The organism is Rhodococcus maanshanensis NBRC 100610, from assembly GCF_001894865.1.
Classification (GTDB): Bacteria; Actinomycetota; Actinomycetes; order Mycobacteriales; family Mycobacteriaceae; genus Rhodococcus_G; species Rhodococcus_G maanshanensis.
Genome location: NZ_BCXA01000025.1, coordinates 1 through 57,671 on the forward strand (window position 1 = coordinate 1; position 57,671 = coordinate 57,671).

Consider the following 57,671-nt stretch of genomic DNA (forward strand, 5'->3'; position numbering starts at 1 on the left):
TCGAGCGGGCGGAGGGTGAACGTCGCGGTGAAGGGGTCGATCTGACTGCCCTGCACCTCGCCGACCACCGCTCCCGGCGCGATGCGGTAGCTGATCACCTGTCCCGCGCGGGCGGAGCCGCGCCCGCGCGCGATCCGGCCGGAGTCGGCGATCCGCTCCATCGAGGACACCAACGCGCGGCCCCACCAGGACTGGGCAAAGGGGCCGCCGCGCGACGCGCGCGACGTGCCGAACTGGCTGAAATCGGTTCGACGCCGGTTCATTCCCCCACCGCCTCCTCGCCGAGCATCATCAGTTCGCGGAGCTCGTCGGTGGACATCTCGGTGATCCAGTTCTCGCCGGTGCCGACGGCGAGGTCCGCCAGTTCCGACTTGCTCGCCAGCATCGCGTCGATCCGCTCCTCGAGGGTGCCGACGCACACCAGCTTCCTGACCTGCACGTCGCGGCGCTGACCGATCCGGAAGGCCCGGTCGGTCGCCTGGTTCTCGACTGCGGGGTTCCACCAGCGGTCCAGGTGCACAACGTGATTGGCCGCGGTGAGGTTGAGCCCGGTACCGCCTGCCTTGAGCGAGAGCAGCATGACGGGCGCGGCGTCCCCGCCCTGGAACCCCTCCACCATCGCGTCGCGCTTGGCCCGCGACACCCCACCGTGCAGGAACGGCACCTCGGCGCCGAACCGCTCGGCCAGGTACGGGGCCACGAGCGAGCCGAACTCGCGGAACTGGGTGAACAGCAGCGCACGCTCGCCGTCGGCGAGCACCGACTCCAGGATGTCCTCGACGAGGCCGAGCTTGCCGGACCGGTGGCTGCCGCGGCGCAGCATCGGCGAGCCGTCGCCGAGGAAGTGGGCCGGGTGATTGCACACCTGCTTGAGCCGGGTCAGCGCCGCGAGCACCGCGCCCTTGCGGGCGGCGCCCTCGGTGTCCCTGATCCGCTCCATCATGTCGTCGAGCACGGCCCGGTAGAGGGAGGCCTGCTCTGCGGTGAGATTGGCGCGCACGGTCATCTCGAACTTCTCCGGCAGATCCGAGATCACCTCGGGATCGGTCTTGACCCGACGCAGCACGAACGGTGAGGTGACGGTACGCAGCCGCGCCAAAGCGCCCTCGTCGTGCTCGCGTTCGATGGGGACGGCGAACCGGGCCCGGAACTGCTGGGCGCTGCCGAGCATTCTCGGGTTCACGAAGTCCAGGATCGAGCGCAGCTCGTCGAGGCGGTTCTCGACGGGGGTGCCGGTGAGCGCGAGCCGGTGCGCCGCCGGGACGGCCCGGGCCGCCCGCGCCTGCGCGGTGCCCGAGTTCTTGACGTGTTGGGCCTCGTCGAGCACCACCCGGCGCCAGCTCTGCTCGCCGAGGGCGGCCGTGTCCCTGGCCAGCAGCGCATAGGTGGTGATCACCAGGTCGTGTTCGGCCACCATCGCGGTCAGCTGCTCGCCGCGCAGCCGGTCGGTGCCGTGGTGGACGAGTACCCGCAGGCCCGGCGTGAACCGGGCGGCCTCGCGCTGCCAGTTCCCGACCACGGACATGGGACAGACGAGCAGGGTCGGCCCCTGCGGCTCCGTCCCCGCGGCGCGTTCGTGGGCGAGCAGCGCGAGCAGCTGCACCGTCTTGCCGAGGCCCATGTCGTCCGCGAGCACCGCACCGAGCCCGAGGTCGCTCATGAACACGAGCCAGTCCAGCCCCCGCCGCTGATAGGGCCGCAGCCGGGCCTCGAGCCCGGGCGGCTGCGGCACGCTGGTCGGCCGCGCTCCCGAATCGAGCAGTCCCGCAACCCAACCGGTGGTGGTGATCTCCTCAACCGGCACCGGCGGCGGTTCCGGGGCGGTGAGCTCGCCGAGGAGGTCGGCGAGCGTGTTCCCACCGGCGCCTGCCTGCCGGATGACGTACTTGGCGGCCCGCGCGAGGGCGGTCTTGTCGGCCTGCACCCACTGCCCGCGCAGCCGGACCAGGTCGGTCTTGGCCCGGGTCAGCTGCGCCATCTCGGCGGGGGTGAGCACCATGTCCCCGAGCGCGAGCTCCCAGTTGTAGGCGACGAGCTGGTTCATCCCGACCGCGCTGTCCTCGGTGTCGGCCGCCACCGCCGGGCTGGTGACCCGCAGCCGCAGCGACGGGGCCACCACGCTCCATGCGCGCGGCAGCATCAAGGTGACGCCCGCGTCGGCCAGCACCTGGGCCCCGTGCGCGACCAGGTCTGTCACCACCTCCAGCGGCAACAGCAGGTCAAGGCTGTCCGGGTCCGACGGCACCGCGCGGAGCATCGGGTAGGCGGCCATCGCCTCGGCGAGCTTGCGCACGCCGACCGTGAGGGCCTTGGGATCACCCAGGTGCACCGGCACCGGGCTGGGCGCCTCGCCCTCGGGCCGCAGGCAGACCTGCAGCCGCCAGAGCACGGGGGCGTCGTCCTCGACCGCGAGCTCGTCGTCGTCCTCCGGTTCGAGCAGCCGCAGGACCAGGTCCGGCTCGTCGACGGTGAGGCTCTGCCGCCACTGCTGCAGATCGGTGGCAATCCGTTGGGTGCCTTCCGCGAGCGGGGTGCCCGCGGCGAGGGCCGCGAGCAGCGGGTGCTCGCCGCCGTCCCGGTCGCCGAGCAGGTCGCGCACGATCGGATCGGTGATCTCGAAGACGAAGTCCTCGAGGACCTTTCGCGCACCCGCCGATCCGCGGAGCACGGCGGGCGTCGCCGCCGCCAACTCCGAGATCCAGGCCCGCTGCCGATCGCCGCCGACGAGCCGCCACCGGGCCCACCACTGGCCGTCCGCGCGTTCGAGCTCGGGCACCACCCGGCCCGCCCTGACCCAGGTCCGCACTCCCGTGGCGACGTGCGCGAGGAAGCGGAGGTCGCCGGGGAGACCGGGAACCGGGCCGGTGGGGAGGTCGAGCAACAGCGCGGCCGCGGCGGGCGGCGCCAGCGCGAGGGCGGGCACCGTCACCTCACCGAAGGTGCCGTCGCCGTTCGGCAGCGACACGGTGACCCGGTGCCGGAACCTGCGGCCCAGGGCGCGCCGCAGCGAGGCGGGCAGGTCCTCGATGTCGTGGTCCGCAGGCTCGGGTGCGCCGCCGTCGCGCCACAGCATCAGCCCCGATCCGGGGGACCACACCGCGTGCACCATCCGCCCATCCAATCAGGCAGCCACGACAGGTTGCGATGGCGCTGGATTAATCCGTCTGACCAGCGGGATAATGGGCCATTGACGGAACCCGTCGGGAGCGAGACATGACCATCTTGGTTCAGGTGCTCGAACAGGGCTACTCGCACAGCACGCCGTGGCAGCAACGGAGATACCAATTCGTCGACGCCGCGCACATCGTCGGCCTGCGGCTGGACGGGCAGTCCGGCGTGTGGCTGGACATGACCAGGCCCGGCGAGTCGCACCAGTTGGCGCTCACGCCCTCGCCCGACCTGTCCATCTACTTCCTGATGCGGGTCTTCGACGACATCGCGAACTGTGAGCGCCAGGGCGGCTCGTGGTTGATCGGCCACGACGGCAGCAACCTCGATTCCATCACCGCCACCAGGTTCCCGATGCCCTGACGGTGCCTGCCCGATTTCACCCCTATGCAACCAACCGAGCACTTGCTAGGTTGCTGTGATCCGCAATCACAGTGATCCATCCAACAATTGGGGGGTACATGTTCCGGGCATCACGCACCGCGGCCTTGATCGCGACGCTGGCCGCACTGGTCCTGCCGTTCGCAGCGGGAACGGCCCAGGCCGAGCCGCTACCCGAGAACTACAACTTCTTCGCGGGCATCCCGGACGAGCTGGCCAACCCCGGCGGCTCGCTGCCCGGCGCGAACGACTTCGGATGCAAGCCGACCGCGGAGCACCCGCGACCGGTGGTGCTGGTGCACGGCACGGGCGGCGGACAGCAGACCAACTGGGGCGCCTACGTCCCGATGCTCAAGAATGCGGGCTTCTGCGTGTTCGCCCTGACCTACGGGGCGATCCCCGGCGCACCATGGCCGGTCTCGGCGATCGGCGGGATGGGTCCGCTCGAGAACAGCGCCGGTGAGTTCAAGACCTTCGTCGAGCGAGTGCTGTCCGCCACCGGCGCAAAGACCGTCGACGTCGTCGGCCACTCGCAGGGCACGCTGATCCCGACGTACTACCTCAAGCACCTCGGCGGCGAGGGCAAGATCACCAACTACGTCTCCGTCGCGCCGCCGTGGCTGGGCCTGACCACCCTCGGCGTCGACGCGCTGCCCGCCTTCGCCGAGAAGTTGGGCGTGGCCGAGACCTCGATCCCCGTGTGCCAGGGCTGCGGGGAGATGACCGCCGATTCGGCACTGATCAAGAAGATCAACGCAGGCGGCACCCCCTACGTCAAGGGCGTGAACTACACCAACATCTCCACCCGGTACGACGAGGCCATCGCCCTGTCACAGGGCCAGGTGCCCGGGCCTCCCGGATACACGGTGAACAACATCGTCGTGCAGGACACCTGCGCGCAGGACTACTCCGAGCACGCCGCCGTCGCCGGCTCCAAGCGCGCCGCGTACATGGTGTTCAACGCGCTCGACCCGGCGCACCGGCGCGAGGTGCCGTGCATGTTCGTCCCGCCGTTCACGGGCTGATCGTCCGGGTCGGTGACCGCGGACACGCTGTCCCGGTCACCGATCCGCACCGGCGTCGGCGCCGCGCCGATGTACGGTCGGACCACTGTCCGACGACGATCGGAGCGCCATGTCTCTTGCCACGCTCGGCAGGTCGATCGCGATCGGCGGCTTGGTGCTGGCCGGGGCGTTCGGTGCCTGCGCCCCCGCGACGGCGGATCCGACCCAGGACAGGTGGGTGAACATCCCGGACACGGCGACCGTCGCCGACGGACTCGCGTGCGGCGGCCGAATCGGAGGCGTCACCGTCGCCACGGACGGGCTCCCCGGGCTGGTCTACGTTCGACTGAACGCGACGTTCGTCGGCATCTCGACGACGCCAGGAGAGCTGTGCTCGGTATCGGCAACGCTGCACTGGCGCAACCTGGGTACCGGCGCTGCAGGATCGTGGTCCGCCGAGGTCAGTGGCGGGCTGATCGACTTCCCGGCGGAGCCGTGGACGCACCTCGAGACGGGGTCCGGCCGCGTCGAGGTCACGCTGACCACCGATCGTCCGCACGTCCCCAGCGTCACCGAGATCAACGTGTATTGAGTTGGCCGGCCGACCCGGTGGACTACCGGCCGTCACCGGCGATAGCGTCGAGCAGGTGAGCCGATCCATCCGAGAAGCCCTGACCAAGGACACCCGCCTCTGCATGTCCCTCGCGGCGCGGCCGTCGAACATCGGGACCCGGTTCCACAACTACCTCTACGAGGAACTGGGCCTGGACTTTGTCTACAAGGCGTTCACCACCACCGACCTGCCCGCCGCCATCGCGGGCATCCGGGCCCTCGGCATCCGCGGCTGCGGCGTCTCGATGCCGTTCAAGGAGGCCTGCATCGAGCACGTCGACGTGATGCACGATTCGGCCGCCGCCATCGCCTCGGTGAACACCATCGTGAACTCCGGCGGTGTGCTGCACGCCTACAACACAGACTACGAAGCGGTCGCGATGCTGCTCGCCGAGCACCGGGTCCCCCCGACGCTGACCGCCGCCGTCGCCGGTAGCGGCGGGATGGCCAAGGCCGTGGTGGCAGCATTGCGCGACAACGGGTTCGGCGAGGTGACGGTCATCGCGCGCAACGAGGCCACCGGGCGGGCGCTCGCCGACCAGTACGGCTTCGACTGGCGCGCGGACATGGGCGAGCTGCGGCCGGGGTTGCTGGTGAACGCCACCCCGATCGGGATGTCCGGCGGGCCAGGGGCAGAGCTCTCGCCCTTCCCCCGCGAGGCCGTCGGCGCGGCCGACGCCGTGTTCGACGTAGTGGCCTTGCCGCCGCAGACCCCGCTGATCCGCGCGGCGACCGAGCAGGGCACGACCGTCATCACCGGCGCCGAGGTGATCGCGCTGCAGGCCGCCGCCCAGTTCGAGCTCTACACCGGCGTGCGCCCGACCCCCGAGCAGATCCGCAGGGCCTCCGAGTATTCGCGGTCCTGACCGGGTGGGCCGGGCCTACGGGGTCGGGCCGGTCGCCGCGGGACGGTCCGGGTCGCCGGACCACTGCGACCACGAGCCCGGGTACAGGGCCGCCTCGATCCCGGCGATGGCGAGCGCGGCGATCTGGTGCGCGGCCGTCACCCCCGAACCGCAGTAGACCGCGACCGGCGCCGAACCGTCGGCGCCCAGCCCGGCGAACCGTCGACGCAGCGTCTCTGCGTCCGCGAATCGTCCTGCACCGTCGAGGTTCTCGGTCGTCGGGGCGCTGCGGGCACCCGGGATGTGACCCGCGCGGGGGTCCACCGGCTCCACCTCGCCGCGGTAACGCTCGGCGGCGCGGGCGTCGAGCAGCACCCCGTCCGCCGCGAGCTCGGCGGCCTCGCCCGCCGTCACCGTCGGCAGGTGTCCCGCGGTGAGCACCACGTTCCCGGTCCGCACCGGTTGGCCCGCACCGGATTCCAGTTCGAGCCCCGCCGAGGTCCAGGCGGACAGACCGCCGTCGAGCATCCGGACGTCGGACACCCCGGCCCAACGCAACAACCACCAGGCGCGCGCGGCGGCGGTGTTCCCGGTGGCGTCGTAGACAACGACGGCGTCACCGGTGTCGATCCCCCACCGTCTCGCCGCGGACTGCAGGTCGGCGACCTCCGGGAGCGGGTGCCTGCCGAGTTCCGGTGCGGGCGGCGCGGCCAGCTCGGTTTCCAGGTCAACGAACGCGGCGCCGGGAATGTGGCCGTCGTGGAAGTGCTCCCGGCCGTTCGGATCGCCGAGCGCCCAGCGGACGTCGAGCAGTACCGGCGGTCGGGGTCCGTCCAGCCGGGCCGCGAGTTCCTCGGCGGAGACGAGCACCCCGAGCTCGCGCCGCAGCAGCTCGGCCATCGGCTCGCCGAACGCGACGAAGGTGACAGTCCGCACCGAGGTGCCGGAGCCGCGCACCGCGGAGACCGCCTGCCGCACGGCGTCGGCGTGCGGCCAGCCGTAGACACCCGCCGAGATCAGCGGGAACGCCACCGTCCGCGCGCCCAGTTCGTCGGCGATCTCGAGGCTGCGGGTGTAGGCCGAGCGCAGCACGGCCGAACGGTCCTCGTCGGCCGAGTACACCGGACCAACCGTGTGAATCACCCAGCGCGCGGGCAGATCTCCCGCGGTGGTCGCGACGGCGTCGCCCGCGGGCAGGCCGTCCGGCAGCGTGCTCGCGCGCAGCCGTCGACACTCCTCGAGGATGCTCGGGCCACCCGCCCGGTGGATGGCTCCGTCCACTCCCCCGCCGCCGAGCAGTCCGGAGTTCGCCGCGTTCACGATCGCGTCCGCCCGGACGGTGGTGATGTCCCCGCGAATCACCTCGATAGCCACCATGGCCACACCGTACCTCCGCCGAGTGTGCAGTTGCGGTGGCAAACCCCCAGGAAGCGCGACAGCAAGTGCACACTCGGCGAGGTCAGCGCACGGTGATGGTGCGGCTGTGCCAGCCGGTGGCGCCGTCGGGGATCGGCTGGGTGCGCTCCTCCACCTGCACGTTGCCGTCGAGGTCGGTCGCGCGCACCTGCACGTTGTGCACGCCCGCGGGTGCGTCCCACTGCCAGCTCCACTGGCGCCAGGTGTCGATGGAGTACTCCGGCGCGAGGGTCGCGGGCTGCCACGGGCCCTCGTCCACCCGTACCTCCACCCGCTCGATGCCGCGGTGCTGCGCCCAGGCGGTGCCCGCGACCGTCACCGGTCCCTCGGATACCGGGGCGAACGCCGCGGGCACGTCGATCCGGGAGGCCGTCTTGATCGGCGCCCGATCGCCCCATCCACGCTTGGTCCAATACGCCTGTGCCCGATCGAATCTGGTGAGCTCCCAGTCGACGACCCACTTGGTGGCCGAGACGAAGCCGTACAGACCCGGCACCACCTGGCGGACCGGGAACCCGTGCTCGAGCGGCAGCGGCTCGCCGTTCATCGCGATGGCGAGCAACGCGTCGCGGCCGTCCCGCAGCACCTGGACGGGCGTACCGACGGTGAAGCCGTCGACGCTCGTCGACAACAGCATGTCCGCGTCGGCCCGCACCCCGACCTCGTCGAGGAGATCGGCGATCGGGAATCCGACCCAGGTGGCATTGCCCGCCAGTTCGCCGCCCACCTCGTTCGAGACGCAGGTCAACGTGATCCGACGCTCGATGGGTGTCCGCCGCAGCAACTGGTCCCAGTCCAGTGTGACCTCGCGATCGACCATGCCGTGGATGCGCAGGCGCCACTCCTCGGTCGTCAACCGGGGCACCTGCAGCGCGGTGTCGATGCGGTAGAAGTCCGGGTTCGGGGTGATGAACGAGGTCGCGCCGGGGATCCCCAGGTCGGCCCCGGGCGGGATGGGTGCCGCCCGGTCCAGCGCCACGGGGACCTTCACCCGGCGCCTGCTCTCGAGCACCCCGCTCAGCCGCTGGTTCATCTGCCGCCCTGCGACGCCCGCGGCGGCGGCCACCGCGACGGCGACCGACGCGAGCACCAGGAACCGGCGCCGTCCCATCCCCCCGTCGCTGCCGCGCGAGGGTTCGTCGAGCTGGGCAGTGAGCAGCCTGAGCACCGCGATGCCCAGGATCACCCCGACCACCGTCGGCACGACATCGGCCCCGCTCGCGCCCGGCCGGTTGTAGGCGGCGTACACCCCGACCAGTCCGAGCCCGGCCAGGATCGCGCTGCCGTACGGGCGCGACGGCCGTTCGACGATGCCCGCGATCGCGGCGATCACCGCGATGAGGACCGACATTCCGATGAAGAGCGCCGGCTTGTCGTTGGTGCCGAACGTCGTGATGGCGAACTCCCTGGCCCAGGCCGGGCTGCGGTCGACCGTGGTCGATCCGACCGCGAAGAAGGGCGAGGACTCCGGCCCGGTCAGCGCCGACAACAGTTCGCCGACGCCCAACACCACGCCGGCGGCGATCACCCCCGACACCGCCCGCGCGATCAGCCGCAGCGTTCGGGCGGCGCGGCCCCCGTCCGTGGACGTCGAACTCGTTGCCGGCATGCCCGCCTCCGCTCCCTTGCATGGTAGTTCGCAAGGTCTTCGGAGCCGACGGGTCGCGCGGATGGGCGCAGGCGGGCGCCCCTGGTCAGCGGGTTGGCTCGGTCGACTGGGTTGTCGCCTCCGGGGTCGTCGTCTCCGGACTCGGCTCGGCCGCGCTCAGCCGGTAGACGTGCTCCGGGGAGATGATCTCGGTGATCGCCGCCGCCAGCTGGGTGCTCGGCTCGCTGCCCTCGTAGGCGATGTCGGTGTTGATCATGATGACGAGGGTCGTCTTCTGCTCCGGCAGGTAGACCGTCACGGTCTGATACCCGGGCAGGCTGCCGTTGTGCCCGATCCAGCCGGCGATGTCGAACACGCCGAGGCCGTAGCCGACGTCGGCGGGGTAGCCCGGCGCGTTCACCGTCTCGAGTCGTTGCGCCTGCGTCTCCGGCTTGAGCAGCGTTCCGGTCGCGAGCACCGGTCCCCAGATGTGCATGTCCTCGAGGGTCGAGATCATCGCCCCCGCGGCCCAGCCCCAGGACGGATCCCAGTCGGTGGCCGTGGATTCCTTACCGTCGGCGGTCTGCACGGTGTACCCCTGCGCGTGCGGCTCCGGGAACGCGTTGGTGGTGGGGAAGATCGTCTTCTCCATGTGCAACGGTTGGAGGATCCGCTCGCTGATGTAGTCCGGCAGCGACAGTCCGCTCTCCTTCTCCACCACGAGTCCCAGCAGCACATAGTTGGTGTTGCAGTACTGGAATCCCTGGCCGGGCGGGAACGTCGCCGGTTGGGCGAACGCATAGTCCAGCAGCTGCTGCGGGGTGAAGGGCGCCTTGGGATCCGCGAAGAACGCCTGCTGGAACTCCGGGCTCTCCGAGTAGTTGGCCAACCCGCTCTGCATGCGGGCCAGTTCCCGGATGGTGATCTGATCGCCTGCGGGGACGCCGTCGATGTACTTCGAGATGGGGTCGTCGAGACCCACCTTGCCCTCGTCTACCAGCTGCAGGATGGCGGTGGCCGTGAACGTCTTGGTCAGACTGCCGATCCGGGTGTGGAAGTCGGTCTTCATCGGCGCGTCGGTTGACTTGTCGGCGACGCCGAAGGCCTTGACGTATGTGCCGTCCGGCCCCCAGATTCCGACTATCGCGCCGGGCACGGACGTCTTCTTCATCGTCGCGTCGATGGCGTCGTCCAGGCGTTGGGCGACGCCCGAATCCATCTCCGCGCTCGGTTCGGCGCCCGCAGGGGTGGTGGTGGCCGATTGGTCCGAGGTCGATTCGTCTGAGCATCCCGCTGCTATCAGCAGGGTGACAGCGGCCGCCGCCAACAACCCCCGCCGCCGGTGTGTCCTGGTCACGACCTGTGCTGTCATCGCCGGGTCCCGTCGTCAGACGTGCAGTTGCCTGCAGAACCTACTCCGCACCGACCGGTCCCGCCCCCGTTTGGCGCAAGGACCGCCGTCTCAGAACTGCTGCCAGGTCGGCTTGTGCCGCAGCGCGTACCGGTAGTAGTCGGCCAGCGCGAGCCGGCCCGCCGCCGCCTCGTCGACGACCACGGTCGCGTGCCGGTGCAGTTGCAGCACCGACGCCGGGCAGAACGCGGTCAGCGGGCCCTCCACCGCCGCGGCGATGGCGTCCGCCTTGCCCGCCCCGACCGCGACCAGCACCAGGTGCCGGGCCTCGCCGATGGTGCCGAGTCCCTGGGTCAGCACGTGGTGGGGGACGTCGTCGACGCTGCCGAAGAAGCTAGCGTTGTCGAGGCGGGTCTGCTCGGTGAGCGTCTTGATGCGCGTCCGTGAGGTCAACGACGACCCCGGCTCGTTGAAGCCGATGTGTCCGTCGCTGCCGATCCCGAGCAGCTGCACGTCGATGCCGCCTGCCGCGGCGATCGCGGCGTCGTAGCGGGCGGCCTCCGCGGCCAGGTCATGCGCCCGTCCGTCGAGGCCGTGCAGCCGGTCGGGGTCGAGGTCCACCCGATCGACGAATTCGGACCTGATCACGGAGAAGTAGGACTGTTCATGGCTCTTCGGGAGCCCGACGTACTCGTCGAGCAGGAACACCCGGGCGGACGAGAAGTCCAACCCGTCGTCGTGGTGCCGCCGGATCAGCTCGCGGTAGCTGCCGAGCGGCGACGACCCGGTCGCGAGACCGAGCGTCGTCGGGCCGGCGCGCACGGAGCGCTCGACGATGTCGGCAACGGTCGAGGCGACTTCGTCTGGCGTGGACCGGATCACGATCTCCATGTCGCTTCCACCCTACCGACGACAAACGTTCGATTGGCGGACGGTCAATGCTCATGGCCGGGAGATGGAGGATGGATCCCATGGCACATGTACAACGTTTCGACCACATCGGCATCACCGTTGCGGACCTCGACTCGGCAACGGCGTTCTTCGTCGGACTGGGTCTCGAGGTGGAGGGCACCGGATCCGTGGAGGGTGAGTTCGTGGAGACCGTCTGCGGCATCCCCGGCGCACACTGTGAGATCGCAATGCTGCGGCCGCCCGGCGGAGGGTCCCGGCTGGAGCTCGCGACCTTCGTCACGCCCGACCACGTGCCCGGATCACCAACTGCGATGGCCAACGAGCTCGGGCTGCGCAATGTGTCCTTCGAGGTCGGCGACCTCCAGGCGGCCGTCGACGCGGTGGCTGCGGACGGGTACGGGCTCATCGGCGGCATCGGTGAGTACGAGAACAGCGTGCGGATGGCCTACGTGCGTGGGCCCGAAGGGATCATCGTGTCCCTGTTCGAGCAGATCGGCTGACGCAAGACGGTCGGCACCTGGCCGGCCACCTCGCCGAGTGTGCAGTCGACGGGGCAAACGCCCAGGTAGCGCGACGGCAGGTGCACACTCGACGGGGGCCGCGCACCCGACTGCGGCAAGATGGCGGTCGTGTCACGAACCTTCGAGCCCGAACCGACGGGAGCCGAACAGGCGGAGCCCGCGGTCGCGCGCGATCCGGGACTCTCGCACCCGATCAGCGCGGGCGTGGTCACCGCGCTCGTCGGCTTCACCAGTTCCTTCGCCGTGGTGCTCACCGGCCTGCGCGCGGTCGGAGCGAGTCCAACCGAGGCCGCGTCCGGCCTGATGGCGTTGTGCGTCACCCAGGCGATCGGCATGCTCTGGCTCTCCCGCCGCTACCGGATGCCGATCACCCTGGCCTGGTCCACCCCCGGCGCCGCGCTGCTGGCGGGAACCGGCCTGGTGGTCGGCGGCTGGCCCGCGGCGGTTGGTGCCTTCATCGTCGTCGGCCTCGCGGTCACCCTCACCGGCCTCTGGCCCCGGCTCGGCCGGCTGATCGCCGCGATTCCCACCGCGCTCGCCCAGGCCATGCTCGCGGGGGTGCTGCTCCCGCTCTGCCTCGCCCCGGTCACCGCTTTCCGCGACTCCCCCGCCGCCGTCGCCCCTGTCGTCCTCGTCTGGCTGGTCCTGCTGCGGTTCTCCCGGCGCTGGGCCGTGCCCGCGGCCTTCGCCGCGGCCGCGGTGGTGATCGCCATCAGCATCACCGTCGGCGACGGCTCACTCGACACGTCCGCCCTTGCGCCGACGCTCGACCTCACGGCTCCGCACTGGACGTGGCAGGCGCTGGTCGGCATCGCGGTACCGCTGTACATCGTGACGATGGCCTCGCAGAACATCCCGGGCACCGCGGTGATGTCGTCCTTCGGGTACCGGGTGCCGTGGAAGTCGGCGATGACCGTCACCGGCATCGGCACCGTGATCGGCGCACCCGCGGGCGGCCACGCGATCAACCTCGCCGCCATCAGTGCCGCCCTGGCCGCCGCACCCTCCGCGCACCCGGACCCGAAACGGCGCTGGGTGGCCGCCTTCACCGCTGGCTGTTCCTACCTGGTGCTCGCGCTGTGCTCGGCTGCGCTGGCGGCGCTGGTCGTCGCCGCGCCGCAGGGCGTGGTCGAGGCCGTCGCGGGTCTGGCACTGCTGGCGACGCTCGGCGGCTCGCTGGCGGCGGCGGTCGCCGACGAAGCCGACCGCGAGGCGGCCGTGCTCACCTTCCTGATCGCCGCGTCGGGGGTCGCCATCCTCGGCATCGGGTCGGCCTTCTGGGCCCTGGTGGCCGGGCTGCTCTTCCGGCTGGTGGTGCGCGGCGTCAGGCCCCGGCCGCGAACTCCTTGAGGATCTGACCCATCGTCGCCGGATCCTGCAGCATCGGCAGGTGGCCCGTCGCCATCTCGCGCCGCCACGGTGTTCCGAGCTCGTCGGCGTACCGGCTCTGCAGGGCAGCAGGGAACTCCTTGTCCGCCGTCGTCACGACGTAGCCGGTGCGCGCGGGCAGGGTCCGAGCCGAGACGCGATCCCGGTAGAGGCGCTGCGATTCCGGCGCGAAGTCCGCGACGATGCGCGCGACCTCGTCCTCGCCGAGACCGGCGCACAGGCCCGAGCGGATCGCCTTCTCGGGCGGCCGGGTACCCGCGATGCGCATGATCAGCCCGACGATGTGCCGCTGCGGGGCGGGCAGCGCGCCGAGGAACGAGCGGCCCGCCGCCGGGACCGAGGCCGCGACACCGAGCAGCCCGGCCACCCGCGCGGGCGCGACGGCCGCGATCTCGCTCGCCACGACGCCACCGATGGAATGTGCCACCACGGTGAACTCACCGTCTGGCGCCTGCGCCAGCGCCGCCTCCGCGTAGTCCCTCAGCGTCGCATCCTGGTGCTTCGGGTACGACGCGACGACCGAGTCGACGGGCAGCGAGGCTCGCACCTCGTCCCAGATCCAGGCCGGAAGTCCTGCGCCGCTGAGGAAAACGATCGGTGTCGACGTCGGTTCGGTGTTCATGCGCGCTCCTTGGATGTGAGGGTGAACGCAACACTAGACAGAGAGCCCGACAAGCAGGTGTCGGCTTCTATAACCTTGTCGCCATGGCCTTCTCGAAGTCCACCGACCCCCACCTGACGCTGCGGCGCATCGAACGCCAGCACGCGGTGATCGAGTGCCTGCGCGCCAGGTCACCGGAGTTCACGACGGCGCGCGCACTGGCCGACACGGTCCGCGTCACCCCGCGAACCGTCGAGCGCGACATCGCCCGAATGCGCGAGGCCGGCATCCCGATCGAGGTCCGCAACGGGCCCGGCGGCGGGTACGCCATCGACGCCAGGCGCCACGTCGACCCGATCACACTCACGCCCGGGGAGGCCGCGGCCCTCATCGTCTCGCTCGTCGCGCTCGGGCCCACCGCCACCGACGCCGCCGGTTCGGCGATGGCCAAGCTGGTCGATTCGCTGATCCACACGCCGCCGCCGCCGAGGCACCTGTCCCGACACGCCTGATCTAAGGTCGCCACCATGACCTCCGCCCAAACCGAACCCACCGCCGCCGACTACCCCGTGCTGTGGCCGGTGCCGACCCGCTGGGCGGACAACGACCACTACGGCCACGTCAACAACGTCACCTACTACTCGTACTTCGACACCGCGGTGAACGGCTGGCTGATGTCGACCGTCGGCGTCGACATCCGCGACCTGCCCGCGATCGGCGTGGTCGCCGAGACCTCGTGCAGGTACCACAGCGAACTGAGCTTCCCCGACCAGCTGCAGGTCGGCCTGTCGGTGGCCCGGCTCGGCACCCGCAGCATCGTCTACGCGCTGGCGATCTTCCGGGTCGGCGAGCGGGGCGCGCTCGACCTCGCCGCCACGGGACGCTTCGTGCACGTCTACGTGGACGCCCAGACCAGGCGTCCGGTGGCGATACCCGAGGAGATCCGCAGCGCGGTGAGCCAGTTGACCCGTCCCTCCTGAGCCGGGAGGACCCGGCGCGGGCGGGTGATCAGTCGGTCGGTGCCACCGCTCGTTGCAGCTGTTCGGCGAACTGGACGAAGGAACCGACCATGTCCACCTCGTCGTCGACCAGCCATTGATTCTCCAACCCCTCCATCGCGGCGACCAGCACCAGAGTGGTCAGCCGCGGATCGACGTCGCTGCGCACCGAACCGTCCTCGACACCGCGGCGGAGCGACGATTCGATCATCGACTGGAGGAACTTCTGTCGGCCGACCACCCACTCGCGGGCGGGGTGCTCCGATCCTGTGGCCTCGGCGGCTGTCAGGTGCGCGAGCTGGACCAGGTCGCGATTCTGGACGTTGTGGCGGGCGATCCGGACGAGGAAGGCGATCAGCTCCGCGAAGTCCATCTCGGACAGGGTCTCGGGATCGGTGCCCGTCGCGTGCAGATCCTGCACATCCCGCTCGGCGAGCACCGCCATCAACAGCGCCGCCTTATTGGGGAAATGGTGCAACAGTCCGGGCTGGGAGATCCCGACCTCGGCCGCGATCCGCGCAAGGGAACTGCCCCGATAGCCATGAATCGCGAAGTGCTCCAAGGCGATCTCGAGGATCCGCGCACGCGACAACCTGCCCGAGCGTTCCGCGGAGTCAGTGGTGGCCATGGCCGTGAAGCGTAGTCGCCCCGACCGCGCCGACAGATGCCAGCAACGCCGAACGCCCCGCTCTCGGGAAGCGGGGCATTCGATCAGGTCCGAGTATTCACGTGGTGGTCTTGGGCTTCGACGAGCCCGACGTCAGTCCGCCCGCGAGTCCGCCGAGGATCGAGATCAGCTGGCTGAGGATGTTGTCCATGTTGTTCTCCTTTGCGTGATTCACCGTGATCCGGCTCACAAAGAAGTGTGCACACCCATCCGGGATCCGTCTAGCCCATTCGGGATTTCTTTTACAAGATTCTTTTGGTCACGATTTGAATACGATCGGCTACCGGAGGCCCGCCCTGCGCGCGATGTCCATCGCCTGGGCCACGATGTCGTCGATCAATTTCGTCGACGGCGCTCCGACCGCGGCCGTGTTCCGTGGATCCTCCATCGTCCGCCGCAGCACGCCCTCGGCGATGATCGAGATCTTCCACAGGGCGAGCGCGTGCCAGAACCCGAGCGCGGCCGGATCCCTGCCGGTCTCGTGCATGTAGGCCTTGGTCAGCTCCTCCCTGGTCGGGAATCCCTCCAGGGTCGACGCCGCGAAGGGACCCGGCACCTCGTCCTCCGCCTGCGCCCAATACGCCAGCAGCGCACCGACATCCGCGAGCGGATCACCGAGCGTGCACAGTTCCCAGTCCACGACGGCCACCACCCGCCCGTCGTCACGCGCGGTGATCACATTGCTCAGGTGGAAGTCGCCGTGCACCAGGTTCAGCTCGGTCTGCGCGGGAATCGACCTGGTGAGCAGCGCCGCCAACTCGTCGACCGCCGGGATGTCACGGGTCTTCGACTTTTCCCACTGTCCCGACCAGCGCCTGAGCTGACGCTCCGCGTACGGCGAGTGGCTCGCGAGGTCGTCGAGTCCGGCCAGCTCGAGATCGACGGCATGGATGCTGGCCAACGCCTTCGGCATCGACAGCCCGGTGGCCCGCCGACGTTCCGGTGTCAGATTCTTCGCCACCCCGATGCTGTCGATCACCACCCCGTCGACGAAGCTCATCAGCATCAGTGGTGCGTCGGTGATCGCCGGATCCTCCGTCAGACCCAGCACCTTCGGGACCGGCACCCCCGTCCCCTGCAGCGCGGACAGGATCCGGTACTCCCTGGCGATGTCGTGCGCGGACGCCAGCAGGTGCCCGAGCGGCGGCCTGCGCAGGACCCACTGGCCTCCGCCCGCGTCGGACACCAGGTAGGTCAGATTCGACTGCCCGTTGCCGATCCTGGTGAACTCGAGCGGCGCAACGGCACCGACCCCCATGTCGGCGATCCAGTTCGACACCGCCTCTTCGTCGAGTCCTACGGCGTTGCTCATCGGGTTCCCTTTCCTGTCACGGACTGCGTTGCGGTGTATGTCATTTCGCGGCTGCGACGGCCTCTTCCGCGGCAAGCCGGTACGGCCGCAGCTCCTGGCGTGCGATGGTCCGCTTGTGCACCTCGTCGGGGCCGTCGGCGAGCCGCAAGGCGCGCAGGTGCGCGTACATCATCGCCAGCGGGAAGTCGTCGGACACCCCGCCGCCGCCGTGCACCTGGATGGCGCGGTCGACGATCTTGAGCGCCATCTGCGGGGCGGCCACCTTGATGGCGGCGATCTCGGTGCGCGCCTCCTGGTTGCCGACAGTGTCCATCAGCCAGGCGGTCTTGAGGGTCAACAGCCGTGCCATCTCGATCTCGATCCGCGCCTCGGCGATCCAGTCCTGGATGTTGGCACGCGCGCTCAGCGGACGACCGAAGGTGACGCGGGTCGACGCCCGCCGACACATCAGCTCCAGCGCCCGCTCCGCCATCCCGATCGCGCGCATGCAGTGGTGGATCCGCCCCGGCCCCAGTCGCGCCTGGCTGATCATGAAACCCGCACCGGGACCGGCCAACACATCGGCATCGGGAACCCGGACGTTCTCGAACAGCACCTCGGCGTGACCCTCGCGGTCCTGGTAGCCGAACACCGGCAGCCCGCGCACCACCGTGATCCCGGGGGCGTCGATCGGTACCACCATCATCGACTGCTGGCTGTAGACGGGCCCGGTGGGATCGGTCTTGCCCATCACGATCAGCACCCGGCAATTGGCGTGCAACGCATTCGAGGTCCACCATTTGCGCCCGTTGAGCACCCAGCCGTCGCCGTCGCGGACCATGGTCATCTGGATGTTGGTCGCGTCCGAACTGGCGACATCGGGCTCGGTCATCGCGAACGCGGAGCGGATGGTGCCGTCCAGCAGCGGCCGCAGCCAGCGTTGCTTGTGCTCGTCGGTGCCGAAGAGCGTGAGCACCTCCATGTTCCCGGTGTCCGGGGCGGAGCAGTTGCACGCCTCGGACGCCAGGTGGCTCCGTCCCATGATCTCGGCCAGTGGCGCGTACTCCGAATTGGTCAGCCCCGGTCCGAATTCGGGATGCGGGTGAAAGAGGTTCCACAGCCCCCGCGACCGCGCCTCGACCTTGAGCTCCTCGATGACCGGTGGCTGGAAATGCGGGTCCGCCGACTCGCGCATCTGCTGTTCGTACACCGCCTCGGCCGGGTAGACCCGCTCATCCATGAAGGCCAGCAGCGTGCCGCGGTACTCCTGGCAGCGTTCGGTGGGTGCGAAATCCATCTGCTTTCCTCTCCCTGGACCAGCGAGCCCGTGACGGCCGCGTCCGCGGCGGAATTACCCAGCAGCGATGCTAGTTCGCGGATGCCGCTACCACCTGCGGACGCGAATATCGCTGCCGAGCCGCAACAAATCGGGTTCGAATCGATCTCGGTGGGCCACGAGGGACGACCGGGGCGACAAACACCCCCGAAGTGCGCGAGAATCAGTCATGGCTCGTCCGCTTCCCGCGATGGCCACCGAGGCGCTGCCGCACCCACCGCACCGGCTCCCGGTGCTCGGTGACGTGCTCTCCGCCGACGCCGCCCGCCCCGCTCAGCGGCTGGCCGAACTCGCCGGATTCCTCGGCCCGATCTACGAAACCAAGATCTTCAACCGGCACCTCACGGTCGTCTCGGGTCCCGCGGCGTACACGGAGCTCGGTGACGAGAAGCGGTTCGGCAAGCACGTCGGTTTCGCCTTCGCCGCCTCACGCGAGTTCCTCGGCGACGCGCTGCCCACCGCATACAGCGACGAACCCAACTGGGCGCGGGCGCACAACATCCTGATGCCGGCCTTCACGCTGTCCGCGATGCGCGGCTACCACGACATCATGCTCGACACGGTCGGCGAGCTCATCACGCATTGGGACGCGCTGGCCGACGGGGACACCACCGTCGACGTGCACACCGACACGAGCAAGCTGACGCTGGAGGCGATCGGCCGCATCGGATTCGGCTATCACTTCGATTCGTTCACGCGTAGCGAGCCCGACCCCTTCGCGGTCGCGGTGGCGCGCATGTTCGCCTACATCGGGCGCGCGGGGTTCCGCATCCCGGTGCACTGGCTGGAGAACGCGGTCCACGGCAAGGACATCAGGCAGAACGCGCGCGACGTCGACTATGTCCGGCACGTGGTCGACGACATCATCCGCGAGCGTCGCGGCCACCCGGAGGGCCGGCCCGACGACCTGCTGGCGCTGATGCTCAGCACCGCCGACCCGGAGTCCGGCGAGCGCCTCGACGACGAGAACGTCCGCAACCAGGTGATCAGCTTCCTCAGTGCGGGTCACGAGACCACATCGGGCACATTGTCGTTCGCGCTGCACCTGCTCGCGACCCACCCCGAGATCGCGGACCGTGCCCGGGCCGAGATCTCCTCGCTGTGGCCGGTCGACGCGGCACCCGAGCCGGTGTTCGGCGACGTGCACAAGCTCAGGTACGTGCGCCGGATCGTCGACGAGACGCTGCGCCTGTGGCCGATCGCCCCCGGCTACTTCCGCGAACCGAAGCAGGACACCACCCTCGGCGGCCACGTCGTCCGGAAGGGCCAGGCCCTGCTGGCGCTCACCCTGCGTGTGCAGCGGGACCCGGTGTGGGGCCCGAACCCGCTCGCCTTCGATCCGGACCGGTTCCTCCCGGACCGCGCCCGCACCCGCCCGGTCGGCATCTACAAACCCTTCGGCACCGGCATGCGCTCGTGCATCGGGCGACAGCTGGCCCTCCACGAATCCACGCTGGCGCTGGCGCTGATCCTGCATCGTTACGAGCTCGATCCCGTGCCGGGCTACCAGCTTGAGGTGGCGGAGGAGTTCACGCTCAAGCCCGTCGGCCTGCGACTGGGTCTGCGACGACGCTGACGAACCGCGCCGATGGGCGCGTTCCGCCGCCCCTCGACGCGCGGGCACGCCAAGATGGAGCAATGGCAGTCCTTGCGGTCGATCGTCCGTCGTTGCCCCATCCGCCGCGCCGGATCCCCCTGCTCGGGGACGTGCTCGACGTCGATGTCACCAAGCCGACGCAGAACGCGATGGCCTGCGCGCAGCGCCTCGGCCCGGTCTACGAGCGCAAGATCTTCAACTACGTGTTCACCTTCGTCTCCGGCGCGGACCTGGCCACCGAGCTCAACGACGAGAGCCGGTTCCAGAAGCACGTCGGCATCGCCCTGCGGAACCTGCGGCCGATCGGCAGCGACGGGTTGTTCACCGCCTACAACTCCGAACCGAACTGGTCGAAGGCCCACAACATCCTGATGCCCGCCTTCACCCAGTCCGCGATGCGCAGCTACCACCAGACCATGCTCGACACCGTGCGCGAACTGATCGGGCACTGGGACGAGCGCTGCGACTCCACGCCGGTCGAGGTCACCCCTGACATGACCAAGGTGACCCTCGAGACGATCGGCCGGACCGGCTTCGGATACGAGTTCGGCTCCTTCGACCGCGCGGAGCAGGACCCGTTCGTCGGTGCGATGATCCGCTCGCTCACCTTTGCGCAGAAGGCCTCGTTCACCCTCCCGATCCCGCTCCTGGACCGGGCGATCAAGCGCAAGGCGATCCGCAGGAACAAGGCCGACCTGGCCTACATGGCCCACGTGGTCGACGAGGTGATCCGCTCGCGCCGCGCGAACCCCGAGGAGCACCGTGACGACCTGCTCGGTCTGATGCTCTCCACCGAGGATCCCGAGTCCGGCGAGCGCCTCGACGACGAGAACGTCCGCAACCAGGTGATCACCTTCCTCATCGCCGGCCACGAGACCTCCTCGGGTGCCCTGTCGTTCGCGCTGTACTACCTGGCCAACAACCCGGAGGTCGCCGAGCGCGCCCGCGCTGAGATCTACGCGATGTGGCCGCAGGGCACCGACCCCGATCCGGTGTTCGAACAGATCCCCAAGCTGCGGTACGTGCGGCGCGTCCTCGACGAGACGCTGCGCCTGTGGCCGACCGCGCCCGGCTACATGCGTGAGGCGCGCGAGGACACCGTGCTGGGCGGCCGCTACCCGATGAAGGCGGGCGAGGCCGCGTTCGTGCTGTTGCCGCAGCTGCACCGCGACCCCGTCTGGGGCGACGACCCGGACGCCTTCGACCCGGAGCGGTTCCTGCCCGCGAACGTCCGCAAGCGCCCCGGGCACGTCTACAAGCCGTTCGGCACCGGGATCCGTTCCTGCATCGGCAGGCAGTTCGCGATCCACGAGATCGTGATGGCCCTTGCCCTGCTGCTGCACCGCTATGACCTCGAGCCCGAACCCGACTACGAGCTGGACGTCACCGAGCTGCTCACCCTCAAGCCGGAGGGGTTCCGGCTGCGTCTGCACCGCCGCTGAGCGCTGGTCACCGATCGCGACGAACCGATGGTCACTGCAGGTCAGGGCGTTGATTCGCCGCTCGCTGACCAGCTCACTTGCGCCTCGCCGGCAAAGGTGGATGCTGTGAGGTAAGGACACATCGAGCGCCGCCGAGGTCTCACGAGGACCGCCCCGGCACATGCAACGAGGAGGGTCCGGTGTCCGAGAAAATCGACTATCCGGTCCAACTCATCCAACCCGACGGGGCCCGTGTACACGGAGCCGGCCACGCGGGCGAGGTCGCCGACATCGGCCCAGAGGAGTTGCGCACCCTGTACAAGGACATGGTGGTGCTGCGCCGCGTCGACGCGGAGGCCACCGCCCTCCAACGTCAGGGACAGCTGGGGATCTGGGCGCCGAGCCTGGGTCAGGAGGCGTCCCAGATCGGCTCAGCGCGGGCACTCGAACCCGACGACTACGTCTTCACCAGCTACCGCGAGCACGGACTGGCGTACTGCCGCGGCGTGCCGCCGGAGCAATGGCCGCCGATGTGGCGGGGTGTGGCGCTGTCGAACTGGGATCCCGCCGAGTACAACCTGACCAATCCCGCCATCGTCGTCGGCTCGCAGGGCCTGCACGCCACCGGCTATGCGATCGCCGCCCACATGGACGGCGCCGAGATCGCGGTCATGGCGTACTTCGGCGACGGCGCCACCAGCCAGGGCGACCTGTCCGAGGCGCTCGGGTTCGCCGCGAGCGCGGGCGCAGGCGTGGTCTTCTTCTGCCAGAACAATCACTGGGCGATCAGCGAACCGGTGCAACTGCAGAGCCCGTTCCCGCTCGTGGCCCGGCCCCGCGGGTTCGGGATCCCGGGGATCGCGGTCGACGGCAACGACGTCCTCGCCGTGCTCGCGGTGACCCGAACGGCCGTCCGGCGCGCGCGTGAGGGCGGCGGGCCGACCTTCATCGAGGCCATCACCTACCGGATGGGCCCGCACACCACCTCCGACGACCCGACCCGCTACCGGACCGGCGCGGAAGTCGAGCACTGGCGCGCCCGCGATCCCATCGACCGGCTCCGCCGATTGCTCCTGCGCGAGGGCGCGATCGACGAGGAGTTCACCCGCGGGGTCGACGCCAAGGCCCTCGCGGCGGCCGAGGCGTTGCGGGCGGGCGCCCTCGCTCTCCCCGATCCGGACCCGATGACGGTGTTCGATCACGTGTATTCCGGCCCGCATCCGCTGATCGACGAGGAACGCAGCCGTTTCTCGGCGTACCTGAGCACTCTCGAGGAGGCGCAGTCATGACCACGATGGCGCTGGGCGCCGCGCTGAACGCCGGGCTGCGGAAGGCCCTCGAGCGCGACCCGAAGGTGCTGCTGATGGGCGAGGACATCGGCAAGCTCGGCGGCGTCTTCCGGGTCACCGACACGCTGCAGAAGGACTTCGGCGCCGCCCGCGTGATCGACACCCCGCTCGCCGAATCCGGCATCATCGGGACCGCGTTCGGGATGGCGCTGCGCGGCTACCGGCCGGTGTGCGAGATCCAGTTCGACGGGTTCGTCTACCCGGCCTTCGACCAGATCGTGTCCCAGGTCGCCAGGATCCACTTCCGTACCAGCGGCCGGGTGCGGGCACCACTGACGATCCGGGTGCCGTTCGGCGGCGGAATCGGTGCGGTGGAGCATCATTCGGAGTCCCCGGAGGCGTACTTCGCCCACACCCCCGGCCTCCGCGTGGTCACCCCGTCCACCCCTGACGACGCCTTCCACATGATCATGCAGGCCGTCGCGTCGGACGATCCGGTGGTCTTCTTCGAACCCAAGCGCCGGTACTGGGACAAGGGCGAGGTGGATCTCGACGCCCCCGCCGCCATCGACCTGCACCGGGCCCGGGTCGCCGCGCCAGGCACGGACGTCACCCTCGTCGCGTACGGGGCGATGGTGGCCACCGCGCTGTCGGCGGCCGAAGTCGCCCGGCAGGAGGGACATTCGATCGAGGTGATCGATCTGCGCTCGCTCTCCCCGATCGACTTCGACACCATCGAGGCCTCCGTCCGCAAGACCGGTCGGCTGGTCGTCGCGCACGAGGCCCCGGTGTTCCTCGGGCTCGGGTCGGAGATCGCCGCCCGGATCACCGAGCGGTGCTTCTACCAACTCGAGGCGCCGGTCATCCGGGTCGGCGGGTTCGCCACTCCCTACCCACCCGCCAGATTGGAGCGGTACTACCTGCCCGACCCGGACCGCATACTCGACGCGGTCGACCAGACGTTCGCCGCCTGAAGGGACATCCCCGTGCACCCAGCGAACGAGTTCCGGCTGCCCGACCTCGGCGAGGGCCTGACGGACGCGGAACTGGTCCGCTGGTCGGTCGCGGTGGGCGACATCGTCGCACTCGACCAGGTGATCGCGGAGGTGGAGACGGCAAAGGCGTTGGTGGAGTTGCCCTCCCCCTTCGCCGGGACGGTGCTGGCCCTGCTCGCCGAACCCGGCACCATCGTCGAGGTCGGGGCACCGCTGATCCGGATCGGCGAGCCAGGCGCAGCGGCGACGCCCGCCGCCGAACCGCCGGATCATCCGGCCACGCTGGTGGGGTACGGACCGACCGCCCCGCCCCCGAGCAGGCGGCGAAGAGCCACCCCCAAAGCCCCGCCCACGACCGCGGACCGCGACGATGCCCGACCCGACGCGACGCCCTCCGCACGCAGGCTGGCCCACGAGCTCGGCGTCGACCTGAGCACCGTGAACGGCACCGGGTTCGGTGGGGCGATCACCCCGGAGGACATACGCGCGCAGGATGTTTCACGAAAAGCGCCTTTGCCCGAGGAAGCAACGCCGCCCCGCGAGACCCGCACCCCGATCCGGGGCGTGCGGCGGCAGACCGCGGACGCGATGACGCGCAGCGCCTTCACCGCCCCGCACGTCACCGAGTTCGTCACGGTCGACGTGAGCGCGTCGACGGACCTGATCGCTCACCTGCGCGCGAGCCCCGCCTTCGCCGACCTCGAGCCGACCCCGCTGGCCCTGGTGGCCAAGGTCCTGCTGGTGTCGCTGCGCGATCACCCCACCCTCAACTCGAGCTGGGACGAGGCGCACCAGGAGATCGTCACCAGGCACTACGTCAATCTCGGGATCGCGACCGCCACCTCGCGCGGGCTCCTGGTGCCGACGGTCAAGGACGCGCACCTGATGAGCCTGCTCGAGCTCACCCGGGCGATCCACGAGCTCACCGAGACCGCTCGGGCAGGCCGTTGTACCCCCGCCGACCTGTCCGGCGGCACCATCACCATCACCAACGTCGGGGTGTTCGGCGTGGACACCGGAACGCCGATCCTGAGCCCGGGCGAGGCGGCGATCCTGTGCCTCGGCGCGATCGCGCCACGGCCGTGGGTCGTCGACGGCGAGCTCGCCGTCCGCTCGGTCACCACCCTGGGGCTGTCCTTCGATCACCGCCTGGTCGACGGCGAACAGGGATCGCGCTTCCTCGTCGACATCGCCGCGACACTCGGGGATCCGCTCTCGCTGCTCTGAAACGGCCGACCGACCGGCCGGGTGGTCAGCTTGCTGTGGCGCCGGGTAGAAAGAGTGGGTGCGCCCGAACAGCCCGACCCTCGCCGATCCCGCCGCGCTCCGCCGGGCCCGCGCCGCGATCTTCGGGATCTTCGCCGTCAACGGATTCCTGCTGGCCGCATGGGTGGTGCACATCCCGGCCATCTCGGAGCGCACCGGTATCAGCCACGCCACCCTCGGCTGGCTGCTCCTGTTGCTGGCAGGCGGCGCCCTGGTCGGCATGCAGGTGGCGGGCCCGCTCGCGGATCGCTACGGCAGCCGCCTGATGGTGATCCTCGCCGGGGTGTTCATCTCGTTCGGGGTGATCGGGCCCGGGCTGGCGACCGACGCGGTCTGGCTCGGCGTCGCACTGACGGTGTTCGGGTTCGGCAACGGCGCGCTGGACGTGTCGATGAACTCGCAGGCCGTGCACGCCGAGCGGCTGTACCGGCGGCCGATCATGTCGGCCTTCCACGCGTTCTTCTCCGTCGGCAGCGTCGTCGGGTCCCTGCTCGGCGCCGCGGCCCTCGCCGCGGGCTGGCCACCGCTGACCTCGCTGACCGTCGCCGCCGCGATCGGGTTCGTGACGGTCGTCGGGTGCTGTCCGTTCCTGCTGCCGCACGTCGCCCCCGACCACCCCGCCCAAGACCACGCCACCCGCCCGCGCCCCGCCGCGGGGACCTCTCGCAAGGTGTTGGCTCTCGGCGCGCTCGCGTTTGCACTGTTCCTGTCCGAGGGTGCCGCGAACGACTGGAGCACGCTGCAGGTCAAAGAGCACCTCGGCACCTCCGACGCCACGGCCGCGCTGGCCTTCGGCGCGTTCGCGCTGATGATGACGGTCGGCCGGTTCGGCGCCGACCGGGTCAGCGCCGCGCTCGGACCGGTCGCGGTGGTGCGCTACGGCACGCTGATCGCGGCCGCGGGCATCGGGATGGTGGTCGTGTCCGGCTGGGTGTGGCTGACGCTGGCCGGGTGGGCACTGTTCGGACTCGGGCTGTCCGGCTGCATCCCGCAGATCTTCACCGCGGCGGGCAACCTGAGCGTCGGGTCGGCTGGGGTGAACATGTCGCGCGTGGTGGGTATGGGCTACGTCGGGCTGCTCGCGGGTCCCGCGCTGCTCGGCTGGCTGACCGAGCTGATGCCGCTGACCGCGACGATGCTGGTGCCACTGGCGTTCGTGCTGCTGGCATCGCGGTACGCGGGACAGGTTCGGCGATCGCCGCGGGCGCCCGTCGAACTCGACGCTCGGAACTGACCCTGAAAACAACTGTGCGCGTGTTGTACCCCGACAGGGGTACAACACGCGCACAGGCGGCGAAGCCGCTTACAGCGCCTTGAGCTCCTCGGTGACCGCGGCGACCATCTTCTTGGCGTCGCCGAACAGCATCGAGGTGGTGTCCGCGAAGAACAGCGGGTTGTCGATGCCCGCGTAGCCCGAGGACATCGACCGCTTGAGGACGATGACCGAGCGGGCCTCGTCGACGTTGAGGATCGGCATGCCGTGGATCGGGCTGCTGGGATCGTTGCGCGCCGCGGGGTTGGTCACGTCGTTGGCGCCGATGACGATGGCGACGTCGGTGCGCGAGAACTCACCGTTGATGTCGTCCATCTCCTTCATGGCGTCGTACTCGACATCCGCCTCCGCCAGCAGCACGTTCATGTGACCGGGCATGCGACCGGCGACCGGGTGGATCGCGTACTTGACCTCGACGCCCCTGGCCTCGAGCAGCGCGGCCATCTCCTTGACGGCGTGCTGTGCCTGCGCCACGGCGAGTCCGTAGCCGGGGACGACGATGACCTGGTTGGCGTACGCCATCTGGATCGCCGCATCCGAGGCGGAGGTCGCCTTGACGGTGCCGCCGGTCGCACTCGCGCCGCCCGCCTCTGCGGCGTCGCCACCGAACGAGCCGAAGATGATCGCCGGGATCGACCGGTTCATCGCCTTCGCCATCAGGTTCGTCAAGATGGTGCCCGACGCGCCGACGATCATGCCGGCCACGATCATCGCCTGGTTGTTCAAGGCCAGACCCGCGGCCGCGGCGGACAGGCCGGTGAGCGCGTTGAGCAGCGAGATCACCACGGGCATGTCGGCGCCGCCGATCGGCAACACCACGAACAGGCCCATGACACCGGCCGCGACGAGCAACCCGACGATCAGCAGCGAGGACTGCGGGTCACCGTCGGCATTGATGCCGATGAAAACGGCCAGCCCGATCGAGACCAGCGCGAGGATCATGTTCGCGACCTGGAACGCCTTGGCGTTCGAGACGAACACCTTCTCCACGTTCTTGTTCAGCAGTTCCTGCAGCTTCGCGAACGCCACCAGTGAGCCCCAGAACGAGACCGACCCGATGATCGCGGCGAACAGCGATCCGACGATGAACGGTGCCGAGGGCACCGCCTCGACGGCGGTGAAGCCGTCGGAGTTGAGGAACTCGGCCCACGCGATGAGCGCGACGGTGCCACCGCCGACGCCGTTGAACAGCGCGACCAGCTGCGGCATCGCCGTCATCTTGGTGCGCAGCGCCGGCGGGACGCCGAGGACGACGCCGACCAGCAGACCGCCGGCGATGAGGGCCCAGTTGTCGGTGTCGCGGATGTCGATGAGGACTGCGACGACCGCGATCAGCATGCCGACCGCGGCGATGTAGTTGCCGCGCACCGCGGTCTTCGGGCCGGTGAGGCCGGAAAGACCGTAGATGAACATCGAGAACGCGACGATGTAGAGGATCGTGACGAGGTAGCCCATCAGGCGTCAGCCCCCTTCTTCTCGGCCGCCTTCGGGGCGTCCTTCTTGGGCTTGAACATCGCGAGCATGCGGTCGGTGACGACGAAGCCGCCGACGACGTTCAGGGTGCCGAACACCAGCGCGACGAACAGGATGATCTTGATGCTCCACGGGGCATCGCCTGGCAGGTGACCGAGCACGACCAGCGCGCCGAGCACGACGATGCCGTGGATGGCGTTGGTGCCCGACATCAGCGGCGTGTGCAGGGTGTTGGGCACCTTGGAGATGACCGCGAAGCCCACGAACCCGGCCAGGACCAGGATCGCGATGTTCGCAAGAAGTTCGTTGTACATCAGGGGGTTTCCTCCTTGCGGGTGACGCACGCGGCGGCGAGCACCTCGTCGTCGAAGTCCGGCGCGAGCGCGCCGCTCTCGTCGAGCATCAGCTCGATGAGGGCGTACAGGTTCTTCGAGTACAGCTCGCTCGAGTGCTCGGGCATGGTGGCAGGGAGGTTCAGCGGGGAGCAGATGGTCACGCCGTGCTTGACGACGGTCTGACCGGGCTCTGTGATCTCGCAGTTGCCACCGGTCTCGCCCGCCAGGTCGACGATGACGCTGCCGGGCTTCATGCCCTCCACGGCGGCGGCGGTGACCAGGCACGGGGCCGGGCGGCCGGGCACCAGCGCGGTGGTGATGACCACGTCGAAGCCCTTGATCGCGTCCTCGAGCGCCTGCTGCTGCTGGGCCCGCTCGTCCTCGGTCAGCTCGCGGGCGTATCCGCCCTCGCCCGCCGCGTCGATGCCCAGGTCCAGCCACTGTGCACCGACGGAACGGACCTGGTCCGCCACCTCGGGTCGCACGTCGTAACCGGTGACGCGGGCGCCGAGACGCTTGGCCGTGGCCAGCGCCTGCAGGCCTGCCACGCCGACGCCGAGCACCAGCACGGTGGCCGGCTTGACGGTGCCCGCGGCCGTGGTGAGCATCGGGAAGTACCGGGTGGACTCCGATGCGGCCAGCACGACGGACTTGTAGCCCGCGACGTTGGCCTGCGAGGACAGCGCGTCCATCACCTGGGCGCGGGAGATGCGCGGGATCGCCTCGACGGCGTACGCCTCGACCCCGGCGTCCGCGAGCGCGGCGATGCCGGTCTCGTTGGTGCGCGGGGCGAGGAAGCCGATCAGCTTCTGGCCTGCGCGCAGCCGGGCGGTCTCCTGGGCGTTCGGGGCCGCGACCTTGACGATGACGTCCGCGGACCACGCGTCGCCGATGGTCGCACCCGCCTCCTCGTACAACTCGTCGGGCATCAGGGCGCCAAGCCCCGCACCGGACTCGACGATGACGTCGAGGCCCTTGCCGCGGAGCGTTGCGACGACCTTGGGTACCAACGCGACCCGACGTTCGCCGTCGTTCGTTTCCCGAACGACGCCGACCGTTGGGCGCGGCTGCTGTGAGCTCTGCGATGTATCCAACTGCCTATTTACTTCCTGCGGTAGGTGGTTTTGGAACCGCGGCGGACGGCGGCACCCGTGCGACTTGCGGATGATGACCCAGCTGGCACGAAGTTCACAACACTAGCCAGAGTCAGGCCACGATAGGGGAATCTCATCCCAGGGGATGGAAACTGAATCGAATCCGAACAGGACCAATCGCCCAACTCGGACATCAATATGTGGCACCGGTCACACGCGTAGTCTGGGATTTCCGACCGCATCGGAGGTGCCGATGAGCAGGCAGACCAAGCCGACCGTCACGATCGAGCGCGTCTACGACCACCCCGAACCCGAGCCGGGTGCCCGGATCTTCGTCGACCGACTCTGGCCGCGTGGCATCCGCAAGGACGCATTCCACTACGACGATTGGGCCAGGGATCTCGCGCCGTCGACCGAACTGAGGCGGTGGTACAGCCACGAGGCCGCGCACTTCAGGGAATTCCGGGCGCGCTACCGCGCGGAACTCGAGTCCGACGCCGGCCAGGAGGCGATCGCCCGCGTCGAGAAACTCGCGCACGGTCGCCCGCTGGTCCTGCTCACCGCGACAAGGGACCTCGAGCACAGTCACGCCGAGGTGCTCGCGGAGTTCCTGCGGGGGTCGGACTCGTGAGCTCCGCCGACGACCTCGGCGGCGACCCGGCGTGCTGGCTCGACCGGGTGTGCCCCGAGTGCGGGGCGTTCCGGCCCGACGGGACCGAGGACGGCTGCCAGCGGTGCGCGGGCGACGCCGAGCCGCATATCCCGGCGACCCGCCTGCCCAGCACCTAGAGTGGCGCCGGTGAGCGATGCGAAGCAGCCGACGCTGATCGACCGTGAGCCGTTGACCGCCGCCCTGTTCGAGGAATGGGACATCCTCGACGGCCTGCTGGCCGGGCTCACCGACCAGCAGTGGTCGAGCCCGACACCGCTCCCGGGCTGGACGGTGCACGATGTCGTCGCGCACCTGATCGGGATCGAGTCGATGCTGAGCGACGTCGAGCCGCCGCTGGCCGCGGACGAGGTGCCCGACTCTCCCCACGTCCACAATCCGATCGGCGCCTTCAACGAGCGCTGGGTGGCAGGCCTGCGCTCGCACAGCCACGCCCAGCTGCTGTCCGGGTTCCGCGACATCATCCGCACGCGCCGCGCGGCGCTGTCCGCGATGACTCAGGACGACTTCGACGCCCCGTCGATGACGCCGGTCGGCCCCGACAGCTACGGCAGGTTCATGCGTACCCGGCTGTTCGACTGCTGGTTCCACGAACACGACATCCGGGACGCCGTCGGCCTGCCCGGCGAGGAGGGCGGGCCGCGGGCCGAGTACTCGCTCGCGGAATTGATCGGGGGCCTCGGCTTCGCGGTCGGCAAGAAGGGCGGCGCGCCACAGGGCTCGACCGTGACCTTCGCGCTGACCGGCCCGCTCGCCCGCGACATCCACATCGCCGTCCACGGCCGCGCCGCCGTCGTCCCCGCCCTTGACGCGCCCGCGACCACGACGCTGCGGCTCGATTCGCGGCTGTTCACCCGACTGTGCGGAGGACGGGTGTCCGCCGCGGATCACGCCGGGGAGATAGAGATCCTCGGCGACGAGGCCCTCGGCCGCCAGATCGCGGCCAACCTCGCCTTCACCATCTGATGCGACTGTTCCTGTCCTCGTACAGGTTCGGGGCGGACCCCGATCGACTGCTGAACCTGCTCGACGGGCCAGGCCCCGTCGCCGTGATCGCGAACGCCGCGGACGCGTGGGAGGTGGGACGCGACTCGGCGGTGGTCAGCGACGTGGCGCCGCTGCGCCGGATGGGTTTCGACGCGCGAGAGCTGGACCTGCGCGAGTTCATCGGAGACCCGGAATCCCTGCGCGCGGAGCTGACGAAGCAGTCGATGGTGTGGGTGCGCGGCGGCAACACCTTCGTCCTGCGCGCCCAGTTCGCGCGGAGCGGCGCCGACCTGGTGCTGCCGGAGCTGCTGCGTTCCGACGCGCTGGTCTACGCCGGGTACAGCGCAGGCGCCTGCCTGATGTCACCGTCGCTGCGGGGTCTCGAACTGATCGACGATCCGGCGGAGGTCGGGCCGGCCTGCGGCACGCCTGTCATCTGGGAGGGGCTCGGCCTGATCGACCACGCGATCGTGCCGCACTTCCGCTCGCCGGGATACGGCAGCGAGGAGACGGCCCTGATCGAGGAGGTCGCGGAGGGCTACCGACTGGCAGGCACCCCGTACCGGACCCTGACCGACGACGACGCGATCGTCATCGACGGCCGGATATGAGTGATGGCCGGGCCCTGCTGGCCCGGCCACCGCTGTGCCGTTGGTCAGCCGAATCCGACGATCCGGTCGGCGGGGATGTGGACCGGCAGGAGGGAGGGACGGCGCATCGTCTTGAGCCGGCGGCGAGAGACCTCATCCGCGCCGTCGAGCAGCGCGTCGACCAGAAGCTCCGGGTCCCGCCGCCAGGCCGAACCGATCACCTCCACCGCATTGTCGGTGAACAGTCCGGAATCGGTCAGGGCGTCGCGCCACTGCGCGAACTCTCCCCCGCGCACCAGATCGATCGCCCAGGCGTCGATCTCGCCGCCGTCGAACTCGTACGACAGCACAGCGCTGACGAGGTCTTTTGTGTGGGATCCCAGGTCTCTCATCGTGTCGGTCCCTTCGTCAAATACTGACGGCATATTCGCTGTAACACTGTGTGGTGCTGTGGCGATAACTCACGCTATCGCCGATTCTGTGCCCAGAACGTTCGGCTCGCCAACGATCTGATAACAGAGTGACTGGCGGGACGAAAGTGACTCATGTGGGCAAGCAATGCCGCTTTCAGGCGACCGTCGCACGGGCGACCGAGCCCACTCCGTCGAGCAACGCGTCGACGAGCAACTCCGGGTCGCGTGACCAGGCGGCCCCGATCGTCTCGACCACCGAGGGGGTGAACATTCCGGAGGACCCGACCGTGTCGAGGAACTCCCCGAACTCGCCCGACCTGATGGCGCCGATCACCACCTCGTCGGCCATGTCTTGATCCTCGAACTCATAGGCGAAAATCGCGCGGATGATCCCGTCGACTCCACTGGGCAGCCCGCTCATCGCCCACCTCTTCCCGATCCATATCGGACGCCTACCGAAATTGGTCTGCGTCTACGTGTAACGCATTCGCGCTACCGAGCGATAGGGGGAAACTTAGCCCAGCGGGCGGGGAGATTGGGTTGCTGTTGCGAGAACCTTCGGTTACGAAACGACAACTCCGACCGTATGCGGGTACCGGCGCCGTTATAAGCGGTGTGCCTCCAGCGAGCCGCAAGCAGTCGCCAGCGGTGATTTTCGAGCGACCTGCAAGCAGTCGCCAGCGGTGATTTTCGAGCGACCTGCAAGCAGTCGCCAGCGGTGTGACTCTCGAGCTCAGATCCCGAGCGAAGCCGACAGCTGCGGCAGCGACTTGCGCAGGTCTTCCTGCCAGTACCCCCACGAATGGGTCCCGTTCGGCCGGAAATCGACAGTGGCCGGGATGTTCAGCTCGCGCAACCGGTCGGCCAGCTGACGGGTGCACTGATTGGTGGCGGCCTCGATCGCGCCGCCGATGACGATCTGATCGGCGAGCGGGGGCGACTTCGGGTTGCGCGGCGCGTTCGGATCCTCGTGCACACCGGGCAGTCCGTTACCCGTGGAGATGTAGATGGACAGGCCCCGGAGCTTCTCGGCATTGAGGTAGGGGTCGTGCTCGCGCCAGGCAGGCCCGTCGTACGGGCCCCACATGTTCGTGGTGTTCGCGCCGCCCATCACCTCGACGACCGTGCGGATGTACGCCTGGCCGACCGGGTCGCTCGTACGCGCGCAGCCGCTGTAGGCGGCGACACCCTTGTAGAGCCCGGGCGACTGGATCGCGAGGTCGAGGACCGAACCCGCCGACATCGACAGGCCGCCGATCGAGTTCACCTTGTTCGTACCCAGCGCTTTGTCGATCACCGGCGGCAGTTCCTTGGTGAGGAAGGTCTGCCACATGTGTGCGACCCCCAGCTTGGGGTCGACCTTCTGCCAATCGGTGTAGTAGCTGAAGATGCCCGCGGCGGGGATCACGACGTTGACGTTCTTGTCGGCGAAGAGCTCGAGGATGTCGGTCTGGTTCTCCCAGTTCGCCCCGTCCTCGCCTCCCCCCGCGCCGTTGAGCAGGTACAGGGTGGGCCGCGGCTCGCTGGTGTCCGCGGGCCTGATCACCTGCAGCGGGATCGCGCGCCCCATTGACGGCGAGTAGACGTTGACGTCCCACTGGCGGTCGGTGTGCTTGTCGATGCCCTCGACGCGCGCAGCGGTGGGAGTCTGCTCGGCGGGGGTCGCAGCGGCGGGCGCAACGCCCAGCAGAGCCGCGGTCAACAGCGTTGCCGCCAGCGTTCGTGCACGCACTTCGCTCCCACTTTCGCTCGAGAATCGTGCGCCACCCTAGTTCGCTTTCCCGAATCGGACGTACGTCCATTCAACAGAGTGGCACACGTCACATTTTCTGGATTCGATGCGCACCCAACTCGAGAAACAGCCAAGCCCGCCGGCTTTCGGTGCCATAGACTCCGCCCGTGCTACCCCAACTGGTATCCGTCATCATTCCCGCATATAACGGTCTTCCGCTGATCGACGAACAGCTCGACGCGTTGGCCGCGCAGGACTACACCGGCGCCTTCGAGGTCGTGGTGAGCGACAACGGGTCCACCGACGGCCTGCGGGAGCACCTGGCCCGCCATCCGCTCGCCGATCGCCTGCAGCTGCGGTGGGTCGACAGTTCCGACAAACAGGGCACTCCGCACGCCCGCAATGTCGGTATCGCCGCCGCGCATGGCGACTTCCTCGCCTTCACCGATCAGGACGACCGGGTCCATCCGGGCTGGCTGACCGCGCTCACTCTCGCCGCACAGGACTTCGACGCGGTCGGCGGAGCGGTGGAAACGGCGTCGATCAACACGGCCGAGGTGGCCTCGTGGCGCCCGATGCCCGCAACGGACGAACGCTTCAAGGAGATCGGCTACCTGCCCTACGCGATCGGGTGCAATTTCGGAATCTGGCGTCCGATAATTGAGAAGGCCGGCGGCTTCGATGAGTCCTTCACTCGGGGCGGGGAGGACATGGCTCTGTCATGGACACTTCAGCTCAAAGGCTTCACCCTCGGCCACGCCCCCGGTGCCCTGGTGGCCTACCGTTTTCGGACCACCTACCGCGACACCTGGCGCCAGCTGCGCGGATACGGCGAAAACTCGGTCAAGCTCTATCTCGCCTTCCGTGAGCATGGGTTCCCGCGACACTCCGGGAAGAATCTCGCGCTCTCCACTGCCGGAGTCATACTCCTCAATCCGGTTGTGCCCCGATTCATCGCGCGGATCCCGCGCGGAATGTGGTTCGCCCAGACCGGCTTCCTGGTCGGCAAGATCCGTGCCAGCATCAAATACCGGGTGTTCTATATCTGAGTTCGCCTCGTCGCCGTGCTCGCTGTGGCTATCATCCCCACGTGACCGCACCTGCACGCGTACCCAGCTTCGTTTCCGTGATCATCCCGGCGTACAACGCCAAGCACACGATCGACGCACAGCTGTCGGCGCTCGCCGCCCAGGACTACCCGGGCGGGTTCGAGGTGATCGTAAGCGACAACGGGTCCACCGATGGGTTGCAGGATCACATTCGGAACCATCCGCTGGCACAGGACCTGACCCTGTCGGTCGTCGACAGCTCCACCTCCCCGGGCGCCGCGCATGCCCGCAACGTCGGCATCTACCAGGCCAAGGGCGACTTCCTCGCATTCTGCGACGCCGACGATCAGGCCCACCGACAGTGGCTTTCCGCCCTGGTCGAGGCGGCCCCCGCGAGCGATGCGGTCGCAGGCACTGTGGAGACCTACACCCTCAACTCCGCTGAGGTACAGCGGTGGCTGCCGATGCCCGACCCGAGCGAGAGGCCCATGTTGTTCGGTTGGAAGCCCTCACTCTTCTCGGGTTCCTTCGGAATGTGGCGGACGACCTCGGAAGCCGTGGACGGGTTCGACGAACGCTACGCGCGCGGCGGCGAGGACAACGACCTCGCGCTGCGCATCCACCTCGCGGGATTGAGCCTCGCCCACGCGCCCGAAGCGCTTGTCTCGGTCCGTCTACGCAGCACGTTCAGGGACGTGTGGCGCCAGATGGTCAAGTACGGCGAAGCGGATGCCAAGGTCTACGCTGCCTACGTCGATCAAGGCGTACCCCGTCGGCCCCGACTCGCCGTCTTCGTCGAGGTCCTGCGACTTACGCTGACCAATCCGCTTCTGCCGCAGCGGATCTCGGGTACCTCGCGCGGACACTGGGTACAGTCCTGCGCACATCTGGTCGGCAGGACGATCGGTAGCGTCAAGTACCGGACGTACTTCCTCTAGGCGAGCACCCATGCTTTCAGAGAGAATCGACTCACCCGGCCGTAGGATCCGCGGATGACTCGTGATCTGCCGCGCCTGGTGTCCGTCATCGTCCCCACCTTCAACTGCGCTCACCTGATCGAGGTGCAGTTGACCGCGCTCGCCGAGCAGGACTACCCGGGTGAGTTCGAGGTCATCGTCAGCGACAACGGGTCAACGGACAACCTTCCCGCGCTCCTCACGAACCACCCCCTGGCGGCGCTGCTGAACCTGCGATGCGTCGACTCCGCGGGGGTCGTGGGCGCCTCGCATGCCCGGAACGTCGGGATCGGACACGCGCGCGGCGACTTCCTCGCGTTCTGCGACGCCGACGATCGGGCGCACCCGAACTGGCTCACGGAAATGGTCAAGGTGGCGTCGACCTCCGACGCGGTTGGCGGGCCCATCGAGACCGCTTCCCTCAACGCCCCGCACATCGCGAAGTGGCTACCTGTCCCGCCGCCCGACCAGCAAGGCTCCGCCGCGGGGATGTTCCGCATTGTAGGTAGCTGCAATTTCGGGTTGTGGCGCAGCGTCTTCGACGCAGTCGGCCCCTGGGACGAGTCTTACGTCACCGGCAGCGAGGACGCCGACTACTGCCTGCGGCTGCAATTGGCCGGGTTCGGTCTTTCGCACGCGCCGAAGGCCCTGATGGCCTACCGGGTCCGTACTTCGCACTCTGAGTTCCGAAAGCAGCAGTCGGCGTGGGCCCAGTCACAGGTCCGGATTTACGCGCAGTACCGCGACCGCGGCGCCCAGCGTCCGCCGCTGACGATGTCACCCATGCAGCTAATCATGCTCGCACTCCACAACCCTGCCCTCCCCCGGTCGCTGAGGCAGCTCTCCTACGGCGAGTGGCTGTTCTACGCGGCCGGCATCGCCGGGCGGGTCCGCGGCAGCATCAGGCACCGGGTGTATTTCGTCTGACGGTGGGTGGTCACACGGTCGCAGTGGCGCCCGCCAACCTCCGTGCACCCTGCTGCCTGGCGCGCCGCAGCTCGCGCCGCGGGGACCCGAGCAGGATTTTCGCGCGAGACGCCCGATCAGGGCCCCGGACCACCGAGGCCAGGAACAGGTCCGTCCACACCAGGCACCCCCATCCGAATCCGCTCGCGCGCAACGACCGCGGCAGCGAACGGTCGGCCACTACCTTGGACAGGATCCGGTAGCGGTCCAACCAGTCCTTGTTCTGTGCGGCGTTGACAAAGGACTCCGATGCCCCGTGGTGGTATCGAATCGACAATTCGTCCGGGGTCCACGCCACCGTCGAGCGTTGCATGATGCGCATCCACAGGTCCATGTCGACGAGCTGATAGATCCCCTCGTCCAGGCCGCCGACATCGAGGGCCGTGCTGCGCCGGACCATCACGCAGGTCGGCTCGCCCACCCAGTTCCCCCGCGCACCGCTGCGGACATACTGCGCCACCAGCGCGGCGCCGTCGTTGGTGGACCCCAGGTCCCGAAAGTTCTGCTCGAGGCGTCCATGCCGCTCGCGCCAGGTCACGTCCTCGGTCTCGATGATCCTCGGCGCGAAGGCGAGCCCGATTGCGGCGTCGTCGAACAGCGGCGAGAGGGTCGAAAGGCAGCCCGGCAGCAGGCGGTCGTCGCCGTGCACGAACTGGATCGCCCTGCCCCTGGCCAGGCTCAGACACCGATTGTGGTTGCCGACGAGACCGAGCCTGACCTCGTTGCGAAGGACTCGTGCGTTCTCGCCGGCCAGAGAGCGGGCAATCTCGTAACTGCCATCGGTGGAGTCGTCGTCGACGATCAGGAGCTCGAAGTCCCGGAAGTCCTGACCGGCGATGCTCTCCAGGCAGCGCGCGATGGTGTCGGCGTTGTTGTACATCGGGATACAGACGCTGACCGCCGGGGCCGAGCATTCGGTTTCGACTGACACTTCTCTCCCTCACCTGGCTCAGGTATCGATCGACGCTCGCGGACGCCGCGCCGGCCATTCAACCAGCCCGGCCGACCGCTGTCGGCGATATTTGGCAGCGCGGGGTCCGAGGGAGCGGGTTCGAGAACTTTGAAGGACGGTAGCGGTGCGAACGGGTTACCCTCTCCACTGGCCCGCGCAGCGCGGGCGGGGAGACGGGGGTCGACTCGGCGGCACAGCCGCCGCATGTCGCGAACCGTCGGCAAGGGCGGAGCACATGAATCTATTCCGGTTGCGGCGGACCTCGAAGCTCAAGGACATCGAGAAGGTCCAACGCCTGGGGCTCGGCACCGTCGGGGTGGGAACCTACGGAAACCCGAAGATCCTCACCTTCACCCACGACCCGACGCGCCTGACGATCGGCTCGTACTGCTCCATCGCGGACGAAACGCTGATCGTGCTCGGCGGTCAACACCCCACCGACGAAGTAACGACCTATCCCTTCCGGATCATGCTCCAGCTCCCCGGGGCGGGCGAGGACCGTCACCCCCTGCCGAAGGGTGACATCGTCATCGGCAGCGACGTGTGGATCGGTGCGCGCGTGACCATCCTCAGCGGTGTCGACATCGGGCACGGCGCGATCCTCGGCGCGGGTGCCGTCGTCTCGAAGGACGTGCCTCCCTACTCCATCGTCGGCGGCAATCCGGCCCGTCTCATCAGGAAGCGGTACGACGAGGAGACGATCGACAAGCTGCTGCAGATCTGCTGGTGGGACTGGCCGCAGCAGAAGATCGTCGAGAATCTGGAACTCCTGTCCGCACGCGATCCGTCCGAGTTCCTCGAGCGCCATCTGCCCGCTGCCGGCGGCGACCGGTCCCGAGCCTGAGCCAATTCATCGTCATGAGTCGTGAGGAACGCATGCCAGCGCAAAGCCCTGACCTCGTCTCGGTCATCATCCCCGCCTACAACGCGATGGGTGTCATCGATGTGCAGTTGACCGCACTGGCGGAGCAGGACTACCAGGGCACGTTCGAGGTCATCGTCAGTGACAACGGGTCAACGGACGGCCTCGCCGAGCACATCGACGGCCACCCGCTCCGGGAGGTCCTCGACCTCCGCCGCGTAGATTCGTCCGCCACGAAGGGCGCCCCCCACGCCCGCAACGCCGGAGCGGCGGCGGCCCGCGGCGAATACCTGGTGTTCTGCGACGCCGACGACATGGTGCACCCGGAATGGCTCGGCGCCTTGGTCGCGGCCGGGCAGGAGTACGACTCGGTGAGCGGGCCGGTCGAGACAACCACCCTCAACACCCCGAAGGTCGCCTCCTGGCGCCCCGTGCAGCCGCCTGACAAGCCTGAGGAGACACCCGGATTCCTCAACTTCGGACTGTCGGGCAATCTCGGGATATGGCGTAGCGTCTTCGACTCGGTCGGCGGCTTCGACGAGTCGTTGAACGTCTGCGAGGACATCGACATCTCGTGGCGACTCCAGCTCGCGGGCTTCACCCTGGGCCACGCGCCCAAGGCCATGGTGGCCTACCGCCTGCGTGACAACTACCGTGCGCTGTGGCGCCAGGCCTTCGCGTATGGTGAGGCCGGACCGCAGTTGTACAGGGACTATCGATGTTACGGCCTGCGGCCCACCAAGCCGTTTCCGCTCCTGGTTTACGTGCTGGCCCTGGTGTTCAGGAGTCCTATCGTCCCCCGGTTCATCTCCCGCCTTTCCATGGGCGGGTGGATCTACTACACGGCCTTCTTGGCTGGCCGGCTCTCCGGCAGCATCAAGGAACGGATCTGGTGCGTCTAGACGAACCAGGCGCAGTGCCGGAACCCCTCCGGAGTGTTGATCGAGAGGGACTCCAGCGCGCTGCTCACGAAGCCGATCTCGCGAGCGACTTCACCAGCGCCGACAGCCACCGCTGGTGCGCACGATCGATGGCATCGCGGATCGTATGCCGGGATGATGATCGCCACCAGCGTCGGTGGCTGCCTCACTCTGTCCCCCTCGCACCCTCGGTCACGGTCCGCAGAATCTCCGTGTACCCCTTCACGATCAGGTCCCCTGCTGCCGTGTCGAACAGATCGGTCGAATACAGCACGCCACCGGTGATGCCCGCGGGCGAGCCGTCGTCATCGTAGTGGTCGTTGAGGCTGAACTCGATGTCGTGCTTGGCGACCTCGGTGACGAACGGGTAGCCCTCGATTCGCAGCTCGCCCAGGTCGGCGTCGATTTTGCCGCCGCCGGGCTGCAGGATCAGCTCCACCTGGAACAGCCGGTCCCGCGTGCCGAGCGCAGCCTGGAGGCGCGTGTTCGAGACATCCGGGTGCGCGAAGGCGCCCAGCGCGACGTCGCGCACCCGGGCGACGAGCTCGGTGAACGGCTCGTCCTTCTCGACGCTCACCGGCATCAGCACGTCGTCGGAGAAGTTTCCGACGACATCGGCCAGCACAGCCTCGTCGCGGCCCGCGATCGACGTGGCCAGGGTGACGTCCGCGACCGACGCGAGATCGCTGACCAGCACCGCGAACGCCGCCTGCATCACCATGAACAGGCTGGCCCGGGACTCGTGCGCGAGCGCCAGCAGCGCCGCGTGCGTGTCCGCGTCGATCGACACCGGCGCGGTCGCCCCGGCTGAGGTCCGCTTCGCCCTCCCGGCGCCCGCGAGCTCGAGGCGCCGCGGCCTGCCCTCCAACGCGCGCACCCAGTACCGGAGCTGCCGGTTCGCCTCGCTGCCGGTGTCCTCGGGGTGGCCCAGCACCTCGTGCTTCCACATCGTGTAGTCGCCGTACTGCACCTCCAGTGGCGCCCACTGGGGTTCGACGCCCATCGCACGCGCGGCGTAGGCGATCATCACATCCCTGGTGAGCACACCCATACTGGCGCCGTCGGCGGCGATGTGGTGCACGATGATCGCGAGCACGTGATCGTCGTCGCCCAGCGCGAACAGCCGCATCCGCAGCGGCAGTTCACGGGTGACGTCGTAGTCGGCCCACAGGTATCGCTGCACCTGCGCCTCGACCTCGGCCGCCGACACCTCGACGCGCCGCAGCTCCGGAACGGCGTCCTCGGCGGCCACCAGCACCTGGAGTGGTCCCGTCGGGGAGTCCGGGTACACGGTGCGCAGCGCCTCGTGCCTGGTCACCACGTCGGCCGCGGCGGAGCGCAGGATCTCGACGTCGAGCGACCCGCGGATTCGCAGCGCGACCGGGATGTTCCAGTCCCCGTTGCGGGTTTCGTGGTTCGCGAACCAGATCCGTTCCTGTGCGGGTGCGAGCGGAATCCGCGCGGGCCGCTGCCGGGCGACGAGCCGAGGCCGGTTCGGGTCGTGAGCGTCCACCCTGCGGGCCAGCGCTGCCACCGTCGGATCCTCGAAGAACTCCCGGACGCTGACGGTGGTGTCGAAAGTCTCGCCCATCCGCGCTGTCACCCTCGTGGCGAGCAGCGAGTTCCCGCCGATGTCGAAGAAGCTGTCCTCGGCGCCGATCCGCGGTCGGTCCAGCAGGTCCGCGAAGATTCCGGCGACGATCTGCTCGGTGGGTGTGGACGGCGCCCGGAAGGCGCTGGAGCTGAGGAACTCCGGCTCGGGCAGTGCCTTCCGGTCCAGCTTGCCGGATGGGTTGAGCGGGAATGCGTCCAGCACCATCAGGGCCGAGGGCATCATGTAGCTGGGCAGCAATCCGGCCGCGAACTCCTTGAGTCCGTCTACCTCGATGACGCGACCCGGCACGGGCACCACGTACCCGACCAGCTGATCACCTGTTGCGGTCTGCACCACCAACACGGCCGACTGCAGCACCGACTCATGGGCCAGCAGCGCGGTCTCGATCTCGCCGAGCTCGATCCGCTGCCCGCGGAACTTCACCTGGAAGTCCGTGCGGCCGATGTACTCGAGCTCACCGTTCGCCCGCCAGGTGACCAGGTCTCCGGTGCGGTACATCCGGGCGCCGTTGTCGCCGTACGGGTTGGCCACAAACCGATCCGAGGTCAGGTCCACCCGGCCGTAGTAGCCACGGGCGAGCTGGACACCCGCGAGGTAGAGCTCGCCCGGCACACCTGCCGGAACGGCGCGCAGACGCGAGTCGAGGACATACACCTGCGAGTTCCACTCGGGACGGCCGATCGAGACAGCTCCGCCGACCCCTGTACCGGTGACGTCGGCGTAGGTGATCGACACCGCCGCCTCCGTCGGCCCGTAGAGGTTGTGCACGCCCGCAGCACAGATCGACGCGAAGTCGCGAACCGTCTCAGCGGGCAAGGCCTCACCGATGACGAAGACGTATCGGAGGCTCACGAGATCCGCGGGCGCCGCGGCACCCGCGAACACGGTGAGCATGGACGGCACGAAGTCTGTCACCGTGACACCGCGCTCGCGAATGGTCTCCGCGACATATGCCGGATCCCGGTGCCCGTCCGGCGTCGCCACAACGAGCTGCGCACCGACCCGGAGCGGCATGAAGAAGCCCCACAGCGACACATCGAACGTCGTCGCTGTCTTCTGCAGATACACATCCGTTGCGCCGAGAGGGTACTCGGCCAGCATCCACGCGATCTGGTTGGCAATCGCGGCATGGCTGACCGCCACACCCTTCGGCTTGCCCGTCGAACCCGATGTGAAGATCACGTACGCGGGATGCTCTGGGGCCAACCGCGAGATCCGATCATCGTCCGTCACCGGTGCCGGCGAGAACCCCGAGTAGTCGAGCGTGTCGACATGGAGAGCAGACCTGTCCCCCGGAACCTGGAATCCGTCCCGTGAGGTGGACAGCACGCAGACCGGGTCGGCCGTATCGAGGATGTGCCCGATCCGCTCGGCGGGATGGTCGGGGTCGACGGGCACGTACGCGCCGCCGGCTTTGATCACGGCGTAAATGCCGATGACGAGGTCCAACGAGCGGCGAATCGCCAAAGCCACAAGGGATTCCGGTCCGACGCCCTCGGCGATGAGCAGACGCGCCAGGCGGTTCACACGCGCGTCGAACTCGGCGTAGGTCAGCGTCGAGCCCTCGTACACCAGGGCCGTCGAGTCCGGTGTGGCGGCGACCTGGGCATCGAACGCCCCGAGCAGCAGATCACCAAAATCCACGACGTGATCCGAGTCGTTCCAGCCTGTGAGCACCAGGGCGCGTTCGTCGGCGCCGAGCAGTTCGAGGTCGCCCACTGCCGTCGTCGGGTCCGCGGTCAGGGTCCGCAACACCCGGACAAGGCGATCGCCGAACACCCGCACGGTGGTCTCGTCGAACAGATCACGCGCGTAGGTCAGGTGCACCGCGATACCCGCAGGCACGCCGTGCTCGTCGCTGCTCTCGGACACGGTGACCTGGAGATCGAACTTCGCGAGCGCGATGTCGAACTCGACCTCGGAGATGGTCAACCCGTCCAGCTCGAGGGTGGGCTGCTCGTGGTTCTGGAAGAACAACGCCACCTGGAACAGCGGATGTCGCGCCTGCGAACGCGCAGGGTTGAGCACCTCGACGAGCCGCTCGAACGGGATGTCGGCGTGACCGAAGGCTCCGAGGTCCACCTCGCGGACATCGCCGAGGAGCTCCGCGAACGAGACCGACGGGTCTACCTCGGTACGCAGAACCAGGGTGTTGACGAACATGCCGACCAGATCGTCCAGCGCCGCCTCACCACGGCCCGCCACCGGAGTACCGATCGCGATGTCGCTGGTACCCGACAGCCTCGCCAGCAACACCGCCAGCGCCGCATGCACGACCATGAACAGAGAGGAATTGTGCACCCTCGCCGTATTCCGCAGTGCTGCATGCAGCTCCGCATCGATCGCAATCGGGATGACACCACCGACGTTGGACGCCACCGTGGGCCGAGGTCGGTCACTCGGCAGGTCCAACTGGGCGGGAACGCCGTCGAGTGCACGCGTCCAGTAGTCGAGTTGCGCGGCGATCAATGACTCCGGATCATCCTCAGAACCCAACACCGCACGCTGCCAGAGGCTGAAGTCCGCGTACTGCACCACCAACGGGGCCCACCCGGGGACCTCACCCGCAGACCGGGCCGAGTACGCCAGCATCACATCGCGCACGAGCGGGGCCACAGAGAACCCGTCGGCAGCGATGTGGTGCACGACGAATACGAGAACGTGCTCGCTGGGTCCCACCTCGAACAGCCGAATGCGTAACGGCACCTCAGCGGTGACGTCGAACCCGGATTGGACCACCTCGGCGAGCCGCACGAACAGATCGGCCTCGAGCACGGGCACGGGAGTCAGATCGACAGCCGCATCCTCCGGGGAAAGGACCACCTGCACACCGGTGCCATCAGGAGAGACCGGATAGACCGTACGCAAGATCTCGTGCCGCACCACAACATCGGCAATCGCAGACTGCAACGCATCGGTGTCGATCCCGCCCGACAACCGAACCGCCACCGGAATGTTGTTCACGGCGGACGCCGTGTCGAAGCGATTGAGGAACCACATCCGCTGCTGCGCCAACGACAGGGGAATGCGTTCCGGCCGGCCCATCCTCGCCAGCGGGATCCGACCGGTCTCCCTGGACGCGGTTTCGGCGCGCACGGCCAGCTCCGCCACCGTCGGGTGCTCGAACACCGCACGGATCGCCAACGACGAGCCCAACGCGGAGTTCGTCCGAGCCACCAGCCTCGTGGCGAGCAGCGAGTTGCCGCCGACGTCGAAGAAGTTGTCATCGGCGCCGACCCGCGGACGCTCGAGCAGGTCCGCGAAGATGCCCGCGATGATCTGTTCGCTCGGCGTCGCCGGCGCCCGGAACGCGCTGGAGCTGAGGAACTCCGGCTCGGGCAGCGCCTTCCTGTCCAGCTTGCCGTTCACGTTGAGCGGCAGCTCGTCCAGGAACACCACCACCGACGGCACCATGTAGCTCGGCACCCGCTCGCCTGCGAAGGCGAGCAGGGACTCCGCGGTCGGCGCCCCGCCCGCGACGGGCACCGCGTAGGCCACCAGGTTCTCGGCGCCGTGCGGACCGCGGTGCACCAGGACCACGGACGCGTCGATCGCCGGGTGGGCGGTCAGCGCCGACTCGATCTCGCCGAGCTCGATCCGGAACCCGCGCAGCTTGACCTGGAAATCGCTGCGCCCGACGTAGTCGAGCACGCCGCGATCGCGGCCCAGCCAACGGACCACATCGCCGGTACGGTACATCCGGGACCCGTTCGGGCCGAACGGATTCGCGACGAAGCGCTCGGCGGTCAGGTCGGCGCGGCCGGTGTAGCCCTGTGCGAGCTGGGCGCCTGCGATGTACAGCTCGCCTGGCACCCCGACGGGCACCGGGTGCAGCCGCGCGTCGAGCACGTACACCTGGGTGTTCCACTCGGGCACACCGATCGGCACGGTGCGCTCGTCCGCGGGCCCGCAGCGGTGGTGGGTGACGCTCACCGCCGCCTCGGTTGGGCCGTACAGGTTGAACACAGCCGCGTCACTGAACTCGGCGAACCGACGCACCGTCTCGGCGGGCAGCGCCTCGCCGATGCAGATCACGCGACGCAGCGACGCGATCGGCTCCGAGCCGACCGACGCCAGGAACGCGGTCAGCAGCGACGGCACGAAATGCATGGTGGTGACGAGGCTCTCGCGCATCAGCCGGGCCAGGTACGACGGGTCCTGCTCGCCGCCCGGCTTCGCGATCACCAACCGCGCCCCGACGGTCAGCGCCCACCAGAACTCCCACACCGACAGGTCGAAGGTGGCCGCGGTCTTCAGCATCACCGCGTCGTCGGCGCCCAGCGGGTACTCGGACTGCTTCCACAGCAGCTGGTTCGCGATCGCCCGGTGTGGCACCGCGACGCCCTTCGGGCGCCCCGTCGATCCGGACGTGTAGATCACGTAGGCGGTGTTCTCCGGCCGCAACGGGGCGATCCGGTCCGCATCGGTGATCGGCGCGGGGCTGTGGTCGCCGAGGACACCGTCGAGGCCGTCGACCGGCAGCAGCTCCACCCCGTCGGGCGGCGTGATCGAGACGCCCGTCGTGGTCAGCACCACCACCGGTCGCGCCGAGTCGAGCACGTAGGCGGTGCGCTCGGCCGGGTGGTCCGGGTCGATGGGCACGTACACGCCACCGGCCTTGGCCACCGCGTACATCGCCACGAGCAGCTCCACCGAGCGCCGGATCGCCAGCGCCACGCGCGCTTCCGGGCCGACCCCGCGGGCGATGAGCTCGCGGGCCAGCCTGTTGGCCCGCGCGTCGAACTGCGCGTAGGTCAGCTCCGCACCCTCGAACACCGTCGCGGTCGCCGCAGGGCTCCTGCGGACCTGTGCGTCGAACAGCTCGGCGAGGGTCGTCTCGGGCACCGGGTGGCCGGTCTGGTTCCAGCCCGTCACCAGCTCCTCGCGGTGCAGCTCGTCGAGGATCGGGATGTCGCCGACGACGGTGTCCCGGTCGGCGACCACCGTCCGCAGGATCCGCTCGAACCGGGCCGCGAACTGCGCGACGGTGTCGCGGTCGAACAGGTCGGTCGCGTAGGTGAACGACGCGGCGATCTCGGCCGGATCCCCCTTCTCGTCGTGGCGGTCCACCAGCGTCAGATGCAGGTCGAACTTCGCCGGCTCGAACCCGGCGTCGAGCGCCTCGATCTCGAGATCCGGCAACGTGAACCGGGTGCGCTCGAGGTTGTGGAAGGACAACGCCACCTGGAACAGCGGGTGCCGGGCCGTCGAACGGGTCGGGTTGAGCACCTCGACGAGCCGCTCGAACGGCACATCCGCGTGGCCGAAGGCGGCCAGGTCGTTCGCGCGCGCCAGGTCGAGCACCTCGCTGAACCGCTGCTCCGGGCTGACCCGGGTGCGCAGCACCAGGGTGTTGACGAACATGCCGACGAGATCGTCGAGCGCCTCCTCGCCGCGGCCGGCGATGGGCGAGCCGATCGCGATGTCGGACTCGTTGCTCAGCCTGCTCAGCAAGACCGCCAACGCGGCGTGCATGACCATGAAGAGGGTGGAGTCCTGACCGCGCGCGAGATCCAGGAGTGCCCGGTGCGTCCGGGCGTCCAGGGTGAACGCGTAGGTGTCGCCGCGGTAGGACTGCTCGGCAGGCCGCGGCCGGTCGGCGGGCAGGTCGAGCTGCTCGGGCAGACCGGCCAGCTCGGCGGTCCAGTACGCGACCTGACGCGCGGCCACCGAGTCCGGATCCTGCTCGTCGCCGAGCACCGCGCGCTGCCACAGGCTGTAGTCCGCGTACTGCACCTCGAGCGGCGCCCACGTCGGCTGCGCGCCGTGCAGGTGCGCCGAGTAGGCGACCATCACGTCCCGCGCCAGCGGTCCCATCGAGAAGCCGTCCGCCGAGATGTGGTGCACCACAAGCGCGAGCACGTGCTCGGTCTCGCTGACCCGCAGCAACCGCACGTGCAACGGGACCTCGGTCGTGACGTCGAAACCGGTGGAGGCCAGCTCGATCACCCGCGCGAGCACCTCGTCCTCGCCGACCGGGACCGGCACCAGCTCCTGGACCGCCTGGTCCGCGGGCAGGATCACCTGGCACGGCCCGGCGTCGGAATCCGGGTAGACGGTGCGCAGCGACTCGTGCCGGTCGACCGCGTCGGCAACCGCGGCGCGCAGCGCCGTCGTGTCGAGCCGGCCGGACAACCGCAGGGCGAGCGGGATGTTGTTCACTGCGGAGGCGGTGTCGAAGCGGTTGAGGAACCACATCCGCTGCTGCGCGAGCGACAGTGGAATGCGTTCCGGCCGCGGCATCCTCGCCAGCGGGATGCGGCCGGCCTCCATGGACGCGGATTCGGCGCGCACGGCCAGCTCCGCCACCGTCGGGTGCTCGAACACCGCACGGATCGCCAACGAGGTGCCAAGCGCGGAGTTCACCCGGGCCACCAGCCTGGTCGCCAGCAGCGAGTTCCCGCCGAGCTCGAAGAAGCCGTCGTCCACCGACACCCGCTCCGCGCCGAGCAGCTCGGCGTAGATCCCGGCGATGGCCTCCTCGACCGGGTTCGTCGGGCCGCGGAACTCGCGGTCGGTCACGAACTCCGGCACCGGCAGCGCGCGCCGGTCCAGCTTGCCGGTCGCGTTGATCGGCAGCGCGTCCAGCACCATCACCGCCGACGGCACCATGTAGGCGGGCAACGCGTCGCCGATCGCGGCGCGCAGTTCCTGCGGGTCCAGCTCGGCGCCCGCCTCGGCGACCACGTACCCGACCAGGTTCTCCCCGGTGTGCGGGTCGCGGTGCAGCGCGACCACCGACTGGGCGACACCGGGACGGCCGACCAGCGCCGCCTCGATCTCGCCGAGCTCGATGCGCAGGCCGCGCAGCTGGACCTGGGTGTCGCCGCGGCCGATGAAATCCAGTGCCCCGTCGCGGGTCCGGCGCACCAGGTCGCCGGTGCGGTACATCCGCTCGCCGTCGCCGTACGGGTTGGCCACGAACGCGGCGGCCGTCAGCGCGCCGCGGCGGTGGTAGCCGCGGGCGAGACCGGGACCGGACAGGTACAGCTCGCCGACCACGCCGACCGGGACGGGCCGCAGGCGGCGGTCGAGCACGACGGCCCCGGCACCCTCGAGCGGTGTCCCGATAGTGATCCGGTCGCCCTCGTGCAGCGGCTCCGTCACGGTGATGACGATGGTGCTCTCGGTGGGTCCGTAGCTGTTGAAGAAGTCGCGGCCTGGCGCGAACCGGGCCACCAGCTCGGGCGGGCAGACGTCGCCGCCGACCATCACCGAGCGCAGGTCCTCGAGACCGTCCGCGTCGACCGTGCCGAGCGCGGCGGGCGCGGTCAGGATGTGGCTGACCCGCTCGGACCGCAGCAGCGCGGCCAGCTCGCCGCCGCCGATGATCCCCGGCGCCGCGACGACCATGGTGGCGCCAGCGCTGAAGCCGACGAGCATCTCGAACACCGACGCGTCGAAGCTCGACGACGAGAACCGGAGCACCCGAGACGAACTCGTCACGGCCAGCTCGGTGCGCACGTCCGCGCAGAAGGTGGACAGGCCGGTGTGGGTGACAACGACGCCCTTCGGGACGCCGGTGGAGCCGGAGGTGTAGATCATGTACGCCGCGCTCGCCGGGTCGATCGGCGCGGCGAGCTCGTCCGCCGCCACCGGGCCCGCGGGCAGCGCGGTCCGCTCGCGGGTGACCTCGGCGTCGTCGAGGGCCAGCCACTCGACCGTGCCGGGGAGCCGATCGCGTTCGCCTGCGACGGTCAGCCCGAGGACCGCCCCCGAGTCGGTGAGCATGTGCCGCGCGCGCTCGGCGGGCAGCGCCGGGTCGATCGGCACGAAGGCCGCCCCGGTCTTCGCGACCGCCCAGAGCGCGAGCACGGATTCGGCGGACCGGGCAAAGGAGGTGGCCACGAACGACTCCGGGCCGATACCCCGACCGAGCAGCATCCGAGCCAGGCGGTTCGACTCGGCATCCAGCTCCGCATAGGACACCTCGACCTCGCCCGCGCAGCGCAGCGCCACGGCCCCGGGGTCGATGCTCGCACCGGCCGCGAGGATCTGCGGCAGCGTGCGCACCGGCGGCGCGGGCAGCGCCGGGCCGGCCTCGGCCGCGAGCCGTTCCGCCTCGTCGAGCACCTCGACCTCGCCCACCGGGGTGTTCGAGTCGGCCGCGACGGACTCGAACACCCGCACCAGGCGGCGCGCGAACGCGTCGATCGTGTCCCTGTCGAACAGGTCGGCGGCGTAGGTCACCGAGGCGGCCATGCCGCCGCCCGCGCCGAGCTCACGGAAGGTGAGCTCCAGGTCGAACTTCGCGACGTCGACGCCGGGGTCGAGCGCGGCCACCTTCAGGCCCGGCAGCTCGAGCGAGCCGACGCCCTGGTTCTGCAGCGACAGCCCCACCTGGAACAGCGGCGAGTGTGCCTGCGAACGAGGCGGATTCGCCGCGTCGACGACCTGCTCGAACGGCACGTCGGCGTGGCCGTACGCGGCCAGGTCCGTGCTCCTGGTCGCCGTCAGCAGTTCCGCGAAGGTGGTCCCCTGCTCGACCTGGGTGCGCAGCACCAGCGTGTTGACGAACATGCCGACGACGTCGTCGAGCACCTGCTCGCCTCGGCCTGCGATGGGGGTGCCAACCGAGATGTCGGAGCTCCCGCTGAGCCGGGCCAGCAGCACCGACAACGCCGCGTGCAACACCATGAAGAGGGTGGCGTTGTGCGCACGGGCCAGCGCGTTCATGGCCGCGGTCAGCTCGGGGCCGATCTCCAGGTCGGCGCGGGCGCCGCGATAGGAGGCGACGGCGGGCCGGGGCCGATCGGTCGGCAGCTCGAGCACGCCGGGGGTGCCCGCGAGCTGGCCGCGCCAGTACGCGAGCTGCCTGGCGGCGACGGACAGCGGGTCGTCCTCGTCGCCGAGGACCCGCCGCTGCCAGAGCGCGAAGTCGGCGTACTGCACGGGCAGCGGCCGCCAGGACGGCTCCTCGCCGACGGTCCGCGCGGTGTACGCGACCATCAGGTCGCGCGCCAGCGGTACGGTCGACGCGCCGTCGCCGCTGATGTGGTGCACCACCAGCACCAGCACGTGCTCGCTGTCCGTCAGCCGGAACAGGCTGCCGCGCAGCGGAACCGCAGCGGTGACGTCGAAGCCCTGCGACAGCAGAGACGCCATGGCGTCGCGCAGGTCCTCGCCGCCCGACACCGGGACGGGGGTCAGGTCCAGGTCCACCCGGGCCGCGGGCACGATCAGCTGGTGCGGCCCCTGCTCCGAGGCGGGGAAGACCGTGCGGAGCGACTCGTGTCGCTCGATGACATCGCGCACCGCCGCCACCAGCGCAGGCACGTCGAGGGCGCCGGTCAGGCTGACGGCCAGCGGGATGTTGTACGCCGGGGACTCCGGGTCGAACTGGTTCAGGAACCACATCCGCTGCTGCGCGGCGGAGAGCGGCACCGACGCGGGGCGCGCCTCGGCCACCAGTTCGGGGCGGACGATCTCGCGCTGCGCGCCGTCGACGCGGGCGGCCAGCGCCGCGACCGTGGTCGCCTCGAACAGCTCACGCACGCCAAGCCCGGTGCCCGCGATCGCGTTGATCCGGGCCATCGCCCTCGTCGCGCTCAGCGAGTTGCCGCCGACCGCGAAGAAGTCGTCCTCCGCACCGACACGCTCCAGGCCGAGCACCTCGGCGAACACATCGGCCACCGCGGTCTCGGTGCGGGTGCGCGGCGCGACGAACTCGCGGACCGTGAACACCGGCTCCGGCAGCGCGCGGGTGTCCACCTTGCCCGCGGGCGTCAGCGGCAGCTCGTCCAGCACGGTGATCGCCGACGGCACCATGTAGACCGGCAGCAGCTCGCGCGCGTGCGCGGTGAGCGTCTCCGCGTCGATGGTCCGTCCCGGCACCGGGAGCACATAGGACACCACCGACACCACGCCGTCGGCGCCGGTGTGGCCGACGGTGATCGCCGCCTGCACGCTCGCGTGCCCGGCCAGCACGGCGTCGATCTCGCCGAGCTCGACCCGGTGTCCGCGGACCTTCACCTGGAAGTCGGTGCGGCCCAGGTACTCCAGCTCGCCCGCCGCGTTGGTGCGGACCAGGTCACCGGTGCGGTACAGCCGCGAGCCCGGCTCACCGAACGGGTTGGCGACGAACCGGTCCGCGGTGAGCGCGGACCGCCCGTGATAGCCACGCGCCAGACCGACGCCGGCCACGTACAGCTCACCCGCGACCCCGGCGGGCACCGGGTGCAGTCGCCCGTCGAGGATCACCGCGTCCGTGCCGACCACCGGTGCGCCGATCAGCACTGGCCTGCCCGGCTCCAGCGGCCCCTGATGGGTGGCCATGATCGTCGACTCGGTCGGACCGTACGCGTTGAACATCCGGCGCCCCGGCGCCCACCGGCGGACCAGGGCCTGTTCGCAGGCGTCGCCGCCGACGACGACCACACCGATCGCGTCCAGCCCGTCCGGGTCGAGTGTGGCGAGCGCGCCCGGGGTGACGAAGGCGTGCGTGACACCGCCCGCCCGGAGCACCTCGGCCAGCTCCTCGCCGCCGTAGACGCCGACCGGCACCACGACCATCGCCGCGCCGCCGCCGACCGCCATCAGCAGTTCGAGGATCGACGCGTCGAAGCTGGGCGACGCGAAATGCAATGTGCGCGAATCAGGTCCGACGGCGTAGTCGTCGCGCTGCTCGGCCACGAAGGAGGCGAGCCCCAGGTGGGTCACGACCACTCCCTTGGGCGTGCCCGTCGAGCCGGAGGTGTAGATCATGTACGCCGGGTGTCCCGGCCGCAGCGGCGCGAGTCGGTCGCCGTCGCCGACGGGTGTGGCCCGTGCGGCGGACAGCTCGGCCACCGCGACCTCGTCGTCGAGCGAGATCCAGGACACCGCGTCCGGGAGCTCGCCGCGGTGCGCGGTCAGGGTGACACCGATGGCCACCGCGGAATCGGCCACCATGTGCGCGATCCGCTCGGCCGGATAGGTCGGGTCGATCGGCAGGAACGCCGCGCCCGTCTTGGCCACGGCCCACAGCGCCAGCACCGACTCGATGGAGCGCGGGACCGCGAGCGCGACATACGATTCCGGGCCGACACCGCGCGAGATCAGCAGCCGGGCCAGCCGGTTCGAGCGCTCGTCCAGCTCGCCGTAGGTGAGCTGGGCCTCGCCCTCGATCAGCGCGATGTCGCGCGGGTCTCGGACGGATTCGAGCAGCAGCTCGGGCAGGGTGCGGGTCGGCGCTGGTGCCGGACCGGTCACCGGCACCAGGGTCGCGCGCTCGTCCGCGCCCAGCAGGTCGAGGTCACCGACGGGCCGGGACGGATCGCCCGTGCCGTCGCGCAGGATGGTCAGGAAGCGCGACGCGAAGCCCTCGATCGTGCGGCGGTCGAACAGGTCCCGCGCGTAGGTGAACGCGGCGACCGCGCCTGCGGGATCGCCGCTGCCGTCGAAGTGCTCGGTCACCGTCAGCTGCAGGTCGAACTTGGCGATCCCGAAATCGATCGGCTCCGAGGCGATCTGCAGGCCGGCAAGTGCGATGGCGTGCTCGCGGGCGTCCTCGAGCGCGAGGACCACCTGGAACAGCGGGTGGTGCGCGGTCGAGCGGGCCGGGCTGATCACCTCGACCAGGCGCTCGAACGGCACATCGGCGTTGCCGTACGCGGCCAGGTCGGTGGCCCTGACCCGCTCCAGCAGCGCGGCGAACGAGCGCGCCGGGTCCACCTCGGTCCGCAGCACCAGGGTGTTGACGAACATGCCGACGACGTCGTCCAGGGCCTGCTCACCGCGGCCGGCCACCGGGGTGCCGACGGCGATGTCGCCGGTGCCGCTCATCCTCGCGAGCAGCACCGCGAGGGCGGCGTGCAGGACCATGAACGGCGTCGAGTTCGTCTCCCGGGCAAGGGCCTTCACCGCGGCGTAGGCGGCGGTTTCGAGCTCGCACTCGACGGTACCGCCCCGGTAGGAGGGCACGGCGGGTCGCCTGCGGTCGGTCGGCAGGGCCAGCACCTCGGGCACCCCGGCCAGGGCCGCGGTCCAGTAGTCGATCTGACGGGCGGCGGTCGAGTCCGGGTCGTCCTCCGACCCGAGCACCGCGCGCTTCCACACCGCGTAGTCCGCGTACTGCACCGGCAGCGGCGTCCACGACGGCGCCTGGCCGCCGGTGCGGGCGGAGTAGGCCTGCACCAGGTCACGGGCCAGCGCCTGGATCGACCACCCGTCGATGCTGATGTGGTGCACCACGACCACCAGCACGTGGTCGTCGGGCCCGGCCGCCAGCAGGGTGAGGTCGAGCGGGATCTCCGCGGTGACGTCGAAGCCGGAGGCCACCGCCGCCCGGACCCGCTCGGCCAGTGCGTGCGCGCCGAGCGGCTCGTCGTCGTGGAGTGCGTCGAGGGCGAGCTCGTCGAGCGCCTCGGACGTGGGCAGGATCCGCTGATGGGGCCCGGTCGGCGAGTCCGGGTACACCGTCCGCAGCGACTCGTGCCGCTCGAGGATGTCGGCGACGGCCGCCGCCAGCGCGGACACGTCGAGCGTGCCGGTCATCCGCAGCGCGGCGGCGACGTTGTACGCGCCGGACGCGGGGTCGAACCGGTTGAGGAACCACATCCGGGACTGAGCCGGGGACAACGGGATCGGGTCGGGTCGCGGACCGGCGAGCAGTTCCGGGCGGTGCACGTGACCGGTGAGCACGTCGTCGACGACGGCGGCCAGCCCGGCGACCGTCGGCGCCTCGAACAGCTCGCGCACGCTCACCCGGGTGCCGAACTCGGCGTTCACCCTGGCCAGCAGCCGCGTCGCGGCCAGCGAGTTGCCGCCGAGGTCGAAGAAGCTGTCCGTCGCCCCGACCGGGTGCGCGGATTCGAGGACCGCAGCGAAGATCTCGGCAAGGGCCAGCTCGGTTGGGGTGCTCGCGGCCACGAACTCGGCGGTGCCCGCGAACTCGGGGGCTGGCAGCGCCTTTCGGTCCAGCTTGCCGCTCGGGTTCAGCGGCAGCGCGTCGAGGACCGTCAGCACGGACGGCACCATGTACCGCGGCAGCGCCGCGGCGACGGCGTCCAGCACCGCGCCGGTGTCAAGGGCCTGATCGGCGTGCCCGGAATCGCCTGCGGGCACCGCGTACGCCGCCAGGTAGTCCCCCGCAGGCCCGTCGCCGCGGACCACCACCACGGCCTGGGCCACGCGATCGTCGCGCAGCAGCGCCGCCTCGATCTCGCCCAGCTCGATGCGCTGGCCGCGCAGCTTGACCTGGAAGTCGGTGCGGCCGATGTACTCCAGTTCCCCTGTTGCGCTCCAGCGGACCAGGTCCCCGGTCCGGTACATCCGCGAGCCGGGGTCACCGAACGGGTTCGCCACGAACCGGTCCGCGGTCAGGTCCGGCCGCGCGACATATCCGCGGGCCAGCTGGACGCCCGCGAGATAGAGCTCTCCCGCGACACCGACCGGCGTCGGCCGCAGCCCTGCGTCGAGCACGTAGGTCTGGGTGTTCCAGACCGGTGCGCCGATCGGGACGACCGTCTCGCCCGCCGCAGTCCGGTGGTAGGTGACGTCGACGGAGGCCTCGGTGGGTCCGTAGAGGTTGTGCAGCTCGGCGTCGGTGCGTTCGTGCAGCGCCGCGACGGTGCCGGGCGCGAGCGCCTCACCGCTGGTGAAGATCCGGCGCAGCGAGCCGCACCTGGCGATGTCGGCACCCATCAGGAACACCTCGAGCATCGACGGCACGAAATGCATGGTGGTGATGCCGTACTCGCGGATCGCCGTCTCGAGGTAGACGGGATCGCGGTGACCGTCCGGCTCGGCGATCACCATCCGGGACCCGGTCTGCAACGGCCAGAACAGTTCCCACACCGAGACATCGAACGTCGCCGGGGTCTTGAGCAGCACCGCGTCGTCCCCGCCGAGCGGGTAGCTGTCCTGCATCCACCTGAGCCGGTTGACGATGCCCCGGTGCGGCACCGCGACGCCCTTTGGCCTGCCGGTCGATCCGGACGTGAAGATCACGTACGCGGTGCCCTGCGGTCGCAGCGGCGCGGACCGGTCGGCGTCGCGCACCGGCGACGGCGAGAGGTCGGCGAGGTCCAGCTCGTCGACCGCGACCGTCGCGACGGTCGCGGGCATCGACTCGCGGTCGGCGACGGTGCTGAGCACCAGCACCGGGGCGGACAGTCCCGCGACGTACTCGATCCGCTCGTCCGGCTGCTCCGGATCGATCGGCAGGTACGCGCCGCCCGCCTTGAGCACCGCATAGATCGCGACCACCATCTCCGCCGAGCGGCGCATGGCGATCCCGACCAGCGACTCCGGCCCGACGCCCGCGGCGATCAGGTGGCGTGCCAACCGGTTCGCCCTGGCGTCGAACTCCGCATAGGACAGCGCGTCGGTGCCGAACACGAGGGCGTTCGCGTCGGGAGTACGGGCCACCTGCGCGTCGAACAGGTCCACCAGGGTTGCGGGCTCGACCTCGTGATCGGTCGCGTTCCATTCCCGCAGCACCAGTACGCGTTCGGCGGGGCCGAGCACCTCAACGCCTGCCGCGGTGATCTCCGGGTTCGTGGCCATCGCGCCGAGGACCAGCGCCAGCCGGTCCGCGAGCGTGACGGCCGCCGCGACGTCGAACAGATCGGTGCGGTAGCGCAGGTGCAGGTGCAGCTGCGGGTCGAGGATCGACATCAGCGTCAGCGGGTAGTGCGTCGCGTCCCGGCCCTGCAGCCCGGTGACGCGCATGCCTGCGATGTCGGTGTTCTCGTCGAACCCGGCGCGGTCCACCGGGTAGGACTCGAAGACGGTCAGGGTGTCGAACAGCGCTCCGAGGCCGGTCTCGGCCTGGATGTCGGCGAGCCCCAACTGGTGGTGCTCGAGCAGCGCGGTCTGCTCGTCCTGCACCCGGCGCAGCAGTTCCGCGACGCTCGCGTGCGGATCCACCCTGACCCGCACCGGCACGGTGTTGATGAACAGGCCGAGAATCTCCTCGACGCCGGGCAGCTGGGCGGGCCGACCGGACACCGTCGCGCCGAACAGGATGTCGTCGCGGGAGAGCAAGCGGGACAACAGCAATCCCCACGCCGTCTGGATGACGGTGTTGAGGGTGACGCCGTGACCACGGGCGAGCTCGCCGAGCGCGTCGACAAGGCCCGCGGGCAGCGCGACGTCCACCTCGCCGGGCAGGCCGAGCCCGGCGGCGGGGGCCTGCGCCGACGCGATCAGCGTCGGCTCGGTGACCCCGTCGAGGACGTCCGCCCATGCGTTCGCGGACTCCTCGGAGTCCCTGTGCGCGCGCCACTCCAGGTAGTCCCGGTAGCGGCGGGCATCGGTGACATTGCCCGAGGCTCCGCCCGAGGTGAGCAACGCCGCTCCCGCGCCGCCGGCGGCGTACCGGACCAGCAGCTCGCGCACGAGCAGCGGCATCGACCAGCCGTCGAGGACGATGTGGTGGTTGGTCAGCGCGAGCACGCACCGATCGCCGGATGTGCGGATCAGCAGCATCCGGAGCAGCGGCGGCCGGTCCATCGCGAACCGGGTGAGCCGCTCCTCGTCCAGCAGGCGCTGGAGTTCGGCCTCGCGCGTGTCCGCCTCGACCACGGTCAGGTCGACCTCCCGGAACGGCACCTCCACCTGATCGAGCACGAGCTGGGCGGCGATTCCGTTGTCGTCGTAGACGAATGCGGTGCGCAGGTTCGGGTGATGGGCCACCAGCGCGTTTGCGGCGCCGCGGAGGCGTGCCGGGTCGACGGTGCCTGCCAGGTCCATCACGAGCTGCGCGGTGTAGACGTCGATCGTCTCCGCGGCGAGCGTGGCGTGGAACAGCAGGCCGGACTGCAGCGGGGACAGCGACCACACGTCGGTCAGCGAGGGGTACCGGTGGTGCCAGCGGTCGATCTCGTGCTGGCTGACGGTCACCAGCGGCAGGTCCGACGGGGTCAGTCCGCCCGCGTCGGGCAGCTCGGCGTGCCCGGCCATGCCCTCGAGCGCGCGGAGCCACAGCCCCGCGAACGCGTCGATCTCCCCGGCGGTCAGCAGTCCGGGCGCGAAGGCGAACGACGCCTGCAGGATCGGGCCGTCGGCGCCGTCCACGACCATCGCGTTGATGTCGACGGCGACGGCGGCGGTCATCGCGAGTCCGCTGCCCGCGTTCAGGTCAGGGGCGGCGGGGTCGGGGGTGAAGCCGAGGTCCCGCAGCGCATCGCCCAGGTGGCCGGTGCCGAGCCGGCCCAGGTAATTGAAGCTGATCTGCGGCGCGGGCAGCGACGCCAGCACGGCCCCCGCCTCCGCGTCGAGGTGACGCAGCACGCCGAAACCGACACCGCGCGAGGGCACGTCGAGCAGTTGCTCCTTGACCGCCTTGATCACGGTGCCCGCGGCGGGGCCGCCCACCAGCACGTCGTCCAGGTTTGCGTCCGGCACCTCGAGGCGCACCGGGAAGGCACTGGTGAACCAGCCGACCGTGCGGGACAGGTCCGCTCCCGCGACGGCCTCCTCCTCGCGGCCGTGGCCCTCCAGGGTGAGCAGCACCGACGACTCGGCGATCCCGCGGTCGCGGCGCCACGCCGTCAGTGCGACGGCGAGCGCGGACAGCAGTCCGTCGTTGACGCCGCAGCCGAAGGCGGCGGGCAGCGTGGTGAGCAGGCTCTGCGTGGCCGCGGTACCGAGCTCGACCTGCACCCGCTCCGCATCCCCGACGCGGTCGCGGGCCGGGTCCACCGCGCGGCGGCCGAGCAGCGGGTCCGGGCCCCCGAGGATCTCGCGCCACCGCGACAGCTCCCCGGCGTGCGCCCCCTCGCGCGCCGAGTCCTGCACGCCGTGCGCCCACCGGCGCAGCGAGGTGGCCACCGGCGCCAGCTCCGGTTCGAGGCCGGCCCCGAGCTGGGTCCAGGCCGTCGCGAGGTCCGGCAGCAGGATTCGCCAGGACACCCCGTCCACGGCGAGATGGTGGATCACCACGAGCAGCCGGCCGGCCGACTCCTGCGCGTCGAGCCACACGAGCTGGGCCATGACCCCGGCCGCCGGATCCAAACGCGCGGCGGCCGAGGCGCATTCGGCGAGGACCAGCTCGTCGAACTCCCGGCTGCCCGGCGCGGTCGGCGCCGCCACCCGGGTGATCACCGCGTCGGCGTCGACCGTTCCGGGCGCACCGGTCTCGAAGACCCACTCACCGTCGGCGTCGCGACGCAGGCGCGAGCGCAGCGCGTCATGCCGGTCGAGGACGGCCTG

41 protein-coding genes and 2 pseudogenes (1 of these 43 running past the window's edge) are annotated in these 57,671 nt (G+C 69.8%); 23 read left to right on the top strand and 20 right to left on the bottom strand.

What is annotated here, in order from left to right; translation table 11 throughout:
- Both RM1_RS13170 and RM1_RS13175 read right to left on the bottom strand, forming a co-directional pair.
- A pseudogene (locus RM1_RS13170) lies at window positions 1-263 on the bottom strand (SWIM zinc finger family protein); the annotation flags it as partial.
- Window positions 260-3,109: a DEAD/DEAH box helicase gene (locus RM1_RS13175; protein WP_072751775.1), complete on the bottom strand. Its 2,850-nt coding sequence runs from the start codon at window positions 3,107-3,109 to the stop codon at window positions 260-262. The gene RM1_RS13175 and the pseudogene RM1_RS13170, both read right to left, overlap by 4 nt.
- Before the next feature lie 104 nt (window positions 3,110-3,213).
- On the opposite strand from RM1_RS13175, the gene RM1_RS13180 reads away from it, so the two are divergent.
- The 4 genes from RM1_RS13180 to RM1_RS13195 all read left to right on the top strand — a co-directional run bounded on the left by RM1_RS13180 (window position 3,214) and on the right by RM1_RS13195 (window position 6,031).
- Complete coding sequence (locus tag RM1_RS13180) at window positions 3,214-3,531, top strand: hypothetical protein (RefSeq protein WP_072751777.1); 318 nt, start codon at window positions 3,214-3,216, stop codon at window positions 3,529-3,531.
- A 98-nt stretch (window positions 3,532-3,629) separates the two neighbouring features.
- On the top strand, window positions 3,630-4,574 hold the full coding sequence (locus tag RM1_RS13185; RefSeq protein WP_072751778.1) for an esterase/lipase family protein: 945 nt from the start codon (window positions 3,630-3,632) through the stop codon (window positions 4,572-4,574).
- Window positions 4,575-4,683: 109 nt separating this feature from the next.
- On the top strand, window positions 4,684-5,145 hold the full coding sequence (locus RM1_RS13190; RefSeq protein WP_072751779.1) for a hypothetical protein: 462 nt from the start codon (window positions 4,684-4,686) through the stop codon (window positions 5,143-5,145).
- 55 nt (window positions 5,146-5,200) lie between these two features.
- On the top strand, window positions 5,201-6,031 hold the full coding sequence (locus RM1_RS13195) for a shikimate 5-dehydrogenase (protein WP_072751907.1): 831 nt from the start codon (window positions 5,201-5,203) through the stop codon (window positions 6,029-6,031).
- A gap of 15 nt (window positions 6,032-6,046) precedes the next feature.
- Here RM1_RS13195 and RM1_RS26825 read toward each other — a convergent pair whose 3' ends face one another.
- The 5 genes and pseudogenes from RM1_RS26825 to nagB all read right to left on the bottom strand — a co-directional run bounded on the left by RM1_RS26825 (window position 6,047) and on the right by nagB (window position 11,256).
- Window positions 6,047-6,910 carry a sulfurtransferase gene (locus tag RM1_RS26825; RefSeq protein ID WP_245816305.1) on the bottom strand — a complete coding sequence of 288 codons (864 nt, stop codon included), beginning with the start codon at window positions 6,908-6,910 and terminating at the stop codon, window positions 6,047-6,049.
- A pseudogene (locus RM1_RS26830) lies at window positions 6,896-7,387 on the bottom strand (O-acetyl-ADP-ribose deacetylase); the annotation flags it as partial. The gene RM1_RS26825 and the pseudogene RM1_RS26830, both read right to left, overlap by 15 nt.
- 82 nt (window positions 7,388-7,469) lie before the next feature.
- Window positions 7,470-9,035, bottom strand: coding sequence for a molybdopterin-dependent oxidoreductase (locus RM1_RS13205; RefSeq protein WP_072751783.1), 1,566 nt, complete (start codon window positions 9,033-9,035; stop codon window positions 7,470-7,472).
- An 85-nt stretch (window positions 9,036-9,120) separates the two neighbouring features.
- On the bottom strand, window positions 9,121-10,386 hold the full coding sequence (locus tag RM1_RS13210; RefSeq protein ID WP_072751785.1) for a serine hydrolase domain-containing protein: 1,266 nt from the start codon (window positions 10,384-10,386) through the stop codon (window positions 9,121-9,123).
- A 90-nt stretch (window positions 10,387-10,476) separates the two neighbouring features.
- Entirely contained in the window at window positions 10,477-11,256 is a 780-nt protein-coding gene (gene nagB, locus RM1_RS13215; RefSeq protein ID WP_072751787.1) for a glucosamine-6-phosphate deaminase, read from the bottom strand.
- Between the two features lie 80 nt (window positions 11,257-11,336).
- Here nagB and RM1_RS13220 point away from each other — a divergent pair, with 80 nt between their 5' ends.
- Together RM1_RS13220 and RM1_RS13225 are read left to right on the top strand one after the other, a co-directional pair.
- Window positions 11,337-11,777 (top strand): VOC family protein, encoded by a 441-nt coding sequence (locus RM1_RS13220; protein WP_072751789.1) that lies wholly within the window; start codon window positions 11,337-11,339, stop codon window positions 11,775-11,777.
- A 213-nt stretch (window positions 11,778-11,990) separates the two neighbouring features.
- Complete coding sequence (locus tag RM1_RS13225; protein ID WP_072751909.1) at window positions 11,991-13,148, top strand: benzoate/H(+) symporter BenE family transporter; 1,158 nt, start codon at window positions 11,991-11,993, stop codon at window positions 13,146-13,148.
- Here RM1_RS13225 and RM1_RS13230 read toward each other — a convergent pair.
- Complete coding sequence (locus tag RM1_RS13230) at window positions 13,123-13,809, bottom strand: alpha/beta fold hydrolase (protein ID WP_072751791.1); 687 nt, start codon at window positions 13,807-13,809, stop codon at window positions 13,123-13,125. The genes RM1_RS13225 and RM1_RS13230 overlap by 26 nt on opposite strands.
- An 83-nt stretch (window positions 13,810-13,892) precedes the next feature.
- Here RM1_RS13230 and RM1_RS13235 point away from each other — a divergent pair, with 83 nt between their 5' ends.
- Together RM1_RS13235 and RM1_RS13240 are read left to right on the top strand one after the other, a co-directional pair.
- A complete protein-coding gene (locus RM1_RS13235) occupies window positions 13,893-14,300 on the top strand; it encodes a helix-turn-helix transcriptional regulator (RefSeq protein WP_072751793.1) in 408 nt (135 codons plus the stop codon).
- 15 nt (window positions 14,301-14,315) lie between these two features.
- The gene (locus RM1_RS13240; protein WP_072751795.1) at window positions 14,316-14,768 is read left to right on the top strand and encodes an acyl-CoA thioesterase; all 453 of its coding nucleotides are present in this window, start codon (window positions 14,316-14,318) and stop codon (window positions 14,766-14,768) included.
- 28 nt (window positions 14,769-14,796) lie between these two features.
- Here RM1_RS13240 and RM1_RS13245 read toward each other — a convergent pair whose 3' ends face one another.
- The 4 genes from RM1_RS13245 to RM1_RS13255 form a co-directional block, all read right to left on the bottom strand.
- The gene (locus RM1_RS13245) at window positions 14,797-15,414 is read right to left on the bottom strand and encodes a TetR/AcrR family transcriptional regulator (RefSeq protein ID WP_072751797.1); all 618 of its coding nucleotides are present in this window, start codon (window positions 15,412-15,414) and stop codon (window positions 14,797-14,799) included.
- A gap of 97 nt (window positions 15,415-15,511) precedes the next feature.
- The gene (locus tag RM1_RS26545; protein WP_174562951.1) at window positions 15,512-15,604 is read right to left on the bottom strand and encodes a VENN motif pre-toxin domain-containing protein; all 93 of its coding nucleotides are present in this window, start codon (window positions 15,602-15,604) and stop codon (window positions 15,512-15,514) included.
- A gap of 129 nt (window positions 15,605-15,733) precedes the next feature.
- Window positions 15,734-16,765 (bottom strand): phosphotransferase family protein, encoded by a 1,032-nt coding sequence (locus RM1_RS13250; RefSeq protein ID WP_072751798.1) that lies wholly within the window; start codon window positions 16,763-16,765, stop codon window positions 15,734-15,736.
- Between the two features lie 40 nt (window positions 16,766-16,805).
- Window positions 16,806-18,041 carry an acyl-CoA dehydrogenase family protein gene (locus RM1_RS13255; RefSeq protein ID WP_072751800.1) on the bottom strand — a complete coding sequence of 412 codons (1,236 nt, stop codon included), beginning with the start codon at window positions 18,039-18,041 and terminating at the stop codon, window positions 16,806-16,808.
- Between the two features lie 208 nt (window positions 18,042-18,249).
- Here RM1_RS13255 and RM1_RS13260 point away from each other — a divergent pair, with 208 nt between their 5' ends.
- From RM1_RS13260 to RM1_RS13285, 6 genes are all read left to right on the top strand, one after another.
- On the top strand, window positions 18,250-19,656 hold the full coding sequence (locus RM1_RS13260) for a cytochrome P450 (protein WP_072751802.1): 1,407 nt from the start codon (window positions 18,250-18,252) through the stop codon (window positions 19,654-19,656).
- Between the two features lie 62 nt (window positions 19,657-19,718).
- Complete coding sequence (locus RM1_RS13265; RefSeq protein ID WP_072751804.1) at window positions 19,719-21,119, top strand: cytochrome P450; 1,401 nt, start codon at window positions 19,719-19,721, stop codon at window positions 21,117-21,119.
- 179 nt (window positions 21,120-21,298) lie between these two features.
- A complete protein-coding gene (pdhA, locus tag RM1_RS13270; RefSeq protein ID WP_072751806.1) occupies window positions 21,299-22,387 on the top strand; it encodes a pyruvate dehydrogenase (acetyl-transferring) E1 component subunit alpha in 1,089 nt (362 codons plus the stop codon).
- Entirely contained in the window at window positions 22,384-23,361 is a 978-nt protein-coding gene (locus RM1_RS13275; protein WP_072751809.1) for an alpha-ketoacid dehydrogenase subunit beta, read from the top strand. The genes pdhA and RM1_RS13275 overlap by 4 nt, the downstream gene beginning before the upstream one ends.
- Before the next feature lie 12 nt (window positions 23,362-23,373).
- Window positions 23,374-24,609, top strand: coding sequence for a dihydrolipoamide acetyltransferase family protein (locus RM1_RS13280; RefSeq protein WP_072751811.1), 1,236 nt, complete (start codon window positions 23,374-23,376; stop codon window positions 24,607-24,609).
- Window positions 24,610-24,667: 58 nt separating this feature from the next.
- Complete coding sequence (locus tag RM1_RS13285) at window positions 24,668-25,882, top strand: MFS transporter (protein ID WP_072751813.1); 1,215 nt, start codon at window positions 24,668-24,670, stop codon at window positions 25,880-25,882.
- Between the two features lie 69 nt (window positions 25,883-25,951).
- On the opposite strand, the gene RM1_RS13290 is transcribed toward RM1_RS13285, so the two are convergent.
- Genes RM1_RS13290 through RM1_RS13300 form a run of 3 tightly spaced genes read right to left on the bottom strand, consistent with a single transcriptional unit; the run spans window position 25,952 to window position 28,823 of the window.
- Window positions 25,952-27,376, bottom strand: coding sequence for an NAD(P)(+) transhydrogenase (Re/Si-specific) subunit beta (locus RM1_RS13290; RefSeq protein WP_072751815.1), 1,425 nt, complete (start codon window positions 27,374-27,376; stop codon window positions 25,952-25,954).
- Entirely contained in the window at window positions 27,376-27,708 is a 333-nt protein-coding gene (locus RM1_RS13295) for an NAD(P) transhydrogenase subunit alpha part 2 (RefSeq protein WP_027501548.1), read from the bottom strand. Before RM1_RS13295 ends, RM1_RS13290 begins: the two co-directional genes overlap by 1 nt.
- Entirely contained in the window at window positions 27,708-28,823 is a 1,116-nt protein-coding gene (locus RM1_RS13300) for a Re/Si-specific NAD(P)(+) transhydrogenase subunit alpha (RefSeq protein WP_072751817.1), read from the bottom strand. The genes RM1_RS13295 and RM1_RS13300 overlap by 1 nt, the downstream gene beginning before the upstream one ends.
- Before the next feature lie 253 nt (window positions 28,824-29,076).
- On the opposite strand from RM1_RS13300, the gene RM1_RS13305 reads away from it, so the two are divergent.
- The 4 genes from RM1_RS13305 to RM1_RS13315 are packed head-to-tail and all read left to right on the top strand — an operon-like array spanning window position 29,077 to window position 31,091.
- Entirely contained in the window at window positions 29,077-29,454 is a 378-nt protein-coding gene (locus RM1_RS13305; RefSeq protein WP_027501546.1) for a DUF488 domain-containing protein, read from the top strand.
- Window positions 29,451-29,612, top strand: coding sequence for a hypothetical protein (locus tag RM1_RS26420; protein WP_169922318.1), 162 nt, complete (start codon window positions 29,451-29,453; stop codon window positions 29,610-29,612). Before RM1_RS13305 ends, RM1_RS26420 begins: the two co-directional genes overlap by 4 nt.
- A 10-nt stretch (window positions 29,613-29,622) precedes the next feature.
- Window positions 29,623-30,459, top strand: coding sequence for a maleylpyruvate isomerase family mycothiol-dependent enzyme (locus RM1_RS13310; RefSeq protein WP_072751911.1), 837 nt, complete (start codon window positions 29,623-29,625; stop codon window positions 30,457-30,459).
- A complete protein-coding gene (locus RM1_RS13315) occupies window positions 30,459-31,091 on the top strand; it encodes a Type 1 glutamine amidotransferase-like domain-containing protein (RefSeq protein ID WP_072751819.1) in 633 nt (210 codons plus the stop codon). Before RM1_RS13310 ends, RM1_RS13315 begins: the two co-directional genes overlap by 1 nt.
- Before the next feature lie 44 nt (window positions 31,092-31,135).
- Here the strand turns inward: RM1_RS13315 and RM1_RS13320 are convergent, their stop codons facing one another.
- The 3 genes from RM1_RS13320 to RM1_RS13330 form a co-directional block, all read right to left on the bottom strand.
- Window positions 31,136-31,462 carry a hypothetical protein gene (locus tag RM1_RS13320; protein WP_097213754.1) on the bottom strand — a complete coding sequence of 109 codons (327 nt, stop codon included), beginning with the start codon at window positions 31,460-31,462 and terminating at the stop codon, window positions 31,136-31,138.
- A 175-nt stretch (window positions 31,463-31,637) separates the two neighbouring features.
- Window positions 31,638-31,904 carry a hypothetical protein gene (locus tag RM1_RS13325; RefSeq protein WP_072751821.1) on the bottom strand — a complete coding sequence of 89 codons (267 nt, stop codon included), beginning with the start codon at window positions 31,902-31,904 and terminating at the stop codon, window positions 31,638-31,640.
- Between the two features lie 312 nt (window positions 31,905-32,216).
- Window positions 32,217-33,215, bottom strand: a complete 999-nt coding sequence (locus tag RM1_RS13330; protein WP_245816294.1) for an alpha/beta hydrolase — start codon at window positions 33,213-33,215, stop codon at window positions 32,217-32,219.
- 167 nt (window positions 33,216-33,382) lie between these two features.
- Between RM1_RS13330 and RM1_RS13335 the strand changes: the two genes are divergently transcribed.
- The 3 genes from RM1_RS13335 to RM1_RS13345 are packed head-to-tail and all read left to right on the top strand — an operon-like array spanning window position 33,383 to window position 36,147.
- Window positions 33,383-34,264: a glycosyltransferase family 2 protein gene (locus RM1_RS13335; RefSeq protein ID WP_072751823.1), complete on the top strand. Its 882-nt coding sequence runs from the start codon at window positions 33,383-33,385 to the stop codon at window positions 34,262-34,264.
- A 41-nt stretch (window positions 34,265-34,305) separates the two neighbouring features.
- Window positions 34,306-35,202, top strand: coding sequence for a glycosyltransferase family 2 protein (locus RM1_RS13340; RefSeq protein WP_072751825.1), 897 nt, complete (start codon window positions 34,306-34,308; stop codon window positions 35,200-35,202).
- 54 nt (window positions 35,203-35,256) lie between these two features.
- On the top strand, window positions 35,257-36,147 hold the full coding sequence (locus tag RM1_RS13345) for a glycosyltransferase family 2 protein (protein ID WP_072751827.1): 891 nt from the start codon (window positions 35,257-35,259) through the stop codon (window positions 36,145-36,147).
- A gap of 10 nt (window positions 36,148-36,157) precedes the next feature.
- Here RM1_RS13345 and RM1_RS13350 read toward each other — a convergent pair whose 3' ends face one another.
- Entirely contained in the window at window positions 36,158-37,117 is a 960-nt protein-coding gene (locus RM1_RS13350) for a glycosyltransferase family 2 protein (protein ID WP_072751828.1), read from the bottom strand.
- A gap of 256 nt (window positions 37,118-37,373) precedes the next feature.
- Here RM1_RS13350 and RM1_RS13355 point away from each other — a divergent pair, with 256 nt between their 5' ends.
- Window positions 37,374-37,982, top strand: a complete 609-nt coding sequence (locus RM1_RS13355; RefSeq protein WP_072751830.1) for a CatB-related O-acetyltransferase — start codon at window positions 37,374-37,376, stop codon at window positions 37,980-37,982.
- Window positions 37,983-38,014: 32 nt separating this feature from the next.
- Window positions 38,015-38,902, top strand: coding sequence for a glycosyltransferase family 2 protein (locus tag RM1_RS13360; protein ID WP_072751832.1), 888 nt, complete (start codon window positions 38,015-38,017; stop codon window positions 38,900-38,902).
- 184 nt (window positions 38,903-39,086) lie between these two features.
- On the opposite strand, the gene RM1_RS13365 is transcribed toward RM1_RS13360, so the two are convergent.
- Window positions 39,087-57,671: the 3' portion of a non-ribosomal peptide synthetase gene (locus RM1_RS13365; RefSeq protein ID WP_072751834.1), read on the bottom strand. It continues 3,327 nt past the right edge of the window; only the last 18,585 of its 21,912 coding nucleotides appear in the window; its start codon lies off the right edge, out of view; the stop codon is at window positions 39,087-39,089.

Coding starts and splice junctions, on each gene's coding strand:
- RM1_RS13175 (WP_072751775.1), bottom strand. CDS start 3,109: ATGGTGCACGCGGTGTGGTCCCCCGGATCGGGGCTGATGCTGTGGCGC.
- RM1_RS13180 (WP_072751777.1), top strand. CDS start 3,214: ATGACCATCTTGGTTCAGGTGCTCGAACAGGGCTACTCGCACAGCACG.
- RM1_RS13185 (WP_072751778.1), top strand. CDS start 3,630: ATGTTCCGGGCATCACGCACCGCGGCCTTGATCGCGACGCTGGCCGCA.
- RM1_RS13190 (WP_072751779.1), top strand. CDS start 4,684: ATGTCTCTTGCCACGCTCGGCAGGTCGATCGCGATCGGCGGCTTGGTG.
- RM1_RS26825 (WP_245816305.1), bottom strand. CDS start 6,910: ATGGCCGAGCTGCTGCGGCGCGAGCTCGGGGTGCTCGTCTCCGCCGAG.
- RM1_RS13205 (WP_072751783.1), bottom strand. CDS start 9,035: ATGCCGGCAACGAGTTCGACGTCCACGGACGGGGGCCGCGCCGCCCGA.
- RM1_RS13210 (WP_072751785.1), bottom strand. CDS start 10,386: ATGACAGCACAGGTCGTGACCAGGACACACCGGCGGCGGGGGTTGTTG.
- nagB (WP_072751787.1), bottom strand. CDS start 11,256: ATGGAGATCGTGATCCGGTCCACGCCAGACGAAGTCGCCTCGACCGTT.
- RM1_RS13220 (WP_072751789.1), top strand. CDS start 11,337: ATGGCACATGTACAACGTTTCGACCACATCGGCATCACCGTTGCGGAC.
- RM1_RS13230 (WP_072751791.1), bottom strand. CDS start 13,809: ATGAACACCGAACCGACGTCGACACCGATCGTTTTCCTCAGCGGCGCA.
- RM1_RS13235 (WP_072751793.1), top strand. CDS start 13,893: ATGGCCTTCTCGAAGTCCACCGACCCCCACCTGACGCTGCGGCGCATC.
- RM1_RS13240 (WP_072751795.1), top strand. CDS start 14,316: ATGACCTCCGCCCAAACCGAACCCACCGCCGCCGACTACCCCGTGCTG.
- RM1_RS13245 (WP_072751797.1), bottom strand. CDS start 15,414: ATGGCCACCACTGACTCCGCGGAACGCTCGGGCAGGTTGTCGCGTGCG.
- RM1_RS26545 (WP_174562951.1), bottom strand. CDS start 15,604: ATGGACAACATCCTCAGCCAGCTGATCTCGATCCTCGGCGGACTCGCG.
- RM1_RS13250 (WP_072751798.1), bottom strand. CDS start 16,765: ATGAGCAACGCCGTAGGACTCGACGAAGAGGCGGTGTCGAACTGGATC.
- RM1_RS13255 (WP_072751800.1), bottom strand. CDS start 18,041: ATGGATTTCGCACCCACCGAACGCTGCCAGGAGTACCGCGGCACGCTG.
- RM1_RS13260 (WP_072751802.1), top strand. CDS start 18,250: ATGGCTCGTCCGCTTCCCGCGATGGCCACCGAGGCGCTGCCGCACCCA.
- RM1_RS13265 (WP_072751804.1), top strand. CDS start 19,719: ATGGCAGTCCTTGCGGTCGATCGTCCGTCGTTGCCCCATCCGCCGCGC.
- RM1_RS13275 (WP_072751809.1), top strand. CDS start 22,384: ATGACCACGATGGCGCTGGGCGCCGCGCTGAACGCCGGGCTGCGGAAG.
- RM1_RS13290 (WP_072751815.1), bottom strand. CDS start 27,376: ATGGGCTACCTCGTCACGATCCTCTACATCGTCGCGTTCTCGATGTTC.
- RM1_RS13295 (WP_027501548.1), bottom strand. CDS start 27,708: ATGTACAACGAACTTCTTGCGAACATCGCGATCCTGGTCCTGGCCGGG.
- RM1_RS13305 (WP_027501546.1), top strand. CDS start 29,077: ATGAGCAGGCAGACCAAGCCGACCGTCACGATCGAGCGCGTCTACGAC.
- RM1_RS13315 (WP_072751819.1), top strand. CDS start 30,459: ATGCGACTGTTCCTGTCCTCGTACAGGTTCGGGGCGGACCCCGATCGA.
- RM1_RS13320 (WP_097213754.1), bottom strand. CDS start 31,462: ATGAGAGACCTGGGATCCCACACAAAAGACCTCGTCAGCGCTGTGCTG.
- RM1_RS13325 (WP_072751821.1), bottom strand. CDS start 31,904: ATGAGCGGGCTGCCCAGTGGAGTCGACGGGATCATCCGCGCGATTTTC.
- RM1_RS13345 (WP_072751827.1), top strand. CDS start 35,257: ATGACTCGTGATCTGCCGCGCCTGGTGTCCGTCATCGTCCCCACCTTC.
- RM1_RS13355 (WP_072751830.1), top strand. CDS start 37,374: ATGAATCTATTCCGGTTGCGGCGGACCTCGAAGCTCAAGGACATCGAG.
- RM1_RS13360 (WP_072751832.1), top strand. CDS start 38,015: ATGCCAGCGCAAAGCCCTGACCTCGTCTCGGTCATCATCCCCGCCTAC.